The sequence below is a fragment of the Bacillus sp. FS02 genome (assembly GCF_024398395.1).
GTDB classification, from domain to species: domain Bacteria; phylum Bacillota; class Bacilli; order Bacillales; family Bacillaceae; genus Bacillus; species Bacillus altitudinis.
This window is the reverse complement of the sequence record NZ_CP074101.1, coordinates 3,333,215-3,390,126: the sequence shown is the minus strand read 5'-3', so window position 1 is coordinate 3,390,126 and position 56,912 is coordinate 3,333,215. Positions and strand designations below refer to the sequence as shown.

General features: G+C 41.2%; 61 protein-coding genes and 3 pseudogenes (2 of these 64 running past the window's edge). 10 read left to right on the top strand and 54 right to left on the bottom strand.

Going from position 1 to position 56,912, the window contains the following annotated elements; genetic code table 11:
* The 7 genes and pseudogenes from KFQ09_RS17390 to rpmG form a co-directional block, all read right to left on the bottom strand.
* Nucleotides 1–905: pseudogene (locus tag KFQ09_RS17390) on the bottom strand (ROK family glucokinase) (it extends 48 nt beyond the left edge of the window).
* A gap of 13 nt (nt 906–918) precedes the next feature.
* Nucleotides 919–1,122 (bottom strand): YqgQ family protein, encoded by a 204-nt coding sequence (locus KFQ09_RS17385; protein ID WP_008342322.1) that lies wholly within the window; start codon nt 1,120–1,122, stop codon nt 919–921.
* Nucleotides 1,123–1,192: 70 nt separating this feature from the next.
* Nucleotides 1,193–2,730: pseudogene (locus tag KFQ09_RS17375) on the bottom strand (rhomboid family intramembrane serine protease).
* A gap of 86 nt (nt 2,731–2,816) precedes the next feature.
* Nucleotides 2,817–2,990: a hypothetical protein gene (locus KFQ09_RS17370; protein ID WP_017367602.1), complete on the bottom strand. Its 174-nt coding sequence runs from the start codon at nt 2,988–2,990 to the stop codon at nt 2,817–2,819.
* A 100-nt stretch (nt 2,991–3,090) separates the two neighbouring features.
* Nucleotides 3,091–3,414 carry a hypothetical protein gene (locus KFQ09_RS17365; protein WP_234909092.1) on the bottom strand — a complete coding sequence of 108 codons (324 nt, stop codon included), beginning with the start codon at nt 3,412–3,414 and terminating at the stop codon, nt 3,091–3,093.
* 160 nt (nt 3,415–3,574) lie between these two features.
* Nucleotides 3,575–4,135 (bottom strand): 5-formyltetrahydrofolate cyclo-ligase, encoded by a 561-nt coding sequence (locus KFQ09_RS17360; protein WP_136944809.1) that lies wholly within the window; start codon nt 4,133–4,135, stop codon nt 3,575–3,577.
* 49 nt (nt 4,136–4,184) lie between these two features.
* Entirely contained in the window at nt 4,185–4,334 is a 150-nt protein-coding gene (gene rpmG, locus KFQ09_RS17355) for a 50S ribosomal protein L33 (RefSeq protein ID WP_008360061.1), read from the bottom strand.
* A 451-nt stretch (nt 4,335–4,785) separates the two neighbouring features.
* Between rpmG and KFQ09_RS17350 the strand changes: the two genes are divergently transcribed.
* Together KFQ09_RS17350 and KFQ09_RS17345 are read left to right on the top strand one after the other, a co-directional pair.
* A complete protein-coding gene (locus tag KFQ09_RS17350; protein ID WP_003217285.1) occupies nt 4,786–5,133 on the top strand; it encodes a hypothetical protein in 348 nt (115 codons plus the stop codon).
* On the top strand, nt 5,130–5,630 hold the full coding sequence (locus KFQ09_RS17345; RefSeq protein ID WP_007501254.1) for an endolytic transglycosylase MltG: 501 nt from the start codon (nt 5,130–5,132) through the stop codon (nt 5,628–5,630). Before KFQ09_RS17350 ends, KFQ09_RS17345 begins: the two co-directional genes overlap by 4 nt.
* Before the next feature lie 43 nt (nt 5,631–5,673).
* Here the strand turns inward: KFQ09_RS17345 and pstB (KFQ09_RS17340) are convergent, their stop codons facing one another.
* From pstB (KFQ09_RS17340) to KFQ09_RS17300, 9 genes are all read right to left on the bottom strand, one after another.
* A complete protein-coding gene (gene pstB / locus KFQ09_RS17340; protein ID WP_025207631.1) occupies nt 5,674–6,456 on the bottom strand; it encodes a phosphate ABC transporter ATP-binding protein PstB in 783 nt (260 codons plus the stop codon).
* 15 nt (nt 6,457–6,471) lie between these two features.
* On the bottom strand, nt 6,472–7,284 hold the full coding sequence (gene pstB, locus KFQ09_RS17335) for a phosphate ABC transporter ATP-binding protein PstB (RefSeq protein ID WP_007501258.1): 813 nt from the start codon (nt 7,282–7,284) through the stop codon (nt 6,472–6,474).
* A gap of 23 nt (nt 7,285–7,307) precedes the next feature.
* The gene (gene pstA / locus KFQ09_RS17330) at nt 7,308–8,192 is read right to left on the bottom strand and encodes a phosphate ABC transporter permease PstA (RefSeq protein ID WP_035390827.1); all 885 of its coding nucleotides are present in this window, start codon (nt 8,190–8,192) and stop codon (nt 7,308–7,310) included.
* The gene (gene pstC, locus KFQ09_RS17325; RefSeq protein ID WP_017367608.1) at nt 8,192–9,118 is read right to left on the bottom strand and encodes a phosphate ABC transporter permease subunit PstC; all 927 of its coding nucleotides are present in this window, start codon (nt 9,116–9,118) and stop codon (nt 8,192–8,194) included. Before pstC ends, pstA begins: the two co-directional genes overlap by 1 nt.
* A 79-nt stretch (nt 9,119–9,197) precedes the next feature.
* Entirely contained in the window at nt 9,198–10,115 is a 918-nt protein-coding gene (locus KFQ09_RS17320) for a phosphate ABC transporter substrate-binding protein (RefSeq protein ID WP_017367609.1), read from the bottom strand.
* A gap of 214 nt (nt 10,116–10,329) precedes the next feature.
* Nucleotides 10,330–12,465, bottom strand: a complete 2,136-nt coding sequence (locus tag KFQ09_RS17315) for a peptidoglycan D,D-transpeptidase FtsI family protein (RefSeq protein WP_304941607.1) — start codon at nt 12,463–12,465, stop codon at nt 10,330–10,332.
* Between the two features lie 122 nt (nt 12,466–12,587).
* A complete protein-coding gene (locus KFQ09_RS17310; RefSeq protein ID WP_008342348.1) occupies nt 12,588–13,874 on the bottom strand; it encodes an MFS transporter in 1,287 nt (428 codons plus the stop codon).
* A gap of 123 nt (nt 13,875–13,997) precedes the next feature.
* Complete coding sequence (gene sodA, locus KFQ09_RS17305) at nt 13,998–14,606, bottom strand: superoxide dismutase SodA (RefSeq protein WP_007501264.1); 609 nt, start codon at nt 14,604–14,606, stop codon at nt 13,998–14,000.
* Nucleotides 14,607–14,789: 183 nt separating this feature from the next.
* Entirely contained in the window at nt 14,790–15,275 is a 486-nt protein-coding gene (locus KFQ09_RS17300) for a DUF456 domain-containing protein (protein WP_007501265.1), read from the bottom strand.
* Between the two features lie 143 nt (nt 15,276–15,418).
* Here KFQ09_RS17300 and KFQ09_RS17295 point away from each other — a divergent pair, with 143 nt between their 5' ends.
* The gene (locus tag KFQ09_RS17295; protein ID WP_007501266.1) at nt 15,419–16,171 is read left to right on the top strand and encodes a DUF1189 domain-containing protein; all 753 of its coding nucleotides are present in this window, start codon (nt 15,419–15,421) and stop codon (nt 16,169–16,171) included.
* 39 nt (nt 16,172–16,210) lie between these two features.
* Here KFQ09_RS17295 and KFQ09_RS17290 read toward each other — a convergent pair whose 3' ends face one another.
* Nucleotides 16,211–16,756 carry a GNAT family N-acetyltransferase gene (locus tag KFQ09_RS17290; RefSeq protein ID WP_007501267.1) on the bottom strand — a complete coding sequence of 182 codons (546 nt, stop codon included), beginning with the start codon at nt 16,754–16,756 and terminating at the stop codon, nt 16,211–16,213.
* A 185-nt stretch (nt 16,757–16,941) separates the two neighbouring features.
* On the opposite strand from KFQ09_RS17290, the gene KFQ09_RS17285 reads away from it, so the two are divergent.
* Complete coding sequence (locus tag KFQ09_RS17285) at nt 16,942–17,244, top strand: hypothetical protein (RefSeq protein ID WP_079919855.1); 303 nt, start codon at nt 16,942–16,944, stop codon at nt 17,242–17,244.
* 106 nt (nt 17,245–17,350) lie between these two features.
* On the top strand, nt 17,351–18,466 hold the full coding sequence (gene ispG / locus KFQ09_RS17280; protein WP_008342357.1) for a flavodoxin-dependent (E)-4-hydroxy-3-methylbut-2-enyl-diphosphate synthase: 1,116 nt from the start codon (nt 17,351–17,353) through the stop codon (nt 18,464–18,466).
* 48 nt (nt 18,467–18,514) lie between these two features.
* Here the strand turns inward: ispG and KFQ09_RS17275 are convergent, their stop codons facing one another.
* The gene (locus KFQ09_RS17275; RefSeq protein ID WP_008342359.1) at nt 18,515–18,877 is read right to left on the bottom strand and encodes a DUF308 domain-containing protein; all 363 of its coding nucleotides are present in this window, start codon (nt 18,875–18,877) and stop codon (nt 18,515–18,517) included.
* Nucleotides 18,878–19,016: 139 nt separating this feature from the next.
* Between KFQ09_RS17275 and KFQ09_RS17270 the strand changes: the two genes are divergently transcribed.
* A complete protein-coding gene (locus KFQ09_RS17270) occupies nt 19,017–19,595 on the top strand; it encodes a 5' nucleotidase, NT5C type (protein WP_008342361.1) in 579 nt (192 codons plus the stop codon).
* Nucleotides 19,596–19,617: 22 nt separating this feature from the next.
* Here KFQ09_RS17270 and KFQ09_RS17265 read toward each other — a convergent pair whose 3' ends face one another.
* The 5 genes from KFQ09_RS17265 to KFQ09_RS17245 form a co-directional block, all read right to left on the bottom strand.
* Complete coding sequence (locus KFQ09_RS17265) at nt 19,618–20,535, bottom strand: ROK family protein (protein ID WP_255835842.1); 918 nt, start codon at nt 20,533–20,535, stop codon at nt 19,618–19,620.
* Between the two features lie 141 nt (nt 20,536–20,676).
* Nucleotides 20,677–21,105, bottom strand: coding sequence for a zinc uptake transcriptional repressor Zur (locus KFQ09_RS17260; RefSeq protein WP_116307152.1), 429 nt, complete (start codon nt 21,103–21,105; stop codon nt 20,677–20,679).
* Nucleotides 21,083–21,943, bottom strand: coding sequence for a metal ABC transporter permease (locus tag KFQ09_RS17255; RefSeq protein ID WP_007501274.1), 861 nt, complete (start codon nt 21,941–21,943; stop codon nt 21,083–21,085). Before KFQ09_RS17255 ends, KFQ09_RS17260 begins: the two co-directional genes overlap by 23 nt.
* Nucleotides 21,943–22,719 carry a metal ABC transporter ATP-binding protein gene (locus tag KFQ09_RS17250; protein ID WP_116307154.1) on the bottom strand — a complete coding sequence of 259 codons (777 nt, stop codon included), beginning with the start codon at nt 22,717–22,719 and terminating at the stop codon, nt 21,943–21,945. The genes KFQ09_RS17255 and KFQ09_RS17250 overlap by 1 nt, the downstream gene beginning before the upstream one ends.
* Nucleotides 22,720–22,855: 136 nt before the next feature.
* Complete coding sequence (locus KFQ09_RS17245; RefSeq protein ID WP_017367617.1) at nt 22,856–23,737, bottom strand: YitT family protein; 882 nt, start codon at nt 23,735–23,737, stop codon at nt 22,856–22,858.
* Nucleotides 23,738–23,877: 140 nt separating this feature from the next.
* Between KFQ09_RS17245 and KFQ09_RS17240 the strand changes: the two genes are divergently transcribed.
* Complete coding sequence (locus tag KFQ09_RS17240) at nt 23,878–24,132, top strand: DUF2624 domain-containing protein (RefSeq protein WP_008342377.1); 255 nt, start codon at nt 23,878–23,880, stop codon at nt 24,130–24,132.
* Nucleotides 24,133–24,181: 49 nt separating this feature from the next.
* On the opposite strand, the gene KFQ09_RS17235 is transcribed toward KFQ09_RS17240, so the two are convergent.
* Together KFQ09_RS17235 and KFQ09_RS17230 are read right to left on the bottom strand one after the other, a co-directional pair.
* Nucleotides 24,182–25,075: a deoxyribonuclease IV gene (locus KFQ09_RS17235; RefSeq protein WP_017358005.1), complete on the bottom strand. Its 894-nt coding sequence runs from the start codon at nt 25,073–25,075 to the stop codon at nt 24,182–24,184.
* A gap of 9 nt (nt 25,076–25,084) precedes the next feature.
* Complete coding sequence (locus KFQ09_RS17230) at nt 25,085–26,404, bottom strand: DEAD/DEAH box helicase (RefSeq protein ID WP_007501280.1); 1,320 nt, start codon at nt 26,402–26,404, stop codon at nt 25,085–25,087.
* A gap of 155 nt (nt 26,405–26,559) precedes the next feature.
* Between KFQ09_RS17230 and KFQ09_RS17225 the strand changes: the two genes are divergently transcribed.
* Together KFQ09_RS17225 and KFQ09_RS17220 are read left to right on the top strand one after the other, a co-directional pair.
* On the top strand, nt 26,560–27,264 hold the full coding sequence (locus tag KFQ09_RS17225) for a YqfQ family protein (protein ID WP_250026301.1): 705 nt from the start codon (nt 26,560–26,562) through the stop codon (nt 27,262–27,264).
* A gap of 156 nt (nt 27,265–27,420) precedes the next feature.
* Nucleotides 27,421–28,365 (top strand): 4-hydroxy-3-methylbut-2-enyl diphosphate reductase, encoded by a 945-nt coding sequence (locus KFQ09_RS17220; protein WP_007501283.1) that lies wholly within the window; start codon nt 27,421–27,423, stop codon nt 28,363–28,365.
* Nucleotides 28,366–28,401: 36 nt separating this feature from the next.
* On the opposite strand, the gene KFQ09_RS17215 is transcribed toward KFQ09_RS17220, so the two are convergent.
* From KFQ09_RS17215 to rpsU, 25 genes and pseudogenes are all read right to left on the bottom strand, one after another.
* Complete coding sequence (locus tag KFQ09_RS17215) at nt 28,402–29,523, bottom strand: Nif3-like dinuclear metal center hexameric protein (RefSeq protein WP_017367619.1); 1,122 nt, start codon at nt 29,521–29,523, stop codon at nt 28,402–28,404.
* Entirely contained in the window at nt 29,516–30,232 is a 717-nt protein-coding gene (locus KFQ09_RS17210) for a tRNA (adenine(22)-N(1))-methyltransferase (protein WP_255835841.1), read from the bottom strand. The genes KFQ09_RS17215 and KFQ09_RS17210 overlap by 8 nt, the downstream gene beginning before the upstream one ends.
* Before the next feature lie 120 nt (nt 30,233–30,352).
* Nucleotides 30,353–30,711, bottom strand: a pseudogene (cccA, locus tag KFQ09_RS17205) (cytochrome c550).
* 301 nt (nt 30,712–31,012) lie between these two features.
* Complete coding sequence (rpoD, locus tag KFQ09_RS17200; protein ID WP_008342392.1) at nt 31,013–32,134, bottom strand: RNA polymerase sigma factor RpoD; 1,122 nt, start codon at nt 32,132–32,134, stop codon at nt 31,013–31,015.
* Nucleotides 32,135–32,337: 203 nt separating this feature from the next.
* Complete coding sequence (gene dnaG / locus KFQ09_RS17195; RefSeq protein WP_008342393.1) at nt 32,338–34,167, bottom strand: DNA primase; 1,830 nt, start codon at nt 34,165–34,167, stop codon at nt 32,338–32,340.
* Between the two features lie 33 nt (nt 34,168–34,200).
* Nucleotides 34,201–34,701, bottom strand: a complete 501-nt coding sequence (locus KFQ09_RS17190) for a YaiI/YqxD family protein (protein WP_008342395.1) — start codon at nt 34,699–34,701, stop codon at nt 34,201–34,203.
* A gap of 261 nt (nt 34,702–34,962) precedes the next feature.
* Complete coding sequence (locus KFQ09_RS17185) at nt 34,963–35,784, bottom strand: pyruvate, water dikinase regulatory protein (protein ID WP_008342399.1); 822 nt, start codon at nt 35,782–35,784, stop codon at nt 34,963–34,965.
* A gap of 24 nt (nt 35,785–35,808) precedes the next feature.
* The gene (locus KFQ09_RS17180; RefSeq protein ID WP_024423017.1) at nt 35,809–36,447 is read right to left on the bottom strand and encodes a transcriptional regulator CcpN; all 639 of its coding nucleotides are present in this window, start codon (nt 36,445–36,447) and stop codon (nt 35,809–35,811) included.
* A gap of 166 nt (nt 36,448–36,613) precedes the next feature.
* Nucleotides 36,614–38,659, bottom strand: a complete 2,046-nt coding sequence (gene glyS, locus KFQ09_RS17175; protein ID WP_255835840.1) for a glycine--tRNA ligase subunit beta — start codon at nt 38,657–38,659, stop codon at nt 36,614–36,616.
* Nucleotides 38,652–39,539 (bottom strand): glycine--tRNA ligase subunit alpha, encoded by an 888-nt coding sequence (gene glyQ, locus KFQ09_RS17170; protein ID WP_003217487.1) that lies wholly within the window; start codon nt 39,537–39,539, stop codon nt 38,652–38,654. The genes glyS and glyQ overlap by 8 nt, the downstream gene beginning before the upstream one ends.
* A 329-nt stretch (nt 39,540–39,868) precedes the next feature.
* Nucleotides 39,869–40,639 carry a DNA repair protein RecO gene (gene recO / locus KFQ09_RS17165; protein ID WP_007501304.1) on the bottom strand — a complete coding sequence of 257 codons (771 nt, stop codon included), beginning with the start codon at nt 40,637–40,639 and terminating at the stop codon, nt 39,869–39,871.
* 35 nt (nt 40,640–40,674) lie between these two features.
* Nucleotides 40,675–40,818, bottom strand: a complete 144-nt coding sequence (locus KFQ09_RS17160) for a YqzL family protein (RefSeq protein ID WP_008342408.1) — start codon at nt 40,816–40,818, stop codon at nt 40,675–40,677.
* A 147-nt stretch (nt 40,819–40,965) separates the two neighbouring features.
* Entirely contained in the window at nt 40,966–41,871 is a 906-nt protein-coding gene (era, locus tag KFQ09_RS17155; protein ID WP_007501305.1) for a GTPase Era, read from the bottom strand.
* Nucleotides 41,864–42,262 (bottom strand): cytidine deaminase, encoded by a 399-nt coding sequence (locus tag KFQ09_RS17150; RefSeq protein WP_008342410.1) that lies wholly within the window; start codon nt 42,260–42,262, stop codon nt 41,864–41,866. The genes era and KFQ09_RS17150 overlap by 8 nt, the downstream gene beginning before the upstream one ends.
* Before the next feature lie 112 nt (nt 42,263–42,374).
* Nucleotides 42,375–42,761 (bottom strand): diacylglycerol kinase family protein, encoded by a 387-nt coding sequence (locus KFQ09_RS17145; RefSeq protein ID WP_076822228.1) that lies wholly within the window; start codon nt 42,759–42,761, stop codon nt 42,375–42,377.
* Nucleotides 42,739–43,218 (bottom strand): rRNA maturation RNase YbeY, encoded by a 480-nt coding sequence (ybeY, locus tag KFQ09_RS17140; RefSeq protein ID WP_017358013.1) that lies wholly within the window; start codon nt 43,216–43,218, stop codon nt 42,739–42,741. The genes KFQ09_RS17145 and ybeY overlap by 23 nt, the downstream gene beginning before the upstream one ends.
* Nucleotides 43,219–45,333, bottom strand: a complete 2,115-nt coding sequence (locus KFQ09_RS17135; RefSeq protein ID WP_370648338.1) for an HD family phosphohydrolase — start codon at nt 45,331–45,333, stop codon at nt 43,219–43,221.
* A 114-nt stretch (nt 45,334–45,447) separates the two neighbouring features.
* Entirely contained in the window at nt 45,448–46,407 is a 960-nt protein-coding gene (locus KFQ09_RS17130) for a PhoH family protein (protein WP_008342419.1), read from the bottom strand.
* 3 nt (nt 46,408–46,410) lie between these two features.
* Nucleotides 46,411–47,601, bottom strand: coding sequence for a sporulation protein YqfD (yqfD, locus tag KFQ09_RS17125; protein ID WP_041090989.1), 1,191 nt, complete (start codon nt 47,599–47,601; stop codon nt 46,411–46,413).
* 18 nt (nt 47,602–47,619) lie between these two features.
* Nucleotides 47,620–47,901 carry a sporulation protein YqfC gene (yqfC, locus tag KFQ09_RS17120; RefSeq protein WP_003217398.1) on the bottom strand — a complete coding sequence of 94 codons (282 nt, stop codon included), beginning with the start codon at nt 47,899–47,901 and terminating at the stop codon, nt 47,620–47,622.
* 206 nt (nt 47,902–48,107) lie between these two features.
* A complete protein-coding gene (locus KFQ09_RS17115; RefSeq protein WP_052320623.1) occupies nt 48,108–48,587 on the bottom strand; it encodes a hypothetical protein in 480 nt (159 codons plus the stop codon).
* 31 nt (nt 48,588–48,618) lie between these two features.
* Entirely contained in the window at nt 48,619–49,611 is a 993-nt protein-coding gene (floA, locus tag KFQ09_RS17110; protein WP_007501317.1) for a flotillin-like protein FloA, read from the bottom strand.
* Between the two features lie 27 nt (nt 49,612–49,638).
* The gene (locus KFQ09_RS17105; protein ID WP_017358017.1) at nt 49,639–50,952 is read right to left on the bottom strand and encodes an NfeD family protein; all 1,314 of its coding nucleotides are present in this window, start codon (nt 50,950–50,952) and stop codon (nt 49,639–49,641) included.
* A 141-nt stretch (nt 50,953–51,093) separates the two neighbouring features.
* Nucleotides 51,094–51,543, bottom strand: a complete 450-nt coding sequence (locus tag KFQ09_RS17100) for a GatB/YqeY domain-containing protein (protein ID WP_017358018.1) — start codon at nt 51,541–51,543, stop codon at nt 51,094–51,096.
* A 14-nt stretch (nt 51,544–51,557) separates the two neighbouring features.
* Nucleotides 51,558–51,731: a 30S ribosomal protein S21 gene (gene rpsU / locus KFQ09_RS17095; protein WP_003152957.1), complete on the bottom strand. Its 174-nt coding sequence runs from the start codon at nt 51,729–51,731 to the stop codon at nt 51,558–51,560.
* 182 nt (nt 51,732–51,913) lie between these two features.
* Between rpsU and KFQ09_RS17090 the strand changes: the two genes are divergently transcribed.
* On the top strand, nt 51,914–52,843 hold the full coding sequence (locus tag KFQ09_RS17090; protein ID WP_017358019.1) for a Na/Pi symporter: 930 nt from the start codon (nt 51,914–51,916) through the stop codon (nt 52,841–52,843).
* Between the two features lie 40 nt (nt 52,844–52,883).
* Here the strand turns inward: KFQ09_RS17090 and mtaB are convergent, their stop codons facing one another.
* The 4 genes in view from mtaB to dnaJ are tightly spaced (at most 23 nt apart) and all read right to left on the bottom strand, a layout consistent with a single transcriptional unit that may run on beyond the window.
* Entirely contained in the window at nt 52,884–54,242 is a 1,359-nt protein-coding gene (mtaB, locus tag KFQ09_RS17085; protein WP_048001527.1) for a tRNA (N(6)-L-threonylcarbamoyladenosine(37)-C(2))-methylthiotransferase MtaB, read from the bottom strand.
* Entirely contained in the window at nt 54,242–55,012 is a 771-nt protein-coding gene (locus KFQ09_RS17080; RefSeq protein ID WP_060832439.1) for a 16S rRNA (uracil(1498)-N(3))-methyltransferase, read from the bottom strand. The genes mtaB and KFQ09_RS17080 overlap by 1 nt, the downstream gene beginning before the upstream one ends.
* Before the next feature lie 23 nt (nt 55,013–55,035).
* Nucleotides 55,036–55,971, bottom strand: a complete 936-nt coding sequence (gene prmA, locus KFQ09_RS17075) for a 50S ribosomal protein L11 methyltransferase (protein ID WP_017358022.1) — start codon at nt 55,969–55,971, stop codon at nt 55,036–55,038.
* Between the two features lie 22 nt (nt 55,972–55,993).
* A protein-coding gene (gene dnaJ / locus KFQ09_RS17070) for a molecular chaperone DnaJ (RefSeq protein ID WP_008342467.1) crosses the window boundary here: on the bottom strand, nt 55,994–56,912 show its 3' portion. 215 nt of this gene lie beyond the right edge of the window; the window shows 919 of its 1,134 coding nt (coding positions 216–1,134); its start codon lies beyond the right edge, outside the window; its stop codon occupies nt 55,994–55,996.

The following is a 56,912-nucleotide window of genomic DNA, read 5'->3' as shown; positions in this document are numbered from 1 at the left end:
TGCATCGTTTCCTAGTGAGGCAATCACCACTTCAACATCCTCAGCACATGGCGGGAAGGCATGATGTTTGACGACACGCTCTACTTTACTGCGAAGAAGCTCGCCCGCTTTAGATACACCGCCGCCAATGACGATTTTTGTTGGGTTTAAGGCACTGGCTAGATTCGCAAGGACCAGACCAAGATGGGTTGTTACTTCATCTACGACACGCATCCCAAGTTCGTCTCCGTTTTCTGCTGCCTCAAATACATCCTTTGCAGACAGCGAAGTAAGTGAGCCAAGTGATGATGTATGGCTCTTTGTTTGTAATGTATCCTTTGCGATTCGGACGATACCTGTAGCAGACGCAATGGTTTCAATACAGCCTGTTCTCCCGCAGTTACATGGTGCTCCTTGAAATGGAACGGCACAAATATGACCAATTTCTCCACCAGCACCTGTTTCGCCTTGAACCACTTCTCCATTGACAATAATACCGCCGCCAACCCCTGTGCCCAGTGTAACCATCAGGATGTTTTTGGCGCCATCACCTGCACCCTTCCACATTTCACCGAGTGCAGCAATGTTTGCATCATTTTCAATGACAGATGGAAGTCCTGTCTCTGCCTCTAAATGGTCTTTCAAGGGATAGTTTGTCCAGCCCAGATTCGTTGTTTTATAGACAATTCCGGATACTTTATCCACTGGTCCAGGTGCCCCATACCGATCCCAATTAGGGCTGATTTCGGCATGCTGATCTCAACTAGTTTATGGTCAATTGACTTGGCAATGTCGACTGTAATTGTCTGCCCAGATTTATCCGTAGGAATCTCCCACTTATGCTGAATTTCACCATAAAGATTAATAAACGCAAGCTTAATTGTCGTACCGCCAAGATCAACTCCTACAAACCAATCCCCTGTCATATGTCCTCCACCTTCACATTGTTTTTCGATTTAATTTGGCTAGTTCCATTTGAAGGATGGTCATTGCGTTTGACCATTCAGTTCGATCGATGATGCCCGATGTGTACATTTCCTTCAATTCATCTGCCATAAATTCTAATTCCACTTCACGATCTCCGAAATACACGTAATTTCCAAATCTCATGAGCAGCTGCTGTACATCATATAACGTTTTCATTATTTTCACCATTTCTCTAAATCAACAGATAGGATAAGCGTATTCATAAATACGCTTTCAGTCAAGTCATTCAACGTGTTTGAGTGTTTTCAATATATTGTTTCAACTTTAAAAATTGGTCATTTTGCGGATCTTGTTTTAATGCTTTTTTGATGAATTCGTCTGCTTCCGCTGTCTCGCCTTTTTCTACATACAACAACGATAAGTGATACAATTTATTCGGCTCATTTGGATCTTTTTCAAGCGACTTTTGCAAATACTCAATGGCCTTGTCAAGATGTCCAAGCTGCGCTTCGGAAAGCGCATATATATGAAGTGCTTCAGCTGAGGCATCCTTTTGCTTTACATATTCCTCTAGACGCTGACTTGCTTCGCTATAGTGCTTTTCATCAAATAAACTCGCTGCCTCGCTAGTTGCCGCCGCTTCTTTTTGATCGTCTGAATGAAACCCTGTATACAATCCAAAGCCGCCAATAAGGAGGAGAAGAAGACTAGCAAGAAGCATTTTGACAGGCTGAAACTGTTTAGGAAGACGGACCGCTAAAGCGGCTAAAAATCCCCCAGCGAGCCCCCAAGATGCCCTGCATTATCAATCCCTGATACAGTGAAACCTATCCCTAAGTTGATGAGGATAATCACGATAATATTTGTCCCCATCGTACGAAAGAAGAGCTTCCGGTTAGAAATCGCTAAATATAACAATGCGCCTAAACAGCCAAAGATCGCACCTGATGCTCCTGCTGCGATGGCTGTATTAAACACAAAGCTTGCTATGGAGCCAAAGATGCCGGAAATTAAATAAATGAGCAAAAATCTTCCTGAACCATAAATTCTCTCAACAGCCGCTCCAACGGACCAAAGAGCAAATGTATTAAAGAGTAAATGCGTCAAACCAATGTGTAAAAACATAGGTGTCACAAAACGCCACCATTCACCCTCTAAAATCAGCATATTATTTTTCGCACCAAATGCTGTTAAAGTGGCTGTATTGGTACTTCCACCAGATAATTCAAGTAAAAGAAACATCACCACTTGAACTGCGATTAACAAGTAGGTAAAAATCGGTCTGCCATTTTGAAAAACAGCCCGTTCTCGTTCACGCTGCTTTTCCTGATCTTGAAATGCCTGAAGCACGTTCATTTTAAGCTGCATCACATCTTCGGCTGTATCTGCTATCGCCTCTTCTACATCAATCGAAAGTGATGTATTCAGCCATTTTTGCAGCTCGTGTCCATCGTTTTGAAGGGTTTCTTCATTCAGTAAAACAGGTGTCACCGTCACCTTTTGCTGTTTTTGCGGTTGACCGTTTATGTCTTCCCAATCATCTACTGGATGATCAGCTGTAAATTGTAGCTGCAGGAGATGGAGAGAACGTTTACGCATGGCTTCTCTCAACTGATTCATCCGAAAGGCCTGCTCTTCCATATCTCGAACGATCTCCTGTCTAAAATTCACATCTCTTCTATAGAGACGGATGAGATCATATCCTGAGTTTCGTGGTGCTTCAAAAAAGATTTCATCTTCTGGGTACGGACTTTGAATCATCTCGTATCCTTTTTGTCTGAGTTCATCAATCACTCGCCAAAATAGACTATCTATGACATTCATTCATTCGCGCTCCATTTTTTACATTATTATAGCAAGAATTACTCTTATACGCATTTCTCAACAAAAAAATCCCGGCTTTTGCGGGATTAGAATGCTTGGCGAATAAATTTCGTCCGAAAATATGGGATTTTCATCAGCCATTTAATAAAAAAGTGACGCACTTGGTTTTGACCTAAGATCAAATTCATGAGCCGATAACGATTTTGCACAAGAACGAATGCAAACAGTGTGAACACAATGCTCCAAATCATTTTATTCATCATATTCCCTCCTATGTTCGTATCGTGGCTTAAATAGGATTTGTTTATGCATGAACCATCATTTTTATCGCTGACAATGGCCTCTTTTATTAGTCAGTTTTCACAGCCTAATCCCTTGTTCTTTTGATTGAATATAAAACTCTTCTCCATACTCTGTGTGAAGATAAGCTACATCAAATTGTTGAAGATCAATCAAATCCTTGAACGTATGAGGCAGCTTACCATTCCACTCTAACTCTTCGATCTTGTGCGGGAAGTTGTGATCGTTTGGATTTGGTGTATGGATATATACTGCGTCAAATGCAGGATCTTGTTCGTAAATACAAATCCATGTTTGATATGGCTTTTCAAAACCTTCAAGCAGCTTGAGTGTTCTATTGTACAAGGCGACATGAGCTTTAATATGCTCTCTTCTTATTTTCAAGCTATTTTTCCCAACACCCCAAAAATCAAGATGGGTATGAAAAAAATCGAACCAATAATCATGATCAAGTTGTAAGTCAAAAGTATTCACTTCGACCAACGCATCAAACCAAACAGTCTCAACACAAAAAAGCCCGTTCTTACGCATAAGCAGCGGACTTTTACTTTTGATAAAATGTGCCTTTCTCACTGACCATGATAGATACTGGTATGTCATGCGGTTCAGCTGGAAGATGGTCTACTTGCTGAACAGAGAGGCAAAGAGCAAGCGTGGTTCCATGATAATCAGCTAAATACCGGTCATAATAGCCGCCTCCGTAACCGATACGGTAGCCGCGCTGATCGAAGCACACCCCAGGAACAATGATCAAATCAATGGCTTCTTTATGTACAACTGTAGACTCAAGAGGGTCTGGCTCCAATAGTCCAAAGTAGCTGGATGTCATCTTTGTTTCAGGTGTATATTCATAAAACACCATCTCTTTTGTTTTCGGAAAACAGGTGGGAATACAAACTGTTTTTCCTTCTTCCCACGCTTTTTCAATCAGAGGCATTGTCGGTATTTCTTTTCCCCTAGACATAGTCAAAGCAATCGTTTTCGCCTGTTTCCATTCTGACAGCTGCAGCACGTGTTCATGAAGTAGAGAAGCGTGGCGATTGAACTCTTCAGCGCTTATCTGATCAAGCATGGCCAATGTTTGAAGGCGGAGCTCCTTTTTCATACAGGTTCATCTCCCATCATAAAAAAACAGCAGGAAAATTCCCTGCTGCTTACTTTGTTTCACGATGTAAAGTTTGTTTTTTATCACGTGAGCAATACTTTTTGAATTCAACGCGATCTGGATTGTTTCGCTTATTCTTTTTAGTAATATAGTTACGCTCACCGCATTCAGTGCAAGCTAGAGTAATATTTACGCGCATGTTTTTCCCTCCAAACTAAAATCAATTCACATTCAGACCTAACTATAATACCACTTCTAGCTAAGGAATGCTAGAATGTTTTTTCACCAATTTCATTTTTCAATGCATTCCACCCGCATCCTGATCCATATTGTCTGGTCATGTGATGAAAAATCGCCTTCTCCCCTATAAAAACACGTTCTTTGTCGTACTGTATACATGAGAACCCCTTCTTTGTTCCACAGCTTTTTTTCATCTGATCCGTCTTCTTTTATTTTAACAGCGGGCAAGGTTTTCATACTTGGTTTCCCTATAAAAAGAAAAATGATGAAAAAAAGGTGATTTTTTCAGCAATTCCTTTTGAAACTAGCTTTTTTATGGTATAAAAAAGAAGGGTCGAAAACTGTCTGAAACAATCATGAGAGCCTTTTTTGGCTTTCAGCATTAAAATATGAATAAAAGGTGATGAAACATGGAAATTGCAATTATCGGATTGCTTGTTGTCAGTATTGTACTGATCGCATTCTCATATTTTCAAAGAGAGCCGATTAAAGAAGTCGAACAGGAACTTGAAACACTTCAACTATCTGCAATGCAAGAAATCTATAAACTGAAAAAGAAAATGAAGGTTCTTGAAGAAGAATTGCTTGAAACAAACATCGTTGTCCGCAAGCATTCAGAAATTGATCCATCTATTGCAAGACAAATCATTTCAAAGCACCAAAATGGCATGTCTCCTGAGGCCATTGCGCGCGCTGAGCATGTATCTGTAGAAGATGTGAACATGATCATTAAAGACAACGAGAGGGTGCTTGTATGACGAAAAAAAGCATCCAAACGTTTGCAGCAGGTATGATTCTTGCAACTGGTGTTCTGGCGATCGTCTTTTTCCTTACTGGAAAAGATGAAGCGGCAGCTGATTCTACAACAAAAGAAACCCTCGCAGCGAAAGTGACAGACACTGACGTGAAAAATTACTTAGACTCTAAAAAAGAAGTCTCCGTCAGCCGTGAAACATATCAACAACTTCTTGATTATAAAGAAAAAGCGCTGAAAGCAAGTGAAGACGGCGATTCTCAGAACGATAAACAAACAACGGACAAGCCAAAAGGCAAAACGGTTAAATTCGTGATTAAAAACGGTATGAGCACAAGTGATGTTTCAGACATGCTTGAAAAGGACGGAATCATCAACTCGTCTAAAGATTTTAATGATTACGTGATAGACGCAGGCTACCATAAAGAAATTCGTGCCGGCAAATTCAATTTAAAAACAGGTATGACATTCAAACAAATTGTCAAAGCCTTAACAAAATAACATCAAAAACCCCCTGGCGGCATTGACCTCCAGGGGTTTTTGATTATCCAAATCGTCCTGATATATAATCATTTGTTCTTTGATCATTTGGCTCTGAAAACATCACATTCGTATCATTGACCTCAACAAGCTCGCCCATCAAGAAGAACGCTGTTCGGTCGGATACCCTTGCCGCTTGCTGCATATTATGCGTCACAATGGCAATCGTATATTTTTCTTTCAGTTTCATGATTAATTCTTCAATCTTTAATGTTGAAACGGGATCAAGCGCAGATGTTGGTTCATCCATTAATAGAATATCTGGGCTTGTGGCAATGGCTCTTGCGATACAAAGACGCTGCTGCTGACCGCCGGAAAGACCTAATGCAGGCGCACTTAATCGATCTTTCACTTCATCCCAAAGGGCAACATCACGAAGCGCTTTTTCAGCGATTTCTTTCAATTGCTGCTTGCTCTTCACTCCGTGAATTCTTGGTCCATAGACGACATTATCAAAAATAGATTGAGGGAATGGGTTTCCTTTTTGAAAGACCATCCCGACGTTTTTACGCAGTTCCACTAGATCGACACGGCCTTTTAAAATATTGTCACCGTTATACATCATATCCCCGGTGATTTTAACACCTGGCACTGTTTTGACCATGAGATTTAAGGTCTTTATAAATGTTGACTTTCCGCAGCCGGACGGGCCGATAATCGCTGTGACCTCATGCTCTTTAATGTCTAAATCAATATGCTTCAGTGCGTGATGCTGTCCGTACCAAAGGTTCATATCATTCACACGAAACACTTCTTTTTTGGCTGTTTTAGTTGCTACTGCATTCATCAAAATCCACCCGCCTTATCCGAATCGACCATTAATATAGTCTTCTGTTTTTTGCTGCGCAGGACGTGTAAAGATACGTTCAGTCGCATCGTATTCCACTAGATCACCGTTCAGGAAAAAGGCTGTATGATCAGATACACGTAACGCTTGTTGCATATTGTGTGTGACAATGACAATCGAATAATCATGTTTCAATTCCGATAATAGCTCTTCAATTTTTGCATTTGAGATCGGGTCTAAGGCAGAAGCCGGTTCATCTAATAAAAGCACGCTAGGTTTCATCGCAAGGGTACGTGCAATACAGAGACGCTGCTGCTGGCCACCTGATAATGATAAGGCAGAGCGGTGCAAACGATCTTTGACCTCATCCCATAGCGCTGCCTTTGTTAAGCTTTCTTCTACCGCATCATCAAGCACTGATTTTCTTTTTTCACCCGCATATTTTAGCGCATGCGTAATGTTGTTGTAGATAGATTTAGGAAATGGATTTGGCTTTTGGAAGACCATCCCGATTTCTCTTCTTAAATTCACCACATTAATACGGTCATCCAAAATATTTAACCCTTCGTACATGATCGCCCCTTCACTTCGTGCACCTGGAATTAGGTCGTTCATGCGGTTAATACTGCGTAAAAAAGTCGATTTTCCGCACCCTGATGGGCCGATTAATGCAGTGATTGCATTTTTTTCAATTTCAAATGAAATTTGATTGACCGCTCTTTTTTCACCATAATAAATACTTAAATCCTGCACCTGTAGAATCTGTTCCGCTTGAAGTGGAGCCTTTTTTGCTGCAATCTCTTTTTTTTCTGCTAGCATTTGAACCATATCCCCTTCACACCTCTCACTATTTATTTTGACGTAAGCTTCTTATGAATAAATGAACCAAGCCATCTAGCTGCTAAGTTGAATACTAATACAGAGAGCACAAGTACGGCTGATGCACCATTTGCAATGGCCTCTGCATCTGGAATAATCCCCTGTGTATTGACGTTCCATATATGAACGGCTAATGTTTCTGCCGGTCTAAAAATATTCAGTGGTGACGTATCGGAGAAAGGACTCCAGTTTGTAAAATCAAGACGCGGTGTTGAAAGACCTGCTGTGAAAAGAAGAGCAGCCGCCTCACCGAAAACTCTTCCCGATGCTAAAATCGCTCCTGTAATAATGGATGGAATCGCACCTGGGATCAGAACCGTCTTCACTGTATGCCACTTTGTCACACCGAGCGCAAGCGATGCTTCCTTTTGATCCTTCGGTACAGATCGAAGTGCATCTTCTGTCACCCTGACCATCACTGGCAGATTAAAGACAGTCAGCGCAAGGGCTCCTCCGATGATCGTATAGCCCCATCCTGTTAAATTAACAAACATCAGCAAACCAAACATACCGATGACGATCGATGGCAGAGACGATAACACTTCAATACATGTACGAATAAAATCAGTCACTTTGTTTTGAGGTGCATATTCTGCCATGTACACCCCACCGCCCACGCCAAGAGGCACAGTAAACAGCATCGTAATAAATAGAATGTAAAACGAGTTAAACAGCTGATCCCTGATACCGCCGCCAGAGCCAATCGCACTTGAGCGGGTAGTCAAAAAGTCAAAATTTAATTCTTTGGCACCGTTGAAGATGATATAAGAAAACAAGCCAACAAGTATCGCCGTAATAATGACGGCACATAATCCAAAAACGATTGTGGCAAAACGATCGGTCATTTTGCTATTCATTAAATCTTCCTCCTAGATGACAAGTATCTGATAATGAGTATGAACATAAATGATACAACTAGAAGGACAAGTCCCATTGACCAAAGTGTATTGTTTTCAACACTTCCATACGTTGTATGTCCCATGTTTAACGTAATAATGGTAGTTAATGTACCAGCTGTGTCCATAATACTTTCTGGTAGATTACGCGTGTTTCCAATGACCATCTGAACGGCAAGGGCTTCTCCAAATGCTCTTGCCATTCCAAGCACGACCGCTGTCATTAATGTCGGAAGCGCTGCCGGTACAAGAACACGTCTGATCGTTTGCCATCTTGTTGCGCCTAATGCATACGATCCCTCACGTAAACTTTTTGGAAGTGAAGCCATTGCATCAGTTGCAATGGATGTAACAGTCGGCAGAATCATAATAGACAGGACAATCGTTCCTGCTAAAACACTGTGCCCTGAACCGCTTAACTTGAAGTGTCCAATAAACGGCACCAATACTGTAAGACCTATGAATCCGTAAACAACGGATGGAATCCCTACAAGCAGTTCAATCACTGGCTGGAGAATTTTTCGTCCCCATGCAGGTGCAATTTCTGTCATAAAGATCGCTCCTGCGATGCCTAGCGGTGCTGCTATGAGTGCTGATAGAAGCGTGACAGCGATTGATCCAAAGATAAACGGAAATGCGCCGTATTGCGGATTTTCTGCTGTAGGGTTCCAATTGATACTGGTTAAGAACTCAATTGGGCTTACACCATTTACGATGAAAGATTGTAAACCCTTAATACCAAGGAAGATTGTGATGGCAATTGATACAGCAATCATTAAGAATGCGCAAAACTTCACCAAAATACTTCCTCTTACTTCATCCATTTGCCTATTTTTTTTCGAGCTGATCAGTCGATCGCTCGCTTCTGTATGTTCTATCTGTTTCATCTTTTTCTACACTCCTATGAATGTCATAAAAGGAAAAGTGAAAAGCTCCACTTTTCCTTCATCATCAATTCAAGACCTTTTACTTATCTGTTTGTTTGCCTGTTGCGTCTCTTTCTACTTTCATATTAGAGACTGAGATGTAGCCTTGGTCTTTAACGATTTCTTTTTGTACTTCGTCACTCATCAAGTAATCTAAAAATTGTTTTGCTAAACCTTCTGGCTCACCTTTTGTATAAGAGTGCTCGTATGCCCAAATTGTATATTTACCGCTTTCTACATTGCTTTCTTCTGGTTTCACACCATCAATGCTAAGCGGTGTAATTTTGTCATCTGTTAAATAAGAGAATGCTAGGTACCCAATCGCACCTGGTGTTTCTGCAATCAACTTTTTCACTGTATTTGAAGAATCCTCTGTGATTCCTTCTGCAGGTGTCGCGCCGTCAAGTGCATATTTCACAAATGTTGCACGAGTTCCTGATGAGTCAGGTCTGTTCACAAGTGTGATTTTTTGGTCTTTCCCGCCAAGCTCTTTCCAGTTTTTGATTTTACCAGTGAAGATTTTTTTCAATTCGTCCTTTGTGATGTCTTTGACACCAACTTCAGGGTTAACAGCTGCAGCCATTCCAACAACTGCTACTTTGTGGTCTTTTAAAGCTTTTGCGTCGATTCCGTCTTTCTCTTCTGCGAATACATCTGAGTTCCCAATTTGTACAGATCCTTCTGATACTTGAGAAAGTCCTGTTCCTGAACCGCCGGCTTGTACTTGAATATCGGCTTTTGGATGTTTATCCATGAATTTTTCTGCTGCCGCAAGAACTAAAGGCTGCATCGCAGATGATCCTGAGATGGTAATGGAACCTGATGCCTCATCTTTGTTTGAAGCATTTCCTTTACTGTCTTTTGAATCTCCGCTTGAGCTGCTGTTTCCGCATGCTGTGACGAATGCTAACAATGCGATAGTAAGGAAAGTAAGCAGCCATAATTTGTTCTTTTTCATTTCAAGAATACCCCCTGAATAATTTGTCCTACGAGTAATACATTAAAGGTTCTTTATTAATTTCGTTTAAATGGAATGTTAAGGTTTTGTAAATGTCGAAGATTTGTAGAGAAATTGCGGGGTTTTTTATGATTTTTGTCAATTTAAATCGAAAAGTTTGAAGAAAATATAAAAAAACGCCCACAAAAAGTGAGCGTTTTTACCTAGAAAAGGTCTAGTTATTTGTTTCTGCTTCATTTTCAATTTTGTTTTTGTTCTTCGCTTGTGTATCATTGCTTTCCTGTTTTGATTTCAGTTCAAAGTACTTGTCTAATACTTGTTCACCAATATCATTTGTAATCGGATAGCGCTGGTTGTAATCTTGATACACCCAAGGCACGACAACTGAAATCGCTACTTCTGGATTATCAGCAGGCGCATACGCAACAAGTGTTGTGTTATACGTTGGTGTGCCGCGTTTGCTTTTAATCGGACCGTCATAGAATGATTGAGCGGTCCCTGTTTTGCCAGCTGGATTGTATTTTTTGTTGCCAAAGTTCGAATATGCTGTCCCTCTTGGGTTCTGCATCACAAGCTTGAATCCCTGCTGTACGCGTTTGATCTCATCACTTGTCATATCGAGCTTATTCAGTACATCCGGCTTGACGGACTCCGTTACAGCCCCAATGCCTCTTTGCGGATCTGGCTCTCTCACTTCTTTTACGAGCTGAGGACGTAAACGATAGCCGCCATTGGCAATCGTTGAAACGTATTGCGCCATTTGCAGCGGTGTAAACGTGTCATATTGTCCAATCGCATAGTCAAGTAAAAGACCGGATTGTGTAGACGTTCCACGATAGCCAGTTGCTTCGTTTGGCAGGTCAATACCTGTCTCCACTCCAAGACCAAATTTACTAAAATTGTAACGGAACGTATCAAACGCCTTTGTATCAATTGGGAGCGGCTGATTCTTACGATATTCCCCTTTCCCAATTGCAATCGCTGTTTTAAACATATACACGTTTGATGAACGTTCTAGTGCGGTTAAATCATTAATGAGTCCCATATTTTGATAGGATTTTTTCGGCGGTGACTGAGCGATATAGAGCGGTTCATCGTATTGGGTGCTTCCAATATGAAGGACGCCTGTTTTATAACCTGTCAGCACAGTTGCCCCTTTTACTGCTGATCCCATCGCATATGATGATGTCATCGTTCCTAGTGCATAGTCATCAAATTTGTATGTCCCATTCTTATTGGTAATCTGTTTACCCGCAATCGAGAGCACTTCCCCATTTCTCGGGTCCATCATGACAACAAACGCACGATCAAGAAGTTCTGTGCCGCCTCTTTGCTTCGCACTTTTCAAGTTCTTTTCGATGATTTTTTCCACCGCTTTTTGCAGCTGAATATCAATCGTCAGCACAAGGTCTTTCCCGCTCTTTCCTTCTGTTAACACTTTAGAGCTTGTGACATTGCCTTCTTTATCTGTTGTACTTTGTTCTTTTTCTTTTTGACCTTGCAGGACATCTTCATATTGATATTCAAGATAGCTTTTTCCTACACGATCATTTCGGCTGTAGCCGAGTGATAGATAATGTTCAAGCAGTGACGACGGAAGACCTTCATCACTTGAAGACACACTGCCGAGCATACTGCGGAGAAGTCCTTTATAAGGATAGCTGCGTGACCAGTCTGTTGTGACATCTACACCTGGCAACTCGTCCAAATGCTCAGAGACGTAAGCAATTTCACTTGGTTTAACGTCTTCATTTTTTATGAATTGAGGCGTAAGTGCATAGCCTGCATCCATTTGTCTTTTAATCGCAAGCACTTGCAAATCTTTTTTCGTCAGTTGATTTAATTCCTTGTCTGTGATGCGTTTCAGCTGGAGCTCGTATAGTTTATCATCAGAGACCTTATCGTCACCCTTTAAATCGGATTCCTTTTGAACAAGCTTTTTCGCTTCATTCGGATGGGTTAAGATCCAGAAATCTTTTTTATCACGATCTGTGATTTTCTTCGTACTTACGTGAATCATATCCGCTAATTTTGTTGCCACTTTGAGCCGCTCTTCTTGTGAAGTCGTCGAGGTTCTCGTATATGTAATGGCATTTAGCGCTTTATTGCTGACAATCGTGTTATAGTTTCGATCATAAATTTTTCCGCGCGGAGCAGATGAGCTGACATTCACGTCTTCTTGTTTTTCTGCCTGCTTTTTATAATCTTCTCCATTCACAATCTGCACAAAACCGAGTCTGACCACAACACCGGTAAAAATAATGAACGCAGCTAAAAATAATAAATTCAGCCGGATCGGAAGTGTTTTGCGCCCTTCCTTCGCGTCTTTTTTGTTTTTCTTGTTTCTCATCACATCACCTTTTCTATCAAGAAAGAAATGGCACCCCTTTTTGTGTATAAAAGGTGCCATCATCATTTTAGCGGTTTTTCTATCATTTATCTAGAAATTTGATGTTCCATTGGTAAGAAATTTTACCTTTCTCCCTTCATAAGGTTCGTTTGAGAAACAGGCTTTTGACCGTCAGCCTCTTCTATATCAGCTGTTTTCTCTTTTAAATGAATGTCCTTTACAAAATAATAAATAAGGGTGTGCCCCGCTCCGAGTACGACAAGTGAAGCAGGAATCCCAAGCCGATCGCCCAGTAAGGTGACAGATAAAAGAAAAAAGACAATCGAACAAATACGCCCTGCATTTAAAAATAGTTCTCTGACGACAATATATTCAATTCGGGCTTTTCTTGCATATCTGGCATGACCGATGACATCGTAAGTTAAAGAGACATACGGAACAAGCAGAAGCGGGTAGCCGATCGCAATGGCTACTGCGTACATAAGCAGTGATACATAGGACAAGTGAAAGACGATTAAAAATAAAGCGCCGTATAAAATAAGCCCGCCAAACATAATCGCTTTTTTGCGCCATTTTTTCTTAATCAAACGAGTAGCAAAAAAATAGGCAAAAAAGGCAACACCTGAATTGACTAGACCAAATGTGCCTAAAGCAAGCTCACTGTTTGTTGCAATAAACACAAAGACACTGATTAAAAAGACAAACACGCCTTCACGGAGCCCCTGAAAAAAGTGAGCAGTTGTGATCTTACGCCAATTCTCGTCCGCATGGCGCTCTTTCCAAATTTGCTTAATGATAAATTTTCCTTTTGATTGTCTCCTCTTGAGGAAAAAACTCATCACAACCGCTAGTGAAAACAAAAAAAGCGATAAAGTGAAAATCACTGTATAGCCTGTATCATCCGTTAATTGAGAAATCACAATTCCTGCAATGAGCGGCCCGATCATACCGGCTGTAGAGGTAAGCACTCCTAAAAATCCATTAAAGAAATCCCTTGTTTCAGGTTCAGTGATCTCAAAAGTGAGCACGTTAAAGGCAAGCCAGTAAAAACCATAGCCGATTCCAAGCACACTGCCTAATAACACGAGCCGAGCTGCCGCTTGCTCTCCTGCCATGAGAACAATTAAGTAAAAAGCGGCTAAGAAGATGACACCGAAACGAAGGACAAATGCACGATCTATTTTTTTAGCGAGCCGTCCAGCAAATAAAAAGGTAATGGGCTGAAGGACAACAATCGCCAAGTTATAAATCGCAAGGTCTGTAAATCGCCCAGACTGTTTCCATAAATACACGTTCACAAACGTATTCGAAAGCGCAATCGCAAGTGCGTATAATCCGCCAATCGTGAGGAGGAGCAATAAATCTCTTGTGACATCCATGTCCCCGAACATTTTCTTTAATCTGCTCATATCATTCATTCTCCTTTTCTACACAATAGTCTGTCTCATCAAAAGGCAGATATGTAAAAAAAGGAGGGAAAATATAAAAAGACCCGCTCTCAGAGAGAAGCAGGTCTTTTCAAATCAAATCATTTATTTAGCTTCGCTGTAAAGGCGAGCCACTTCATCCCAGTTCACAACATTCCAGAATGCTGAAATGTAATCAGGACGACGGTTTTGGTAGTTTAGGTAGTAAGCATGCTCCCAAACGTCTAGTCCTAGGATTGGTGTTTTTCCTTCAGTTAAAGGAGAATCTTGGTTTGGTGTGCTTGTGATTTCAAGTTTGCCATTGTTCACAACAAGCCATGCCCAACCAGAACCAAAGCGTCCTGCAGCTGCTGCAGCGAAATCAGATTTGAATTTTTCAAATCCGCCTAATTCTTTTTCGATCGCATCTGCAAGTTCACCAGTTGGTGCGCCGCCACCGTTTGGTGAAAGAAGCGTCCAGAATAATGAGTGGTTCGCATGTCCTCCGCCATTGTTACGTACAGCTGTACGAATGTTTTCAGGCACAGAGTTCAAGTTAGCCACTAGCTCTTCAATTGATTGATCTTCAAGAGCTGATACACCTTCGATTGCTTTGTTTAAGTTTGTTACATAAGTGTTATGGTGTTTTGTGTGGTGAATCGTCATTGTTTCCTTGTCGATATGTGGTTCTAATGCATCGTAAGCATATGGTAATTCTGGAAGTTTAAAAGCCATGGTTAAATTCCTCCTTAGAAATGTATGTACTGAAATGCTTCCTTAGTAAGCAAGCAATTCACCCTAATCAAAGAGTATCAAAAGAAACGGCTTGTTTCAACGTTATTGCTCATGATCTGAAACATTTCAGTGTTTATTTTGTATTTAACCCTTCTGAAAGAGTGTTAAACACCGATTTTCCATTTAGCGAAGCACATAAAACAAAAAGATTCCCAGCATCAGTGCTTGAATCAACCCTTTTGCAAATACGCCTGACACAAAACCAATTAATGAGCCAAGCCCCACTTTCACACTTGTCTTCAGATCTTTTTGATGAACGAGCAGCTCTGCGATGACACTGCCGATAAATGGACCAATGATAATTCCAGCAATCGGAATCACAAAAGGACCGGCTAAAAGCCCAATGGTACTTCCCCAAATGGCCGCCCGGCTGCCACCAAAGCGTTTCACTCCAATCAGGTTGGAGACATAATCCGCGGCAAATAACACAGCTGTAAACATAGCTTGAATGAGCCAAAAGGTGAGCGTCAATTTCTCAAAGCTAAAAAAGAGCCCATATAAAATAAACCCAAGAACCATGAAAACCACACTAGGAATGATTGGATAGACAAGTCCCACAAACGCAATGATAAATGCACAGCCGATCAAAATCCAATACAGCACGTCCAATCCGCTGCCGCCTCCTTTTTATATGCTGTATACATTATGCCTCATTCCTTCTATCTTAACCAGCAATGAAGGCCGTACTTGTACTGGATGGATAGACATTGATACAATGTGAGAAATAGAAAAGAATGTAGGAAGTGAATCGGTTGAACGTATTTAGTTTATTGTTAAAAGGAATTTATTCACCAAAAGATATTGCCAGAGCACGTTTTACTGGGATTGGAAAGGCCATTTTATTCATCTTTATCCTTTCGATCATCGCAGCTGTCCCCCAGGGCTATCATATGAGCCAAGAGATTTCAAATGCGATGTCAGGATTTCAGCATGTGATTAAAAAAGATTTACCCGACTTTTCCATTGAAAAAGGAACGCTTCAAGCGGACCAAAGCACGCCGATCGAAAAAGAAGAAAACGGCATCACGATTATCTTTGATCCCGCTGAAAAAATAAAATCAAGTGAGCTTGAATCAAAACAAACAGCCATTGCGTTATTAAAAGAAAAAGCAGTGATTGCCATTGATGGACAAATGACAGATATTCCATACCAGCTGCTTGGCGGAACACTCACAAAAGATGAACTTGCCAGCGTCACAAACCAGAATCAAGCGATCATTATCCCTGTCATTTGTGTCCTGCTGTACCTATCTACTGCTGCTCTCATGTTCATCAGCGCAACATTCCTAGCCATGCTTGGCACATTTATTAAACGAATGCAGCAAAAAGAGCTGTCCTTTCAAATGCTTTGGAAGCTCTCTGCCTATTCACTCACATTAACAACCGTCTTTTTCGCCATCATGAGTGCATTAAACACGCCGGTTGCGAACTCATTTTTATTAAATTGGGTGATTAACTTTATTTTCTTATATCTTGTCGTTAAAGAAATACCTGCAAAAAAATAAGCTCCCTCATTTTGGGGAGCTTTTTTATTTGTTTTGACCCTATGACTCATCTGGATGGATGATCGCAAACATATAGTGATCCTCCCACTTATCATTGATCTTTACTTTTTTACGATGAAGTCCCTCATTTTCAAACCCTGTCTTCTCAAGCACACGAATGGAACCAATGTTAGATGGTTTTACGCCAGCCTCTATGCGGTGAAGGTACAGTTCATAAAAGGCATAATCGATAATCAAACGAATCGCCTCTGTCATATACCCCTTCCCGCCTTGCCTTTCATCGAGCACATATCCAAGCAAAGCCCCTTGAATCGGTCCTCTTTCAACAGAATGGAGTGAAATCGTTCCAATTAATGCATCTGTTTCATTTAAGAAAATACCGTGCATATAGGCTTCATCTTTTGCACGCCTTTGCATACTGCGGTTAATCCGTTCCTTTTGACGAGGTACAGTAAAAAAATCATCCTGAACCAAAGGTGTAAATTGCTGAAAATAGGTGCGATTCTCTCGTTCAAGTGTTAATAGAGCTTCTGCATCACTTTCTGTTAGTGTTCTTACATATATATGCTGACTGATTTTCTTCATATACTCTCCCCCTTTTTTTATTTTATCATAATAAAGAAAGCGCTTCGGCTTATCAAAGATTTTTCCGATTACAAGTCATAATAGAACTCACTAGAACCACCCTTCCCTAGCTTTTTCACTCTTTTTGTTCTATCAACTCAGGGACAAACATACACTGAAGTAAACTCTTAAAAGCGGTGAGTAAAATGCGGCGAATTATTTTTTTACTAGTCAGTTTGTTTGTCCTCTTTATTATCTTTTTTGATTTAAAAAATGGAACGATCCCCGTTCAGGAAGGCCCTGCTGTTCCCGCCAGCGCCCTTCAAACAGCTGAAAAACAGGCATATAAAACTGTCACTGTTAAACAAGGACAAACCGTCGTCTCTATCGTACATACAAGTAAGCCATTAGATGAAGTGATCGAAGACTTTGAAGCACTGAATCAAGGCGTCAAAGCGAACGAAATTCGGGCAGGCAGCACATACAAGTTTCCGGTCTATAAGAGATAAAACGTTAATTCCTTGTCATTCATACGAAGAGACTGTTACAATATGAGATGTAAAACACGTCGTACACTGCAAACGAATTGCATGTACACTAAGGAGCGATTGACAAGTGAGTGAAGTCACACATCGTACAAAAACGCGTCCCGTCAAAGTGGGACCTTTAACTATAGGTGGAAACAATGAAGTCGTCATTCAAAGTATGGCGACAACCAAAACACATGATGTCGAAGCGACAGTAGCTGAAATTAAACGTTTAGAAGAAGCTGGCTGTCAAATCGTGCGTGTCGCATGCCCAGATGAGCGTGCAGCAAATGCGATTGCGGACATTAAAAAACAAATCAACATTCCCCTTGTTGTCGACATTCATTTTGACTACAAGCTTGCACTGAAAGCGATTGAAGCAGGTGCAGACAAAATTCGTATCAACCCAGGAAACATCGGAAGACGAGAAAAAGTCGAAGCTGTTGTGAAAGCGGCAAAAGAAAAAGGCATTCCAATTCGTATTGGGGTAAACGCCGGTTCACTCGAGAAAAAGATTCTTGATAAATACGGCTATCCAACAGCAGATGGTATGGTTGAAAGTGCACTGCATCACATTAAAATTTTAGAAGACCTAGACTTTCATGACATCATTGTCAGTATGAAAGCATCTGATGTAAACCTTGCGATTGAGGCATACGAAAAAGCAGCAAAAGCCTTTGATTATCCTCTTCATCTTGGGATTACAGAATCAGGTACGTTATTTGCAGGTACGGTCAAAAGTGCTGCTGGTCTTGGCGCAATCTTGAATATGGGGATTGGTAACACACTCCGTATTTCATTAAGTGCTGACCCGGTCGAAGAGGTCAAAGTGGCACGTGAATTATTAAAATCATTTGGCCTTGCATCAAATGCAGCAACACTCATCTCTTGTCCAACTTGTGGACGAATTGAAATTGACCTCATTAGCATTGCAAATGAAGTCGAAGAATATATTTCTAAAATTAAAGCACCGATTAAAGTAGCTGTTCTCGGATGTGCTGTAAACGGTCCGGGTGAAGCGCGTGAAGCTGATATCGGCATCGCTGGCGCTAGAGGTGAAGGCCTTTTATTCCGCAAAGGTGAAATCGTTCGGAAAGTGCCAGAAGAAACAATGGTCGAAGAACTGAAAAAAGAAATCGATAAAATCGCTGAAGAACATTATGCAAAAATGGAAGCTGAAAAAGCAAAACAAGCGAACGCATAACAAAGAACGCCTGACATCACTGTCAGGCGTTTTTCTGTTCCTGTCCTGTTAAAAGAACGGGGTGATAAAGATGCCGAGGATGACGGAAACGATTCCGATCCCGATTGACCACGCGCCAAGCGCATGTGCTCCTTTTCTTCTTGCAATATAACCAACGACGATTGCCGCTACCCCTAATAGCACCGGCAAGACAAATAATGAGATAATCGCAATCGCGAGTGCTGTATAGCCTATCCCCTTACTGCCTGAATCGTCACCTACATGGTCACGTTCTCTTCTGTCTTCACGATCTCTTGATGCTTGATATGGCTCTGCAATTTCAGCAGCTGTTTCCTCTAAATAGCCATCATCATTACTAAAGTGTGTGTCGATTTCACGATCATTTCTTCTGAAATCTTCGTCTCTTTCCATGATCAATTCCCCCTTTTGGTTAATAGAAAGGAGCTTTTTTAGTATGAGCAAAAATGTCTGTTTCATGTTTGCTAAAACTTGCTGGAATTGTGAATTGATTATGTTACACTTTAAGAGGATAAATATGAGGAGTGTGGGCATGTTACGTTTAGGAATTGATATCGATGGCACAGTCACGGCGCAGGACACCTTTGTCCCCTACTTAAATGAGTCGTTTCAATGTGACATCACACTAGATGATATGACGGAATATGATTTGACGAAGCTTTTAAAGATTTCAAATGAAGAATTTTGGGGCTGGATGAATGAGTATGAGCCTCTTATTTATAAACAGGCAAAGCCTGCCGAGGGTGCAAAAGAAATCCTCAATCAAATGAAACATCATCATCAATTGATTTATATCACAGCCAGAAGGCAGCATCACTCAGACATCACCTACAAATGGTTTGAGGAGAATCATGTCCATTACGACGATATCGAGCTTGTTGGCGGACATCATAAGGTGGAAGCTGTTCAAAAACATAAGATCGATGTGTTTTTTGAAGATCACCATGGCAATGCCACAATGATTGCAAAAGAAGCTGACATTCCAGTGATTCTGTTTAACTCACCGTATAATCAAATGCCAATTGATGAACGGATCATTCGCGTTAATAACTGGCAAGAAGCATCCCAATGGATCAAACAGTATGAAAAGCGTCTGCAAACTGCTTACTAAAACAGATCAAAAGCCGATACGTTTAATGTATCGGCTTTTTGATTGTACGATGATGTCCTTCTTTTATTAAAAAATGATAAAGTGCACCCTTCATACCTGCCTGATTGAAGTAATAGCACGTTTCCAGTGTCACCTGTATGTTTTTCCATGCATGCAAAGTATGTAAATGTTTCTCAATGTTTGGAATCAAATCGGGCCTTGCACTCACGCCCCCGCCAATGAGGATTTTCTCTGGATTGAGAACTGTTGCCACATTGTAAATGCCAATTGCGATTCGTTTGTACCACTGATCGATCATCTTCTCAATGGCCGGATCATGCTTGGCTTTTTCAAAGATTTCTTGACCGTCGATTTGCTGACTTTGTGGAATTCCTTGCTGCTCTTTGTAGCTTCGTATCAATCCAGCTGTCGAAGCACTGCTGTTGAGTGTGGTAAACTGACCGTTTTCTGTTTCTGTCAGCATCATGCCAAATTCACCGCCGCGAAAAGAGGCACCGCGCACAAGCTCGCCACCAGCAAAAATACCACCGCCGACACCAGTCCCAAGCGTCATACATATAAAGCTGTCACACTCTTTCGCATGACCACTAAATTTTTCAGCCAGAGCTGCACAGTTCGCATCATTTTCTACTTCTACACGAAGTGATGTTTTTTCTTCCAAAAGTGTTTTGACATTTTGGCCATTTAAAGCAATAATCGCTCCTGCAAATTCCGTATAACCCGTTTGACTGTCAACAAACCCCGGAAGACTCATCGCAATCCCTTTGATATCCCAAGTCCTTTGATACTCTTTCACCACGTTCTCCATGTCCTCTAAAAACCGCTTAAGCTGCCGGCAGTTTGTTTCGTAGTCGCCGCTCGTGATCAGCTCACCATTTCGATTCATGACCCCGTGCTTTGTTTTTGTCCCGCCTACATCGAATACGATATAATACGCCACTTTTGACCCCTCCCCCTATTTCTAAAGACTCAAATCTGCTTCTATAGATGATCTGTTGTTCTCATTTTAATGAAACAGCTATCCTTTGTAAAACGTTTTCAACATGACAAAACAAAAAGCCAGCCCATCGGCTGGCTTCTTTCATGAATGAACTTCTTTCGGTTCGCAAGAAGGACACCTTCCGTAAATTTCAAATTTATGTCCGCTAATGTGATAATCCTCTAGATCAGCATCAAGCTTGTCCATAGGGCAAGCGTCAATTTCCTTTGTTTTACCACACGTCAAACAAATAAAGTGATGATGATGGTGGGAAAACGAACATTTAAAACGGAACAGTTTCTCCCCTGATAATTCCGTTGTCTCTAATATCCCAAGATCTTCATATAAAGACAGGTTTCGATAAATCGTATCAAAACTAAGCCCTGGGTAATCTTCACTTAATGCTGTTAATACATTTTTAGCGGTCAAGTATTTATCAGAATCAGAAAACAATTGAAGCATATCTTCACGTTTGCTTGTATATTTATAGCCTTTTTCCTTTAATAAATCAAGCGCTTCTTGTACGTTCATGATGATTCCCCCTTCTGAATTTCCCAATACTAATACACCCGATTAAAATCAAAATAGACAGCATCACAATGGTTCCACCCGGCGCTAAATCAAGATAATAACTTAAAATCAAGCCGACCATGACAGACAATTCCCCAAATAAGATGGAAAGGAAAATCGCCTGTTTAAACCCTTTGGCAATCCGAATACTTGCCGCAACAGGCAGTGTCATGAGTGCCGACACTAGGAGTGTACCGACAATACGCATCGATGCTGCGATGACAAGTGCAACAACTAAAATAAAAATAAAATGAATCCACTTCGCTGAAATACCAGAAGCCTTCGCATGTTCTTCATCAAAAGAAAGCAAAAACAATTCTTTATACAAGAGCACAACCACTAATACAACAACAAGTGAGATCCCAACAATAATCCAAAGATCGAGCCTTGAAACCGCACTGACACTTCCAAACAAATAGCTGAACAAATCTGTATTAAAACCATTTGCAAGTGAAATGAAAATAACAGAGATCCCAATACCACCTGATAAAATAATGGGAATCGCCAGCTCCTGATAATGTTTATACACAGAGCGCAGACGTTCAATAAACAATGAGCCAGCCACAGAAAAAGCCATTCCTAAGTAAAGCGGGCTAACCCCTGTCAAAAGTCCAAATTTTTTATCAAGGAATAAACTTGCCGCTATCCCAGCAAGTGACACGTGACTAAGCGCATCTGCGATGAGAGAGAGCCTTCTCACGACAATAAATACACCAAGTAAGGGCGCAATAAAGCCGATCAGCATCCCTGCGATAAACGCATTTTGTAAAAATTCATAATGAAAAAATGGAAATAGCATTATTCATGTCCCCCATGATGGTGATGATCGTGATAAATCACTTGAATGTCATGCCCGTAAAACTGAGAAAGCGCCTGATCATCCATCGAATCAAACGTTTCCGCATCTCCATGAAAATGAAGTGTCTGATTTAAACAAGCCACATGCGTGACTTTGTCAGAAACGGTTCCTACGTCATGTGTAACGAGAATTAAAGACATTCCTTTTTCTTTGTTCAATGTTTCTAACAGCTGATAAAAGCCCTCTACTGTTCTTTGGTCTACACCCACAGTCGGCTCATCTAAAATGAGCAGCTTCGGCTGACTGACGAGCGCACGGGCAATAAATGTACGCTGCTGCTGACCGCCTGAAAGCTCACCAATGTTTTGGTGTTTTAAGTCTTGTATGCCAACTGAGCGTATGGCCTCATCTACTTGAAGCTTATCTTGCTTAGTCATGCGTTTGAATAAACCAATCTTCGCCGTTAAACCACTTGCCACGACCTCGTATACAGAAGCAGGAAACCCTGTATTAAAGCTATTCGCCTTTTGAGAAACAAATCCAATTTGATCCCAGTCTTTAAATTTTTGAGCAGGTGTGCCAAAGAGCTTCAATTCTCCCTGCTGTGGTTTAATCAAGCCAAGCAGGCATTTTAATAAGGTTGTTTTACCAGATCCATTCGGTCCAACAAGTGCTAGAAAGTTTCCTTCCTCTACTGTTAAATGAATGTGATCGATGACATTTCGCTGTCCATATGAATACGAAATATCCTTCATTTCAATAATTGGCTTTGCCATAAATCTTTCCACCTTTAATCCAATATAAAAAGAATGATTACGATTTATACAACAAAAAGAAAATGGCAAAAGCCATTTTCTTTGTCCATACATACATTTCATTATATAAAAGAAAGATAAAAAAGTAAAATAAAAGCTAATGAATGGCTGTTTTGAATTTACCGCCTTTTGTTTCATGCGTATCCATAATCGTAATAAAGGCTTGACCATCAATTTCAAACACGATAGATTTCAGCTTCGTAATTTCAAGTCTTGTCACGACGGCGTAAATGACATCTTTTTCTTCATCGGTATAGCCGCCTTTTCCTCTAAGTTTGGTGGTTCCCCTGCCGAGACGATGAAGGATCGCATCTGAAATTTCATCATAATAATCCGAAACGATAATGACAGCTTTTGTTTCATCTAGTCCTTGAATGACAGCATCAATTGTTTTCATTGCCAAATAATATGTCATGACAGAATACATAGCTTGCTCCGGTCCGAAGACAAAGCCCGCCCAAATAAAAATGAACACATTGACGATCATGACAAACTCACCGACGGAGAAAGGAATTTTTTTCGTCAGAAGAATTCCTAAGATTTCCGTTCCGTCCATTGAGCCTCCATTCCGTATCACAAGCCCAACGCCAAACCCGAGTAACAGCCCCCCAAATACAGTAGCTAAAATCGGCTGCGTCGTAAATGCCTCTACATGATGAAGTGAAGATTCAATCACGGCCAAGCTGACAATCCCAATCACAGTGGAAACCAAAAAGGTTTTCCCAATATGTTTGTATCCTGATATCATAAATGGAATATTTAAAATGACAACAATCGTCGCGAAATTAATGAATGGGTTATCCGTAAAAAGATAATCCAAAATAAGCGAAATACCGATGATGCCTCCATCAATAATATTGTTTGGCACTAAAAATAATTCAATGCTGACTGCTGCACATGCAGCTCCTACTAGAATCAGAAAAATTCTCAAAATAAAATGAGGCACTGATTCCTTTTTATGCTGTTTACTATTTGCCATACGTTCTCCCTTCTACACATGTTTAGTTTTCAATGAACATTTTATTCACTTTACTATTTTATCATTTCACAGAGTAAAATAAAATTTTTTGCACATTTTCCGTTTTCGCCCATACATTGATACAGAGGGGAGGAATGGAATTGATTTTAATTCAAAAAATTGTGTTACAGCGTCTGAATCAGATCACAGCAAATGATTTGTTAAGGTATGCGAAACAGTATGGGGTCAGCTTAACATCCAATCAGGCTGCTGAGGTCGCCAAACTCATGAATGGGAAAAACGTCAATATTTTTAATGATGCAGAGCGCAACCGGCTGCTTAAGCAAGTGGAAGCGATTACGTCTAAACAGACAGCACAGACCGTCAATGATCTGTTTAATCAATTCACAAATTAGGCAAAAAAGGGCCGCATTTAGCGGCACCTCATCACATTGCATGCACTTTTTATTGACCCGTAATCTTATCTAGTAAACCTTCATCAAATTGCTTTTCTTTCAGCATCGCAATTTCGAATTTGTAAGGTGGTTTCTTGTTCTTTTTATCTTCACCTACATAAGGCGTTTCTAGAATCTTCGGCACATCTTGAAGCTGTGGATGATGAACGATATAGCTCAGGGCATCAAAACCAATTTCTCCAAAACCGATATTTTCATGTCGGTCTTTTCTTGCGCCTTGTACATTTTTACTATCATTAATATGAAGAACTTTGATTCGGTCGATCCCGACAATTCGATCAAATTCTTCTAATACTCCATCAAAATCACTCACAATGGGATAACCTGCATCGTGCGTGTGACACGTATCAAAGCAAACAGAAAGTGCTTCGTTATGTGTCACACCGTCAATAATTTGGGCAAGCTCTTCAAAGCTTCTTCCGCACTCTGATCCTTTTCCCGCCATTGTTTCCAGCGCAATTTGAACCTCCTGCCCCTTCACAATGACTTCATTGAGACCTTCAATGATTTTTTGAATTCCAGCATCTGCACCTGCTCCGACATGCGCACCTGGATGAAGAACAATTTGTCTTGCACCTAGCGCTTCTGTACGCTCTATCTCAGAGCGAAGGAAGTCCACTCCAAGCTCAAATGTCGCTGGATTCACTGTGTTCCCAATATTGATAATATACGGTGCATGAACGACGATATCTGTCATACCATGCTCTTTCATATGCGCTTGTCCAGCTTCAATATTGAGATCTTCAATTTTTTTACGGCGCGTATTTTGCGGTGCACCTGTATAAATCATAAAAGTATTTGAACCATAAGAGGCAGCTTCCTCACTCGCTGCAAGAAGCATATGTTTTCCGCTCATGGATACATGTGATCCAATCTTCAACAATGTGTCCCCCTACTTTCCGTTACGCTTTGACTTTCTACGTTCTTGTCTTTTGATCTTATCCATCTCACGTGTCATTTTCTTTTTATATCCAGGTTTGACGGCTTTCGGTTTTCTGACAAGGCGTTTTGCTTTTTCTTCAATTTCATTTGGTGCTTTTTTACGTCTTTGACGCTTCAAACGATCATCTGCATCTCGCCATTCGCCATGAACAATTGTTTTGTTTTCAAACACAACACCCATTTTTTCAATTTGAACGAGTGCATCCTCATCAGCGAGATCATAAATGGTCATTGCAATGCCAGATGAACCAGCGCGAGCCGTTCTTCCCACACGGTGAACATAAAAATCAAGATCGGATGGGAGCTCATAGTTAATCACGTGGCTGACGCCCTTAATATCAATCCCGCGGGCAGCAAGATCAGATGCCACAATATATGTGAACTCCAAATCTTCAATTTGTTTCATCACTTTTTTACGTTCACGAGGCGTTAAACCGCCATGAAGCACCCCAATTTTCATTCCTTTTTCCTGTAGGAATGAGGCAATTTCATCAACAGTTGATTTTGTATTGGCAAAGATGATTCCTAAATAAGGCTGTACATTCGTCACCATTTCATGAAGTAATTTTAATTTATCACGTTGTTTAGATGGAACTAAAATATGCTGAATGTTTTCAGCCGTAATGCGTTTCGGTTCAACATGTGCATATTTCGGATTATCCATATATTTTTTGAGGAAAGGTTTTAATTTTTCTGGAATAGTTGCTGAGAACACGAGCATTTGCAACTGTTCTGGCATTTGTGAACCAATACGATCCACATCTTCTAAAAAGCCCATATCTAGCATAAGGTCAGCTTCATCAATGACAAGAGATGTTGCTTTGTACACATTCAGCGCTTGCTCATGAATAAGATCAGCAATACGTCCAGGAGTGCCGACCACTAAGTGCGGCTGATTCTTTAGCTTTTGAATGGATTTCTGCTTGTCCGTTCCGCCAATGTAAAGCTTTGCCTTGATTTCTTCTTCTGGAGTCGTATTTTTTAAGATCGTTTGTGCTTCTTTAAAAATTTGATTCGCTAATTCTCGTGTTGGTGCAGTAATGACCACTTGTACTTGCTCTTTGCTTGGATCAATTGAATGAATAAGCGGCAATAAATACGCATGGGTTTTCCCTGTCCCTGTTTGAGACTGTCCAATCACGCTTTCACCTTTTAAAACAGCAGGGATAATTCTTTTTTGAATATCAGTCGGCTCATAAAAGCCCAGTTCATGAATAGCATCTATAATAAAAGACTTTAATTCATATGTCGTAAATTTCGTTTCTTTCATGTTTTCACTCCTTAAGGCAATGCCTTTTTGCTCATCTCCTCATTATAGCTGATTTTCAGCAAAAAAACCATGTCCGCTTTTCTCACAGGAAACCAAATGATACTTCCCTGCATAACCTATGAAGAGAAAGAGAATGCAGTAAGGGAGGTACAAGTATGTTAGGGCAAAGGCCTATGGGCGATTTTCAGCCGCATCGTCCCTCACGCCGGCACCTTGGAAATGGCGGTCAGCCCGGGATTTTTCAACGGAGACAGCAGGCTCCGATCGAACAGCCTTTTCAAGGGCAAGGCAACCAATTTCAACAAATGATGCCTCGCGGCGGTCTACGCGGGATGGGTGGCATTCCTGGAGGCGAAAGCCGAGCACTAGGCGGCGGCGCCGGAATTAAGGGCATGCTGGCAAAATTTCTTCCTGGAGCTGGAGGAGCAGGGATCTCTGGAGCTGGAGGTGGTGCGGGATTACAAGGAATCCAGAGCTTCGCAAACCCTGCGAACCTTTCAAGCATGTTAGGAAATGTTCAAAAAGTACTCGGAATGGCGCAGCAATTCACGCCTATGATTCAGCAATATGGTCCTTTAGTCAGAAATTTGCCTGCCATGATTAAACTCTATAGCCAGCTTGGCAGTGCGGATGATGATGAAACAAATACGAATGATGCAGACGAAGAACCAAAAGAAATCACTGCAGAAACAGACGTTCCGCACGAACAAGCAGCACCGGTTGATGATGAAATAGAAGAAGGAAAAGAAGAAGAACCAGAGGACATCCTTGTCAAAAAAGGGACTGTACACACATCAGCTGCTCCTGAAGCAAAACCGAAAAAAAGATCGGGCAGTTCCATTCCGAAACTATATGTCTAGTGATCTTTTATAGGCGAAGTGTTTCCCATGTATAACAATCTTTGATATATGCGCTTACTTTGGCTATAATGAAGGAAGAGAATGATCAAAAGCCGTTTTTCACGGCTTTTTATATTGTTCTTCTCTAGCAGCACTTCCCTACAGGAGGACGAATAAATGAATGTAATTAAAATTTCGCCGCGTGGCTATTGCTATGGCGTTGTAGATGCAATGGTCATTGCTAAAAATGCCGCACTTGATAAAAACTTGCCACGCCCAATTTATATATTAGGTATGATTGTGCACAACAAACATGTCACAGATGCCTTCGAAGAAGATGGAATTTACACACTGGACGGACCAAACCGTCTAGATATTTTAAAACAGGTTGAAAGTGGCACAGTGATTTTCACCGCTCACGGCGTATCTCCTGAAGTCCGTCAAATTGCAGAAGAAAAAGGCCTTGTCGCCATTGATGCGACGTGTCCAGATGTCACGAAAACACATGAACTCATTTCAGAAAAAACAGCTGATGGATATGACATTATTTATATCGGGAAAAAGGGGCACCCTGAGCCAGAAGGAGCCGTCGGTGTTGCACCTGACAAAGTGCACCTTGTCGAAACAGAAGCTGATATTAAAGCGCTCGATTTAACGTCAGATAAACTACTCATCACCAATCAGACGACAATGTCTCAGTGGGATGTTCATGATCTGATGGAGCTCATTAAAGAAAAATATCCTCACGTCGAGTACCATCAAGAAATCTGCCTTGCGACACAGGTACGTCAGGAAGCTGTGTCACAGCAAGCAGGCCAAGCCGATCTGACCATTGTGGTCGGCGATCCAAAAAGCAATAACTCAAATCGTCTGGCGCAAGTGTCAATGGAGATTGCAGGAACGCAGGCTTACCGAATTGGTGATCTCAGTGAGTTAAAGCTTGAATGGCTCCAAGGTGTAAAAACAGTTGCCGTTACTGCAGGTGCTTCCACACCAACACCTATTACAAAAGAAGTCATTCGTTTCTTAGAAAACTATGAACCTGATGATGAATCGACATGGAAAATTGAACGGACGGTTCCTCTTTCTAAGATATTACCTCGCGTGAAAACAAAGAAATAAAAAAACGTCAGAGCTGCTATGCTCTGACGTTTTTATTTACACAAATTGAAACGGATTTGTGTTTGATTCTGATACAAAGAATTGCACATCATATTTTTTATCTGTACATAGCGATTCTAGCTTTGTCTTCACGCCCTCTTTCATGATCTTTTCTGCGTAATGACCTGGGTCCACTACATTCAGTCCGAGCATCATGGCATCGTGAGCGACATGGAAATAAAGGTCGCCAGTCACGTACACATCTGCACCCATTCTTTTCGCTTGATGGATATATTTATTTCCGTCTCCTCCAAGCACAGCTACTTTTTTCACGACCGCTTCCTGATCTCCTACAAAACGCGCTCCATTCACATCTAACTTCGTTTTCACAAATTGAGTGAAGTCTTTAAGTGTCATAGGTTCTTTTAATTCTCCAATACGCCCAAGGCCTTTTTGAATAGGAGGAAGATCTGTCGTGTGTACACTGTAAGCCACTTCTTCATAAGGGTGTGCTTTGATCATTTCACGAATCACTTGTTTTTCAATACTCGCTGGGAAAATGGTTTCGATTCGTACTTCTTTCACAAATTCCAATTTACCCGTCTCACCAATAAATGGCACAGCTTCTTCTGATGGCAGAAAACTGCCTGTCCCTTCATTTGAAAAAGCGCAATGACTGTAGTTGCCAATATGGCCAGCTCCCGCATTTCCTAAAGCCGTCCTGATGGCCTCTTCAAATTCCACTGGGACATACAAGGCTAGCTGCTTAATTGGATCTTCGTATGTTGGAACTAGCACTTTTGTTTCCCCGAGCTCTAAAGCGTCTGCAAGCAAGTCATTGACTCCTCCATCAGCCACGTCCAGGTTTGTATGTGCTACATACACCGCAATATCATGTTTGATGCATTTCTCAATGATCCGTCCTGCCGGCTGATCTGTCGCCACATGTTTTAATGGACGGAAAATTGGCGGATGGTGGGCAATAATGAGATCCACCTTCCGCTCAATTGCCTCATCTACCACATTTTCTAATACATCTAAGGTGATCATGACATTGGTCACTTTTTTATTCAGCGTTCCAATCTGGAGCCCAATTTTATCACCTTCCACCGCATATGCCTTTGGTGAGAATTGCTCAAATAATTGGATGATTTCATGCCCGTTCACTGTTTTAGCCAACAGTCAAAACCTCCTTTAGCATTTTTATTTTCGCATTCAGCTCTTTGAGACGTTCTTTGTTCTCTTCCGTCGGCGCTGCTTGTTGAATCTGGCCTTCTATATGCTCCATGTGCTGAAGCTCATTCATCCATTTGCGCCTGAAGACATCATTTTGCTCTTTGGCAAGAAACGGACCAACGAGCATGCCTGTTTCAATCGACATGCCTTCATAGGCTTTATCTTTGTCACCAGTTTCGGCAATGATGATTTCGTATATTTTGCCATCCTCTTCTAAAATCACTTCATCCATCAATTCATACCCCTCTTGATAGAGCCATAAACGAATATGGTGAGCATGAATATTAGGCTGAAGAATAAGCCGCTCCTGCCCTGTGAGCTTGTGTTTACCTTCATTTAGAATGCATGCAATGAGTGCCCCGCCCATTCCTGCAATTGTAACAGCATTCACCTCGCCTTTTTCAATCACTTCAAGGCCATTTCCTTTTCTGACTGAAATCTGCTCATCTAATTCAAGCCTATGTACTTGCTGCTTCGCAGATTGAAGCGGTCCATCAGTAATTTCACCAGCAATGGCTTTCAATGCTTTATGATGTAATATCGCATAACATGGCAAATAGGCATGATCTGAGCCAATATCAGCAAAGACCGCCTCTTTTGGTAAAAAGTCTGCGACTCTTTTTAATCGTTTTGACAAATTCATTTCATTCATCCATATCACTACTTTTCTTTAATGTTCATACTTGTCTATCTTATATAAATTATGGACTTTTTAAAAGTCGTTTTCAAATGAAAAAAGCTCTTCTGATGAAAAAGAGCTTTTTGCGCTTTATTATTTAATTTTGGATACCCATTCTGACATTTCATCGAGCTTTTCATTCGGGATTAGCCCACCCGGCATCCCATTCCCGCCTTCTTGAATTTTCTTCTTGATGTCTGCTACTTCAAGCTTGTCGCCAACACCTTTTAATGCAGGACCAGCGCCACCTTCGTAGTTTTCCCCATGACAGCTAATACAGTTCTGCTTATACAATTCTTCCGGCGTCGCATTTGCGGTCTCTTCTTGCTTTTGCTCTTTGCCCCAGAGGCAATTTTGTCTTCATCTTTCAGCCCCTTCATTGATAAGAAAAAAGTGAGTCCAATACCTAAAATGGCAATCAATAAGAATGGTATAAGTGGATTCCGTTTCATTTCTTTCATCCTCCCCTTTGTGAAAAACCCCTTTGAGACTATGCAAACAATTCTAATTCTACTTTAATTTTACAAAAAGTAAACGAATTATGATACAAAACTTTGGTCAAGTTCACAGATTAGACAAAAATGATTCAAAATGAGAAAAGAAGCCTTCAGCACATTTAGATGTATTTTTTATACATCTTTTCTCTAAGAACGTTGCAAATTCATTTGTTATTCAGTAAAATATAATCAGGTCAAAAAAGCGTTTTCATTTTGATGAAGAAAGAACGGATCTCTCTCAAGATCCGTCCGGTTTCTATTCTAAGAAGTCTTTTAATCGTTTACTTCTGCTTGGGTGTCTTAATTTACGAAGAGCTTTCGCTTCAATTTGGCGAATACGCTCTCTTGTTACGCCAAAAACCTTTCCTACCTCTTCTAATGTGCGTGTTCTTCCGTCATCTAGTCCGAAACGCAGTCTCAGCACATTTTCTTCACGGTCCGTTAGCGTATCTAATACATCTTCAAGCTGCTCTTTTAAGAGCTCATAGGCAGCATGGTCTGATGGAGAAGTCGCCTCTTGGTCTTCGATAAAATCACCAAGATGCGAGTCATCTTCCTCACCAATAGGTGTTTCTAAAGATACTGGCTCTTGCGCAATTTTAAGAATTTCTCTTACTTTCTCTGGTGTTAAATCCATGTCTTCCGCAATTTCTTCTGGCGTTGGTTCTCTACCTAGATCTTGTAGAAGCTGTCTTTGGACACGGATTAATTTATTAATGGTTTCCACCATATGAACCGGGATCCGGATTGTTCTCGCCTGATCGGCAATCGCACGTGTGATCGCCTGTCTAATCCACCAAGTCGCATATGTTGAGAATTTGTATCCTTTGCGGTAATCAAACTTCTCAACCGCCTTCATGAGCCCCATGTTTCCTTCTTGAATTAAGTCAAGGAACAGCATACCACGACCAACATAACGTTTCGCAATGCTGACAACAAGACGAAGGTTCGCTTCCGCTAATCTTCTTTTTGATTCCTCATCGCCTTCTTCAATCTTTTGAGCATACGTAATCTCTTCTTTCGCAGATAGCAAATTGACGCGCCCGATCTCTTTTAAGTACATACGAACAGGATCATTAATTTTGACACCTGGTGGTACGCTTAAATCATTCAGGTCAAATTCCTCTTCTGCCTTAGCCAGCTGCTGAACATTTGGGTCTTCAGTCTCTTCGTTTTCACTGATGAGTTCTACACCCTGTTCGCCTAAGTATTCATAGTATTCATCCATCTGGTCTGATTCAATTTCAAAGCTAGACATACGCTCTGCAATTTCTTCGTATGTTAAAACGCCCCGTTTTTTACCCGTTTCAGTGAGCTTATCTCTCACCTGTTCAAAGGTTAATTCAGTTTCAGTTTCGTGGGCTTGTTTATCAGCCATTATGGATCCCTCCTTCCAAAGCTTGCAACGAATTCTAAAGTAACTTGCGATTTGCTTCTGCTCTGCCTTTCTCTCTCTATCAAACAGAATGAGCAAATAGGAATAAAATAAATAATGATGAAGGCAAGATGCTTGCGGTCTTATGCTCCTCCCATTAAAGGATTCATTGCCAGCCGTAAGTCTTGTCATAAATAGTAGACGTATTACTTCAGCGAACGGTTCAACTGAATAATTTCTTTTGCAAGTGTTGCCGCTTTGAAGAAATCTTTTTGCCTCTCCGCCTCTGCACGTTCTAGTTCTTTTTCCTTTATCATTGACAAATTCCGATGATTCAACACTTTTTTTACATAATCACTTAATTCAGCTTCACTTAGTTCGTCTCCAACTTGAATCATGAAAATATCCGTCAGGAGCTGATTGATCACATCATCTTCTATACGGTTCATCAGATGCTGCGGGGTCGGCTCCTTGCCTTCTTCATACAATGCATAAATGTATGTTGCCAGCGCTCTGTGCGAATCTATATTAAATTCAAACCCTATCCTATCAAGCACTTTTCGGATCACGTCATCATTTTTCAACATATGTGCAAGGAGCATTCGCTCTGCGTTTTCATATGCCGGCCTTAGACGTTTTCGTCTTACCTGTGTTGACAGATGTGCACGCCGCTTTTCAAGCCCATTTTCTTCTTGCGAGCTCTTGGCCTCTTGTCGCTGCTGCTTTTCAAAAAGCTCCAATTGCTCCTTTAATGAGTCAAGTGAAATGGAGAACTCCCCGGCCAGCTGCTTCATGTAAATCTCTTGTTCCAAGGAACCGTTTAATCGGCTGATTTCTCGGAGAACCTGCTTCATGTAAGTCAGGCGGTCTCCTTCGTCAGACAAATTCTTTCCTCTTCGGAAAAAATTCATCTTAAATGTCATTAATGTCACACTTGCATCTATGATGTCATTCCTAAATTTCTCGCCGCCATATTTACGAATGTAATCATCTGGATCAAGTCCATCTGGTATCATGGCAACGCGAACTTTACATCCTCTTTTTCCAAGCAAATCTGATGCTTTCATGGTCGCTTCATACCCGGCCGTGTCAGAGTCATAACATAAAATGATCTCTTCTACGTTCCGCCTAAGAAGCTTTACGTGCTCTTCTGTTAAAGACGTACCCATTGTTGCAACACTTTCGCCAACACCACTTGTGACAGCCGAGATGACGTCAGCAAATCCTTCGAAAAGGACTGCACGTTCGCGTTTTCTAATATGCATACGAGCGTCATGAAAGTGATAAAGCAGCTTACTTTTATGAAAAAGTGGCGTTTCAGGACTATTCATATACTTTGGCTGCTGATCACCAAGTGATCTTCCAGAAAAAGCGACGACCGTCCCGTGATGATCATGAATCGGAAACATGACACGATCTCTAAAGCGGTCAAAAAAACCTGTGCCGTTTTCTCGTTGAATCAAAAGACCAGCCTTCTCCATCATCGCAGGATCAAACCCTCGTTTTTCTAAAAACTTGGTCACGAAATCCCACGAGTCGAGAGCATACCCGATCTCGAACTTGGCAATTGTTTCATCCGTAAAGCCCCTGGACCTTAAATAATCGAGTGCGTTTTGACCTTCCTTTGTATTTACCAGCAAATGGTGGTAAAATTTCTTAAGAAGCTCATGCGCCTCAATCATTTTATGATCTGCTGTATCCTCTTGCTGTGAGGAACTGATCTGCGCATTCGCTACATGATCCGGCAAATCAATATGGTACTTATCAGCAACATGTGAAACGGCTTCAATAAATGAGTAGCCTTCCATTTGTCTGAGGAACGAAAATACATTGCCTCCTGCACCACAGCCAAAACAATGGAAGATTTGCTTATCTGCTGAAACAGAGAATGAAGGAGTATTTTCACCATGGAATGGACAAAGACCGAAATAATTCCGACCTTGTTTTCTAAGCTGTACGTATTCTCCAATCACTTCGACAATGTCTGCGTTTTTTTGGATTTGCTCCAAAAGTTCATCTGGTATACGTTTGCTCATCCTAATAACACTCCGTCGTACATTATTCGCCTTTTAATTCAAAAATCCTTCATGATTCGACAGGATTTTTTGTAGTTGGGCAATAAATCGCTTTTTATCCTCTTCTAAAAGCTTTTTGGGACCTTTTCCGTATACACCTTTTCTTCGCTGTTTACTGGAAACATGCCTGCGTTCCAAATCAAAATCAATTGTTTCGTTTGTGTACATTCGTCCTCTTTCAGACAGAACAATGACTTGTCTTGGAAGCAGTAAGGAGGCCAGACCAATATCCTGGGTGACAACAATATCGTGCTTGACAGCTAAGTTCGCAATGACTAAATCTGCTGCTTCCTTATGTGTATCAACAAACCGCCAATCTTCAAGTGGTGATCGTTTGGTTTGAAAATGCTCATATGAAGCAATGAAAGTCACAGGTACTTGAAATTGAGATGCGACAGAAAGGATTTCGTCTTTTACAGGACAAGCATCTGCATCGACATAAATCGTCCTTTCTTTTTTACGTTCATTCAGGTGACTAATTCTCCATCCCTCCACCTTATTCCTGCTTTAGAGAAGCAAAAAGACCATACTTTTCCCCCATAAAGCAATCAACAGTAAAACTCATTTTGTCGAAAAGTTATGTTCAGAATCACTTGACTTCTGCCAATATTAGTTTATTCGTTCTTGACTTAACTTAAACCTAAAATCAATCATTTTATCACAATTTTTTATTATAATACAAATGCAGCAAATATGCTATTGTTTTTGTTTACCCGTTTCCCACCATAGGAAAAACCCAGGAGGAGCATCCTGAGTTTATTCGGAACCTCTTTTGGTCAGCATTTGATGAATGACATTTGCTGTCTCCTCAACTGCTTTATTCGATACATCAACAACTTGACAGTTAATGCGGTCAACCACTTTTTCAAAATATTCTAGTTCCTCTTTAATCCGTTCGATATTCGCATAAATGGCACGGTCATTTAAACCGAGTGATTTTAAACGTTCTTTACGGATATGATTTAGTTTGTCTGGACTAATTTTTAGGCCGATGCATTTTTTTGGATCAACTGAGAATAACTCCTCTGGCGGATCAACTTCAGGAACAATCGGAACGTTTGCTACCTTCAAGCGTTTATGTGCTAAGTATTGAGAAAGTGGTGTCTTAGACGTACGCGATACACCAATCAGCACAATATCAGCCTTTAGAATACCTCTTGGGTCCCGGCCATCATCATATTTCACAGCGAACTCAATGGCTTCTACCTTTTTAAAATAGTCCTCATCTAATTGACGTACACGACCTGGCTCATGTTTCGCTTCATTTCCATATGCCGTCTCCATTTTATCAATAAGTGGACCGATAATGTCATAGTACACGACGCCATTCGCTTCTGCTTCTTCAATTAAGAATTGGCGCATTTCTGGCACAACAAGAGTAAAGCAAACGATTCCATTATCTGCTTTCGCCAATGAAATCACTTCTTTAATCGTACCGACATCCTCTACATATGGGATTCTTCTAATATTTGAATGGTCGGATGAGCCGCCATCAAATTGGCTAAGTGCCGCTTTGACCACGAGCTCTGCCGTTTCTCCGACTGAATCTGATACAACAAAAATTACACGATTACTCATAACATCCCTCGCAGTCTTCTGTAATTAGATAATTTCGTTCTCTGATAAGCTAACAAGTATTTTCGTCATGTTTGTTTTCGTAATTCTGCCGACCACTTCAAAGCCTTTATCCGTATCTTTTATAACAGGAAGTGCATCTATTTGTTTTTCAATCAAGTGCTTGGCCACATCCATAATAAAATCTTCTTTGCGGCAAACGGTAATGTTCGGCATTCTTGTCATAATAATATGGACAGGTATAGATGGAAGTTCTTGTTTCCCAATACTTGCTCGAAGGAGGTCTTTTCTTGATAACACGCCTGTTAAAATAGAGTGATCGTCCACAACGAATAATGTGCCCACATCCTCTAAAAACATCGTACAAATCGCATCATAAACCGAAACATTCTCGTGTATCACGACCGGAATGGACTGAAAATCTTTCACTTGAAGTTTTTTCAGCTTATCTGCCAGAAGCTGCGTGCCTGTTTTGCCTGTAAAAAAGTAGCCGACCCTTGGTCTTGCTTCTAAAAAGCCAGACATCGTTAAAATGGCTAAATCCGGTCTGAGGGTAGCCCTTGTTAAGTTCAGCCGATCGGCGATATGCTCTCCAGTGATCGGACCATTCTCTTTGACAATCTGTAAAATCTGCTCTTGCCGTTTATTTAACTCGATTGTACTCACCACCTTTAAATAGAGAGAGCGAATCCTTACTTTATGTATATCAATTTCATAACTCATCATATTATAGCGCATCTTCGTCCGAATGAAACAAAAATCCACTCAAAAACCGTGAATTAAATGAGTAAAAAACGATTGCCCTTCGAAAAAGGCAACCGTTCTTAGGTATTTATTTTACAATTAAATTGTTCATATTCGCAAATGATTGAATGACTTTTGCAAGTTTGACCATTTGTGCCAAACGATTTTGTTTCAGTTTTTCATCATCGGCATGAACCATTGTATGGTCGAAATAATGAACAATTGGTGCCTTTAACGTATCTAACGCTTCAAGTGCTGAATGGTACTGTCCACTTGCCATATGCTCGTTGACGGCTTTTTCCGCTTGCTGATACGCTTCAAATAGCTTTTGTTCGTGTTCATTTTCAAACAGTTCAGGCTGAATCTGTGCGTCTTCCCCTTTTTTACTGATTGAAATGACGCGGCCTAGTGCCTCAGCCGTTTCTTTGAAACTTTCCTGTTTCACGCTCTCCTCAAGAACAGCTGCTTTTTTCACAACTGCATATGGTTCAATATTTTCAACATCAAGGACTGCTTCCACCACGTCATGACGGATATGTTCTGCTTGGAGAACATATTTCAAACGGTGTGTTAAAAATTCAATGAGAGCCGCTTCATGTTTTGTCTCTACTTGAGCTAGTGCTAAAAGCTCTTTAAATGAAAGATTCCATTGGCGGTCAAGCAGGATTTGAACGATACCGCTCGCTTGTCTTCTTAATCCATAAGGATCTTGAGAGCCCGTTGGAATGACATCAATTGAGAAGAATGAACAAATAGAATCTAGCTTATCCGCCACTGCAACAATCGCCCCAATAAGTGTTGACGGCGCATCGTCACCGGCAAAACGCGGCATATAGTGCTCGTTGATACTCTTTGCCACTTCTTCATGCTCGCCAAGTGCTCTAGCATATTTTTCACCCATGATTCCTTGCAGTTCTGGGAATTCATAGACCATCTGAGTCACAAGATCAAATTTAGAAATACTGGCTGCTCTTGCAGCGCGTTTAGACGTTTCTTCATCTGCTCCCACATGACTAGCAAGGCGGACGGCAATGTCTGTTACTCTTTTCAGCTTGTCGCCAATCGTGCCAAGTTTCTCATGGAATACGACTTTATCAAGCTTTTGAATGTTGTCTTCAATGACGAGTTTTTCGTCTTCTTTATAGAAAAATGCCGCATCTAATAAACGTGCACGAAGAACCTTTTCGTTCCCTCTTGCCACATTTTCAAGTGCCTCACTGTTTCCATTTCTGACCGTAATAAAGTGCGGCAGTAATTCCCCTTGTTCATTTTTCACAGGGAAATAACGCTGATGCTCTTTCATTGTCGTAACAAGCACTTCTTCCGGTAGCGCAAGAAATTCTTCTTCAAAAGAACCAAATAGAACGGTTGGATATTCAACGAGATCGTTCACTTCTTCTAGAAGCTCGGGATCAACTGGAATGACCCAGCCTTTTTCGGAAGAAAGGGCATGTAATTGCTCAGTAATTAATTGTTTTCTTTTATCTGAATCTACAATGACAAATTGATCTCTTAATGTTTGCTCATAAGAAGCTGGTGTGTCAATGCTGGCTGTTGTCCCTAGGAAACGATGTCCTCTAGTCTCCCGTCCGCTTTTCACTCCTGCAATTTCGACAGGAATGATCTCTTGACCAAATAAACAAACAATCCATTTAATTGGACGGATATAGCGTAAATCCTCGCTTCCCCATCTCATGTTCTTTGGAAAACTCAATGAAGCGGCAATGTCCCCCAATGCTGGAAGAAGGTCTTTGACTTGCTTACCTTCTTGAAACTTTTGGACATGGACATAATCTACACCTTTGATGTCTTTGAAATACAGATCATCAGTTGAAGCGCCTTGTCCGCGGGCAAAACCTTCGGCAGCTTTTGTCCAATTGCCTTCAGCATCTTGAGCAATCTTTTTAGCCGGTCCTTTTGCTTCTTCTTTGATGTCCTCTTGTTTTTCTGCAACACCTTTAACGAGTACAGCTAGACGTCTTGGTGAATTAAATAAAGCAACGTCTTCGAATGAAATATTTTGCGCTACGAACCAAGCTTTTACTTTGTCACCTAGCTGCTTTGTGCTTTCTGGCATGAAACGAGCCGGCATCTCTTCTAAGCCGATTTCAAGTAATACATCTTGTTTATTCATGAGAAGCCGCCTCCTCTTTTAGCATAGGGAATCCTAGTTTTTCTCGTTCTTCGTAATATGTTTTGGCTACTTTTCTCGCTAACTGACGTACTCTTCCGATATAACCTGTTCGCTCAGTCACAGAAATCGCGCCTTTGGCATCAAGCAGGTTAAAGGTGTGAGAACATTTGAGTACATAATCATATGCCGGGTGAACAAGTCCTTTGTCCATTTGGCTATGTGCTTCTTTTTCATATGTTGTAAATAAATCGAACAGCATATCCGTATTAGATGTTTCAAACGTATACACAGAATGCTCGTATTCAGCCATTAAGAATAAATCTCTTACAGTAAAGCCATCTGTCCATTCAAGGTCAAACACATTTTCTTTGTCCTGAATGTAAGAAGCAAGGCGCTCAATTCCGTATGTGATTTCAACAGAAACTGGCTTACATTCTAAACCGCCGACTTGCTGGAAATACGTAAATTGCGTAATTTCCATTCCATCAAGCCAAACTTCCCAGCCAAGTCCTGCGCAGCCAAGAGATGGGTTTTCCCAGTTGTCTTCAACAAAACGAATATCATGTTTCAGCGGGTCAATGCCAAGCGCCTTCAATGATTCTAGATACAGTTCTTGAATATTGTCAGGTGATGGCTTAATGATCACTTGAAATTGATGATGTTGATACAATCTGTTTGGGTTTTCTCCATATCTGCCGTCAGCCGGGCGTCTTGAAGGTTCTACATAAGCTACCTTCCATGGCTCTGGCCCAATGCTTCTGAGGAACGTGTATGGACTCATCGTTCCAGCACCTTTTTCTGTGTCATATGCCTGCATTAATACGCAGCCTTCATTTGACCAATGCTTTTGCAGTGTCAAAATCATGTCTTGAATATTCAATGATCGCACCTCCATCTTTTTTACACCATCCGCTATGTATGGCGGTGGGGCCTAGAACCTTTTTGCAAAACACAAAAACTCCCGTCTCTATGCTCACAAGGTTCCTTGCAAACATAGGGACGAGAGTTTTTCCCGCGGTTCCACCCTATTTGCTGGTGTCGTAGCACCCAGCCGCTTTGTTTTACGTTGCTCAAGAATGCCTTTCGTTACGTGTCCATCCTTAGCTCACACCGCCCTAAGGTCGCTTTTATGGCTGATACGTAAGTACTTCTTTCTGTCAATGCAACATATTTGATCTTAGATGATCTTACAAAAAGTCACGAGAGATGTCAACTTTTGTTTTCACCGTCCATTAGCTTTTTCATGGATTCCATTTGATTCATGAATTTTTTTGATTTTAAATAAAGACCTGAATACTCTTCATAATAATGATCGAGCACTTGACGAATTTCTTGTTTCGTCTGTGGTTTCACGTCAACCTGACCAAGCCTTGATAAATCAAAATAATGAAACAAACGGAGCAGTCTTGCTGCTGCTGGGGATAAGGGCAGTTTATATGGATCTTTAGAAAAGCATTGCCTACAGATGAATCCGTTATCTCTAATTGAGAAATGGAACTGCCCTTCTTTTTGACCGCAGTGTACACATTGGTCCAGTTCAGGCTTCAACCCCATCACTGACAGCATTTTAACCTCTACGATAAATAAAATAATATCAGCATCTGTGCCTTCATTGAGATGGCGTAAAGATTGAAGAAGAAGTTCAAACAAGTAAGGGTTTGGCTTCTTTTCTTCTGTTCCTTTATCAAGTAATTCTGTCATATATGCGGCATATGCAGTCAGAAATAAATCTTCCCGAATGGTTCGCATGCTTTCCATCATTTCACCTTGCTGGAGCGTTCCAAGTCCTGTTGATGATTGGATCAGGAAGGTTCCGTATAAAAACGGCTGGCTTATGGCTGACAGGCGGCTGTTCGATTTCTTAGCGCCTCTTGCCATCACACCAATTTTCCCATGTTCTCTAGTGAGCAGCGTGACAATTTTGTTTGTTTCGCCATAATCTGTTGTTCTAAGGACGATTCCTTCACTTTTAATGAGCATTTGTCTACACTCCGAGCATTGGAGGGGGTCAAGAATTATAAGATTGGAAAATCAAGTCGTGCTATTTCTTCTTCAAGTACATCGGGTCTTTCCAGGTTCTCCTTTTCTAACTCTTTGAAAAGCAGATACGTGTCAACGCTTCCTGTTTGTGAAAATACGTTCCATGTAAAATTCAACATAAAAACCCCACCTTTCTTTATTAGAAGCAGCAACGCTACATCCAACATATTAATTTTATCTTGACCAGGCTACCTCCATTTCATGATAAACAATTTTTACTAATCGAACCGCACCATTGTCAGATCTACTAACAACTGTATCGGTTTTTAATATTCGTCTTCTCTAAATCCGAAATCACGAAGATGTGTGGATTTATTACGCCAGTCCTTCTGCACTTTTACCCAAAGCTCTAAATACACCTTTGAGCCTAAAAGTGCTTCAATGTCTCTGCGCGCTTTTTGTCCCACTTCTTTTAATAAGCTGCCGCGCTTACCAATCACAATCCCTTTTTGTGAATCACGTTCTACGACGATGGTCGCTGCAACATGAATCTTGCCGTTTTCATCTGGCTTGATCGATTCAATTGCAACCGCAATACTGTGAGGGATCTCTTCTCTCGTTAAATGCAGCACTTTTTCACGAATTAATTCAGAAATAATAAATCGCTCTGGGTGATCTGTTACTTGATCTGCCGGATAAAATTGAGGGCCTTCTGGAAGATAACCTTCAATTTGCTGAAGAAGCGTATCAATGTTGTTGCCTTCAAGTGCTGAAATTGGCACAATTTCCTTAAATGGGTAACGTGTGCGGTATTCATCAATTAAAAGGAACAGTTCATCCGGATGAATTTGGTCAATTTTATTGACGACAAGGAACACCGGTGTCGATGTTTGCTTTAGTCGTTCAATGATGAATTCATCACCTTTGCCATAGCCTTCCTGTGCGTTGATCATAAACAAGATCAGGTCGACTTCCTTGAGTGTATTTTGAGCCACCCTCATCATAAAATCGCCAAGTTTGTGCTTCGGTTTATGAATTCCTGGTGTATCGATAAAAATCGTTTGTGACGTGTTCGTTGTCAGAACACCCTGCACTTTGTTTCGAGTCGTTTGGGGCTTATCACTCATAATCGCAATCTTTTGTCCAATCACACGATTAAGAAAGGTCGATTTCCCTACATTTGGTCTTCCAATAATTGATACAAATCCTGATTTGAAGCTTTCGTTAGTCATTTAAATCCTCCGGTGAAAATGCGCCTGGCAATAGTTCGTTTACTGTCGTTTCGTATATATGTCCTTTTAAGTTCGTTAGAATCACTGGCATATCAGGTGCACATAGCTCTGAAATGACCTGTCTGCATGCGCCGCATGGTGAAACAGGCCGATCTGTATCAGCCACTACTGCAAGCATTTGAAAAGATGTGATGCCCTCTGAGTAAGCTTTAAAAAGTGCTGTTCTTTCCGCACAATTACACATACCATATGCTGCATTTTCAATATTGCAGCCGCCATACACTTTTCCGTCATGCGATAATAATGCTGCACCGACTTTGAATTTAGAATAGGGTACATATGCAAAATCTCTTGCTTTGACTGCTTCTGAAATCAACTCTTGTTTGTTCATTCTAGTTCCCACTTTCAGAAGAAATGGTACCACTGTCACATTTATATTTTACATAATTCACGTGACATTTTCACGCCCATTTCTAAAAATGTTAATAAATAGTAATATTGTTCTATTGCATGATCTTCGGTAAGAAGATGATCAACCCAATCATAACCGAAATGGCGGCGTAAACGCAAACAGCGCCTGCTGCGGCGTCCTTCGCTCTCTCAGCAAGAGGATGCTTCTCTTCTGTGAAAAGATCTACTGTATGTTCAATCGCTGTATTCACAAGTTCTAACGCAAACATCCCGCCACATAAAAGCAGAATGATCATCCATTCAACCGGATGAATGTGAAACCAAAAGCCGCAAATCACCACGATGATGGCTGCGACTGTGTGGAATCGAAAATTCCGTTCATTCAAGAAAGTTCGCCCTATTCCTCTAAATGCATAATAAAAACTCCGAAAAAAACGGACAAGCGGCGTTCGCTTCTTACGATGATCTCGAAAGGCCATAATCATCCAAAATTTTTGTCTGTTTGGCGAACATTTCTTTTTCATCTTCTTCTGTCATATGATCATAACCAAGCAAATGAAGAAAACCATGAATCGTTAAAAATCCTAGCTCTCTCATGAAGGAATGTCCATATTCCTCTGCTTGCTCTTTCGTTCGATCAACACTAATGATAATGTCACCTAGTACCGGCGGAATGTCATCAGCACCAATGATTTCAATTTCCCCTTCGCCTTCTTCCTCAAGTGCAAATGAAATCACATCTGTTGGTGCATCTTTTCCTCGGTATTCTTTATTAATTTGATGAATTTCCTCATTCGAAACGATCGACACTGATACTTCCGCTTGATCTTTTACCTCAAGGGCATCCGCAGCAAATTGAAGAAGCTTTTCCACTTCTTCAAGCTGCTCTTTCGTTACTTGTCCTGTTTCATCTATTAAATCGATTAACAATGTCATTTACTTCACCTTCTGCTTCGGGGCATCTGGATATTCAATCCGAGAATGGAAAATCCCCTTTAATGTTGTACAAATTGTTTGGCTAATAATATTTAATTCTTTAAATGTCAGATCACATTCACTAAATTGTCCATCCTGCATCTTATCTGAAATAATGCCTTTCACAAGCTTTTCAATCCGCTCAGGGTTTGGATTATGCATCGAACGAACCGCCGCTTCCACGCTGTCAGCTACAGAAATAATGGCCGCTTCTTTCGATTGCGGTTTTGGACCAGGATAACGAAATTCTTCTTCTGTCACCTGATCATCCCGTTCTTTTGCCTTATAGTAAAAGAACTTCAGCAGGGACTTTCCGTGATGCTGTTCTGCAATGTCCACAAGTTCCTCTGGAAACTTCTTTTCTCTCAGCATTTCAGCACCATCTGTCGTATGGGCAATAATAATATTCTTGCTCAGCTGAGGAGAAAGCTTGTCGTGTGGATTATCAATGTTCATTTGGTTTTCGATAAAGTATTGTGGTCTTTTCGTTTTTCCAATGTCATGATAATAAGCTCCAACCCTTGCTAACAATCCATTTGCACCGACTGCTTCACATGCAGCATCCGCTAAATTCGCCACCATGACACTATGATGATATGTACCTGGCGTCTCTGTTAAGATCTTTTTCAGCAGCGGATGATTCGGGTTCGATAATTCAATAAGCTTCATGGTCGAAAGAATGCCAAACATGCTCTCAAAGACTGGCATTAACCCAATAACCAAAATAGCCGATGCAAACCCTGACACAATCGCCATGATGAGGTTCACACCTATTTCAAGCCCTGATGGAGAAGAATTTTGAATCAGCATAATGGACAGCACAACAAGTACATTCACCAAAGCTACCCAAAGCCCCGCCTGCAAAATTTTTGATCTCGCATTATGTTTTCTCAAAAATAAAATCCCCGCCATCCCGCTTATTAAATAATAAGCACAGATGACATAGTTAAAGACGCCTGTTACTCCTTGATTAAACATCATACTGCCGCAAAGGGCAAATACAAGGCCGGAGAAGATCGCCAGCCGCTCATTGATCAGCAGCTTAATCAGCATCGTGCCAAGTGCCACAGGCACGACGTAGCCGATGGTTGTATATTTGGTTTCCTGGAAGAGACTGAATACTTCCATGATGATTAAAATAATGGTGAAAATAAGCGAGTACAGCAGTAACGATTTATTCTTATGGACGAGCGACTTTTTCCTCGATTCCAGTGAGTGGACAATCGCCGCTAAGAAGAGACCAATTAAGATGATAAGACCGCTTACAGGCTTAAACAAATTGGAGCTGTTTAAAAGGCCGGTCAGTTCTAATTTGCGATACACTTCGCGGTCAATGAGCTCTCCTTCTTCCACTAAAATTTGCCCTTGCTTAATTTGAACCGGCTGGATATTATCAGCTGCTTCTTGTCTTTTCTTCTCTGTTGCGACCGGGTCAAATACATAGTTTGGAATAATCGCAAATTCACCAATTTCTTTCGCTGCATTTAAATATTTTGACGGAATCGAATTGTTTTCAAGCTCTGCTTTCACTTGTTTCTTTTCATCTTGCAGCTTAGAAGCTGTGATTTCTTTACTCATGAGAGAATTGACCACTGTGATGATGGAATCTTTTGTAAAAGAAAGATTTTCGTCACTTGCTTGGAGCAGCGCTTTAATCGATTGATCCGAAACAGCTTCCTGCATATCGGTTGTGAGTTTCTCTTTTACACGCTTCACCATCTCTTGATCTGTTGGCGGGTTCTCTTTGTCATCAGCTGCTGCTTTCTTCTCTTCTTTAATGGCTTCAAAGAGGGATGAAATGAGGTCAACACGATTATCAGAATACGCTTTTTTGAGTGTATATTGGTCTTCCACTTGATCCGTTGCTTCTTGTTTCTTTTCTTCTGTTGCTTCTTGGTCATCAACGGTAGACGGAGAATAGATGGTCTGTTCGCTCACTGAAAACAAATCTAGGTCGAGCGATTCAGGCTTTACATGGAAGAAGAGCACCACAAACAGGATGGCCGCTAAACCAGCGTATAGCAGTACGTTTAAATAGCGTGAGCGCTCCATTTTCTGAGGTTCTTTTTTAGACAGCAGCCTTTTGCGCTTACTGCCTTTCTGATTCTTTCTCAAGGAAAGTACCTCCTTTTTTACTTTAAACCACGATCGAAACAAAATGACCCGATTAAGGCGATCGGGTCACTCAGTTCATTTTTGCTTTTCGTATGCTCCAATGATCTTCGCCACAAGCGGGTGTCTGACCACATCTGTCTGATCTAATTCAATGAATGAGATACCCTTGATCTCAGCAAGCATGTCCTTTGCAGCTGCAAGGCCTGACTGCATACCTTTAGGCAAATCAATTTGTGTAATATCTCCTGTAATGACCATTTTAGAACCAAAGCCTAGTCTCGTCAAAAACATTTTCATTTGAGCTGGCGTTGTATTCTGCGCTTCATCTAAAATCACAAATGCATCATCAAGCGTCCGCCCTCTCATATAGGCAAGAGGGGCAATTTCAATCACTCCGCGCTCAATTAAACGTTCCGTATGATCACTACCAAGCACATCGTGCAAAGCATCATATAGCGGTCTTAAATAAGGATCGACTTTTTCTTTTAAATCTCCTGGCAAAAAGCCAAGACTTTCTCCTGCTTCAACAGCTGGCCTTGTCAGGATAATCCGTTTGACATGTCCATTTTTCAGGGCATGTACGGCGTTGACCACTGCCAAATACGTTTTACCTGTACCAGCAGGTCCAATCCCAAAGACCAGATCATCTTTTTTCATTGCCGCAGCATATTCACGCTGGCCGATCGTTTTGACTCTGATCGACTTTCCTTTGGCATTTTTCGTAATTTCATCTTCATACATATTTTCAAAATAATTGAGCTTGTCTTTTTGCGCCATTTTAATGGCATAGACGACATCCCGTTCAGAAATCTCAATTCCTTTACGAATGAGATGTAAGAGAGATGTAATCAAACGGCTCACAGTATCTCTTGATGCTTCCTGACCAGAAACATACACTTTCTCTCCACGTGTGATAATGGAGACATTCAGCTCGTTTTCCATCAGTTTCAGATAAGCATCTTGATTGCCAAATAAAGCAATGGCTTCGTTTGGGCTATCCAATTTTTGTTGAATCTCAAGTAAATGTTCTGTCATTCTCTAGTCTCCCTGAACAATAGGTGTTGGTTGAACAATATCTTCTATTACTTGGTAAAGGATGATTAACTTAACTTTACCATTCCCTGTTGTCTCGTGCAAAACTTTTTCACTTTTCACCTCACCTGTTTGACCTAGCTTTTCTTCTAATTCTTTTTTACCCATTTTAATCCCTGCTTGAACCGCTTCTTTATTTGTGTATTCTCGATTTATTTTTTCACTTTCTCGTGTGATTTCCTTTTCATAGGAGAACGGCAATTGCATATTCAAAAAATGAAGCGGGTGAACTTCTGTTTCTGTTTTCGGCTGCTGAAAATCATCTTTTTTAAAGGAAAATCCCCAAAATGGGATGGAGCCTCCAAACAAGGAGAGCTTGTGCTTTGTCTTCATTTTACCCGTAAAGACATCAAAAGATGTTCGGAGAGGGACAGAAACTTCAGATCGGTACCATGTTTCACCATAGATTTTCGCTTTAGCTCCGACCGTTTTTTTCTGATCTTCACTCCCAATTAAACCTGAGACGAGCATCTGCCCTTTTTTCACATGCTCATCGACCTGGGCAAGCGGTTCCCCCTTTTCTACATACATTCTCGTGATGACCGCCTTTTTCTTGGCAACGATGTGCTGAGGACTTGTATATTTCTCCTTTTCAGGTTCATTTTTTTCGACCACTTTCATTTGAAACGTCGTTCCGTTCAGTTCAACTCCGACCCATGTAATGCTCTGAATATTGGTCGTCAATGATTTTTGTATTTTTTCAGGGGTCCCCATGAGAAACTGAAACCGCCCTTTTTGTACCCCTATTTCGTCCAGATGCTTTCTCATTTGGTGTTCTGTTTCTGGATTCGCACCTTTAATCTCAATTTTCCACACCATATTTGAAAGAGCCAATATCGTCACTAGGAAAAAAGCCATCCCGAGGGTGAAGCCAATATTTCTTCTCGACCATAGAAGAAGAAACGGGAACCCTTTCTTTTGATGAAACGAACATTTCACCTCATGATGTCTGCGCACTTTTCTAAAGGCATGTACATCTGAGAGGCGAATAAATAAGCGCACGCTGTCTTGACGGCGGCTCACTTGAAAAATTGTGATCCCCTGTCTCGTGCACTCATTGATCAGCCGCTCAATACCGCTTCCTCTTATCTCCACTTCCACTCTGCCAATAAAATAGGCAAACCATTTGTTCTTCACGTTTCTCCCCTCCGTCAGTTAAGAATCAATATAACGGACCTCATCGATTTTCCCCTCTAATAAGATCTCTTCTGGCAAAATCGTTTTAATCACAAAGTCTTTTCCTGAAATAATGCACTGTCCTTGCTTGAGCATCAGCCTTACCTCTTGATCACTGAAAAGTAAAAGCCCTTTATGGTTCTCTATGTAAATATGGAGTCTGCCAACCATCGTAATACGGGGAAGATCCATCATCACGTCCGGAGGGATTTCAAGTGTTCTTGTCAGCCATGCTTTAAGTTGATTTTTTCTTTTTCCCATTCAATAAGAACCCCTTCCCACCTCATGTGTATGAGATCAAACTGAAAGATGGTGAGACTGATGAGAAAGTCTCTATATCATCCTATTCCTCAGCGGTTCATATCATGCTAATGAATCCCGTAAAACAGCCGTTTCATCATTTTGACTAAGAAAAGTCTCCATTACACAACAAAAAAGCCCCCTTAAGGATGAGGGGGCTTACTTCTTTATCTTTTATATGGTCGTTTCATCGTTCGATGCGGCTTTTTCGCACGAGGCTCTCCAAATACTTCACCAAGGATCATCCCTTGAACGACCGTATCTTGGTTGAGTTTCTCAATCATTTTCGGCTTCATTCCAACAGATGCTGCCTTTGGCCTTGTAAGTTCTCTTTCAAGCGATTGAAACTCTTTATTCAGCTCGCTTTTTCTTTCTTCCATTTCGGCAAGTGTAGCTGTATAACGATCCTGTAAGGACTGTGAACCTTGTTTCTTCATCCCGCCATGATCATGTACATCGCCAAAATCGTCCAACTGGTCTGTTTTGACCGGGGCTGCTCGTGTTTGTTCTGCCTTCTTTTGAGGAGCCGGCTTTTGCTGCCGGTTATTTTGTTCCTTCTCCTCTTGTTTGCCGATTTTCCCAAAGACCGCAGAGATAATACCGATGATAATCGCTATTAGTAACGGATTTTCAAATAGAATGTCCAATGGGCTCCCTCCTTAAAGCGTGAGAGGATGCTTATTTGTTTTCATTATCAGATGGACCTTTTGTCATTTTGCCAAATGAATCTCTCATATCCGTATCAGCATCGATATTCTTAATGTTCATGTAGTCCATAACTCCAATATTACCTTCACGTAGTGCTTCGGCCATTGCAAGTGGTACTTCAGCCTCTGCTTCTACTACTTTCGCGCGCATTTCTTCAACTCTCGCACGCATTTCTTGTTCTTGTGCAACAGCCATCGCGCGGCGTTCTTCTGCTTTCGCCTGTGCAATGTTTTTGTCGGCTTCTGCTTGGTCTGTCTGCAGGATCGCCCCGATATTCTTACCGATATCAACATCTGCGATATCAATCGAGAGAATTTCAAATGCTGTACCTGAATCTAATCCTTTACCAAGAACCGTTTGAGAAATCATATCAGGATTTTCAAGAACCTTTTTATGATTATCTGATGAACCGATTGTCGAAACAATCCCTTCACCTACACGAGCAATGATCGTTTCTTCCCCTGCACCACCGACAAGTCTGTCAATGTTTGCACGAACTGTAATACGTGCTTTTGCTTTTACTTCAATCCCGTCCATCGCAACACCTGAGATAAATGGTGTTTCAATGACTTTAGGGTTTACACTCATTTGGACAGCTTCAAGTACGTCACGGCCTGCTAGGTCGATTGCCGCACAGCGAGCAAAGTTCAATTCGATATTCGCACGCTGAGCTGCGATCAGTGCGTTGACAACTCGGTCTACGTTACCACCTGCAAGATAGTGGCTTTCTAATTGGTTAATCGTCGCATCAAGACCTGCTTTATGCGCTTTGATGAGCGGGTTGACCACTCGGTTTGGAATCACTCGGCGAAGCCTCATTCCTACAAGTGTAAAAATGCTCACTCTTACGCCAGCCGCTAGGGCAGAAATCCACAGCATCACCGGTACAAAGGTGAAGAAGATCGATAGAACGATCAAACCTGCTGCGATAATCACAAATAATAGTAAAGTAGATGGATCCATTTTATTCCTCCTATAAAATCAGTATATCTATACTTTCCTCACGACAATGCGTGAGCCTTCCGCTTTCACAATTTTTACTTGTTCATCCTTATCGATAAAAGCACCTTCTGACACAACATCAATGCGCTCGTCACCGAATACAATCGTACCAGATGGACGAAGTGCTGTTGCTGTCACTGCGATTTGTCCTACAAGATCATCTCTTGTTTCATTTGAGACATAACCACTTTCTTTATTGGTTGAATCGGTTAAAATGAACTTTTTAAAAAATTTCATACGTTTCCCCAACACCTTTGTCAATAAAATAACTGCTATGATTGAAACAGCAGTGGCAATCAAGATGGAAATCGCCATTTCTGTAAAGCTTCCAGCTGCTAAAAATAAGCTGACAACGACACAGATTAGTCCAATGACACCCACGATTCCCCCTGGCAAAAATAATTCCAGAATGATCAACACAATCCCTGCCAAAAACAGGAACAATGTCTCATATCCTGCAAAACCTGCCACGAGATGACCATAAAAGAATAGAAGAAGCGCTGTGACTCCCATGGTGCCTGGGACCCCAAAGCCGGGAGAATATAATTCAACAATTAACCCTAAGCTCGCGATGGATAAAAGGATAGGAATGACGATCGGATGCGTGAGAAAACGCGCAACCTTTTCAGCAAAGCTCACTTCATCGTATTGAACAGAAGCATCTGCTAAGTTCAGCTTCTGAAGCAAGTCATCCAAATTTTTCGCTTCTCCTTCTGCATAACCGAACTGAAGTGCCCGATCTGTGTTAAAGGTCAGCAATTCTCCTTTTGGTGCACCAGCTTCTTTTGCGTCTATATCTACATCTGCCATCGCAAGAGCATATTTTGGATCACGCCCCTGCTTTTCAGCAGCGTCACTCATTTCAGCAAGCCATAGAGATTCAGATTTTTGATCGGCAGCGTTGCCTTCACCATCAATAATCGCAGCAGCCCCCATCTTTCCATTTGGGGTCATATAAATTTGATCGGCATTTAAGGCAATGAATGCCCCGGCTGAAAGCGCTCTATGATTCACAAACGCTGTCACTGGGATATCGGATGCACGAATGGTATCGGCTATTTCAAGCGCCGCATCGACTGCACCACCTGGTGTATTGATGTCGAGAATGATGTGCTTCGCCCGTTCCGACTTTGCCTGCTCAAATGATCGTTCAATGAATTTAGAAAGTCCTTTTTCTACTGTATCTTCAATTGGGATAACATGAACTTTCTGATCTGCTGATTTCGCGGTCAATTGAACCCCTAATAACAAGCATATTATAAAACAACTGAAGAGAGCAATAGAAATTTTCATTTTTTTCATCTATTTGGTGATCCCCCCTCTCTTTCTTTCATTTTACCGTTCCTTTACATACGTTACAAATGTATCATAGGTTTCATTTTTATATGACAGGTTTATGGAGGCATAAAAAAAGTACCCTTCTAACATGAGAAGGATACTTTTTTATTGAGACAGTTGCTCGCTGACAAGTCTGTTAATCACAGCACCATCAGCTTTACCTTTTACTTTTGGCATAATAGCGCTCATCACTTTACCCATATCAGCTTTCGATGAAGCACCGGTTTCGGCGATTGTTTCTTTCACAACCGCCTGCAGTTCTTCTTCAGAAAGCTGTTCAGGTAAATAAACGTCTAAAATGTCAATCTCTTTTTGAACTTTATCTACTAAATCTAAGCGATTAGCTTTCGAAAATTCATGGAGGGAGTCTTTACGTTGCTTAATCTCGCGGGAAAGGACGGTTAGTTCCTCATCTCCGGTCAAACTGTCTTTCTTAAGCTTTATTGCTTCATTTTGCAGTGAAGCCTTTACCATACGAATGACAAGAAGCTTGTCTTTCTCTCGGTTTTTCATAAAAAGCTTCATATCAGAATTTAATTGCTCAAGAAGACTCATAAAATCCACCCTCTTTAGAATTTACGTTTTCTAGCAGCTTCAGACTTTTTCTTACGCTTTACGCTAGGCTTTTCATAAAATTCACGCTTTCTTGCTTCTTGCAATGTTCCAGTTTTGGATACACTGCGTTTAAAGCGACGAAGAGCATCTTCAAGCGATTCGTTTTTTCTAACGACCGTTTTTGACATTCTCTTTCCCTCCCTCCGAATACACCAATCGACTGCATTAAAAAAAGATATACATGCAAAACATGTACCTAGACATTATAATATAAGCCTAGGTTGAGGTCAACTAAGTGATTTGGAAATATATTTTCGTCATGAGCAGGTAGACAAGTCCATATATTCATTGGTAAGAGGAGGACTTTTCTATGATGGCGATCATTTATTTTTGTGCACTTATTTTCATTTTTTTATGGGCAATGGGTTTGCTTAGGAAAGGATTAATGACGCTCACGTCGTCTCGTATTGAGAAATCTCTTCTTCTCTTTACAGATCATCCAGTCAAAGCATTCTTGGTCAGTATTGTGTTTACAGGGGTTCTTCAAAGCAGTTCGGCGTTTATGGTCATCGTTATCGGCTTTGTAAGTACAGGCATTCTCACGTTTAAAAAATCCATACCCATGATTTTTGGAACGAATATCGGCTCAACATTTACGACAGAATTTATTGCCATTAAGATGGACGTGTTTATGTGGGTTCTGATTGCAGCTGGTCTTTTATGTATCATTTTGGGCAGGAAGTCTTTTCGATATGCAGGAAAAAGTTTATTTGGGCTTGGCATGATCTTTTTTTGTATTCAAGGTTTTTCAAAAATTGCAGGGATGATGACCAGTCAGCCAGAGACACTACGTTTCCTTGAAATGATGCAGCACTCCGATTGGACAGCTCTTCTCTCTGGTACAGTGCTCACGGCGATTGTTCATTCAAGTTCTGTATGTATCGGTATTTTGATGGGATTTATGAATGAAGGGACTGTCGCTCTAAAAGAAGGCATCAGCTTTGTTTTAGGATCCAATATCGGAACATGTATTACTGCCGTGATGGCTGCTATCTCTGGCGGTTATGCAGCCCGTCAAACCGCGTATGCACACGTCGTGTTTAATGTTCTAGGTGTTCTTTTATGTCTTCCTTTTCTCACCTTTATCACAGAGTTTGTTGTACTTTTAGCAAGCTCTCCTGCCCAGCAGATTGCGCACTTTAGTCTGCTGTTTAATGTTGCAAGTTCTCTCCTCTTTTTCCCGTTCATCCGCCCTTTTTACGCCTTGATTTTGTTCCTTCTTCCGAATCGGTCAACATAAAAGAAACCGGCTTGCCTAATGGCTGCCGGTTTTTCATTCATTATGAGGTCATTCTCACTTGATCCGTCTGCACGTCATCACTTATACGTACGAATTGTCCTTCGTTATAAGGATAACCTGCTTTCGTAATCTTCACTTTCACCAAACGGCCGATCATGTCCTCTGTTCCTTCAAATACGACCTTCATGTAGTTATCAGTATATCCTACATACAGATTGTGCGTTCCGTCTTGTTCTTTGAAGGATTCTTCTGGAATAATCTCTAAGACGTCGCCTTCATATGCCGATGCATATTCTTTCGCAAGCTGATCAGAAAGAGCAATGAGGCGGTGAACGCGTTCGTTTTTCACATTCTCATCTACTTGATCTTCCATTCTTGCAGCAGGCGTACCTGTCCGTTTGCTGTAAGGGAACACATGGAGCTCAGAGAATTGATGGTCTTTGACAAAATTGTATGTTTCCATAAATTCTTCTTCTGTTTCTCCTGGGAATCCAACGATCACATCTGAAGTGACAGCAAGACCTGGCAATGCTTTTTTGAGCTTCATTAAACGCTCTGCAAAGAATTCCATTGTGTATTTACGGCGCATTCTTTTCAGTACAGTATTAGAGCCAGATTGAAGCGGAATGTGCAAGTGTCTCACAATTTTATCTGACTGATCGAGCACTTCAATCACTTCGTCTGTAATTTGACTTGCTTCAATGGATGAAATGCGGATTCGTTTTAATCCCGCCACACGTTCATCTAATTCTTTCAGAAGCTTAGCAAAGTTATAATCCTTTAAATCTTCACCGTATCCACCTGTATGAATACCTGTTAATACAATTTCTTTGTAGCCAGCATCGACAAGCTGCTGCGCTTGATTGATGACTTCTTCTGGATCGCGAGAACGCAGTAATCCGCGAGCCCAAGGGATAATGCAGAATGTACAGAAATTGTTACAGCCTTCTTGGATTTTTAATGAAGCACGTGTTCTGTCAGTAAACGCAGGAACATCTAGTTCTTCAAAGACCCGTGCTTTCATGATATTGCCAACTCCATTGATCGGCTGTCTTTCTCTTCTGTATTCTTCAATATAACCAAGCAGTTTATGTCTGTCTTGTGTGCCAACCACAATATCAACACCAGGAATCGCCATAATTTCTGCCGGAGACGTTTGTGCGTAACAGCCTGTTACACAAATGACACCATCCGGATTATGACGAATGGCTCTTCTAATGACTTGGCGGCTTTTTTTATCGCCTGTATTGGTGACGGTACATGTATTAATGACATATACGTCTGCTTTTGATTCATAATCTTTTCTTTCATAGCCAGCTTCTTTAAACAGTTGCCAGATGGCTTCTGTTTCGTAGTGATTGACCTTACAGCCAAGTGTATGGAACGCTACTGTTCCCATCATGATTCACCTCTTAATAACTCTGTTTGATAAGATATAGCAGAAAGCGCGTAAAGAGGAGCTGTTTCTGTTCTTAAAATGCGTGGTCCAAGCCCGCAAATGACTGCACCATGCGCTTCAAGTTCTTCAATCTCCTTTTCTGCTAAACCGCCTTCTGGACCAAAAACCACTAATAAGGTTTGTCCGCCCTTCATCTGTTGGAGCACCGTTTGAAACCGGCTTTGCTCGCCTTCTTTCGATGATTCTTCGTATGCAACGACACATTTATCGAATTCACCGGCCAGTTGAATCAGCTCTTTAAATGTTGATACTGGATGAACGCGCGGAATGATATTCCGGTAAGACTGCTCGGCAGCTTCTTTCGCAATTTTTTCCCAGCGATCTCGTTTTTTCAATGACTTTTTTTGGTCAAGTTTTGTAATCGAACGAGCCGCTTGAAACGGAATAAAAGCACTTGCGCCAAGCTCGGTGCCTTTTTGGATAATCCATTCAAGCTTATCCCCTTTTGGCAGACCGCTTGCAATCGTCACCTTGATCGGAAGTTCTCGATTCTGATTCGTCCAGCCTTCCAAGTGACAAATCACTTCTTCCTTTGTTATTGTATCAATTTTACTGAGCGCTTCAAAGCCGTCTGTCGTTAAGCAAAGGATGTCTTCTCCTGCTTTCATCCGCATGACGTTTGCAAGGTGATGAACATCTTCACCCTTTATGACGATGTGTCCCTTTTCCGTCACTTCTTCTTTTGTGAGGTCGATAAAATATCGTTGCATACGTGTCCTGACACCTACTCGCTTTATTTTTTCGCTATAATGCTGACCCAATCTTCCATTGACAGCACTTCAACAATCTCAAAACCGGCTTCTTCTAAAGCCGTTTTGACTTGTAATTTCTTTTGTCCGATAATGCCTGATGTAATAAAGTAACCGTCTTTCTTCAATAGATCATACGCTTGATCTGTAAAGCGCATGATGACCTCTGCAAGGATATTGGCCACAATCACATCGCGTTCACCTGAAATCCCATCAAGTAAATTATTTTGTTTTACCGTTACTTGCTCGCTCACACCATTTAATTCGATGTTCTGCTTTGCACTTTCCACTGCAACGGTGTCGAGATCAAATGCATGAATGTCTTTTGCACCGAGCATTGCAGCAGCAACACTTAAAATGCCAGATCCTGTTCCAACGTCAATCACCGTGTCGTTTTCCTTCACATAGCGCTCAAGCGCCTGAATGCAAAGAACCGTTGTTGGATGTGTACCGGTTCCAAATGCCATTCCAGGGTCCATTTCGATGATCAATTCATCAGAATGAACAGGTGTGTACTCTTCCCATGTTGGGACGATGGTAAATTTCTCAGAGATTTTCACAGGATGATAGTATTTCTTCCATGCAGTCGCCCATTCTTCTTCGTTTACTTCACAAATTGACAGTGTATTTCGTCCAAGGTCAATATCATATAGAAGAAGATTGTTGATGGCTTCTTTGATCTCATCTACCGTTTCCATCAAAAAGCTATTCATCGGAAGGTAGGCTTTGACGATAACCCCTTCCTCAGGATAATCATTCGGATCGAGCTGGTAGATCTCACCGTATACATTTTCACGTTCCTTGACTAAATCAAGCGGGTCCTCAATCACGACACCACTTGCACCTGCTTCATGCAAAATATTGGTGATCGGTTCCACCGCTTCATTTGTTGTATGGACGCTAATTTCTGACCACTTCAATACTACCAACTCCTTATCCGTCTTACTCGCCTTTAAATGCGCGTTTCACCTTATCGAAAAAGCTCATTTCTTGTTCGTCCGGTTTATTTCCGCTCACTTCAGCAAATTTTCTAATGATATCTTTTTGATTTTCAGTTAAATTCGTCGGTGTTACGACGCGTACAACGATATGCTGATCGCCTTGACCATAACCGCGTACATTTTTTACACCTTTTCCTTTGAGTCTAAACTTCGTACCCGTTTGTGTGCCCGCAGGAACTTTTAATTTGACTTTCCCATGTAATGTCGGCACTTCAATTTCATCACCTAGTGCAGCCTGCGCAAAGGTAAGCGGCATTTCGCAGTAGATGTCATCTCCATCTCGTTCGAAGAATTCATGCGCCCTCACATGGAAAACAACAAATAGATCGCCTGGAGGTCCTCCATTTACACCTGGTTCACCTTGACCAGATACTCTAAGCTGCTGACCATCGTCCACACCTGCTGGGATCGTCACATTGATTTTCTTACGCTTACGCACTTTACCAGATCCACCACATGTTGAACACTTATGTTCAATTTGTTTACCAGTTCCGCTACAGTAGTTACATACTCTGCGGTTGACTACTTTACCAAATGGCGTGGATTGCTCGACATTTAGTTGACCTGATCCGCCGCAATGTGAGCATGTCTTCGCCTGTGTTCCAGGTTTTGCACCTGATCCATGACACGTTTCACATGATTCCTCGCGGGGAATCTCGATCGTTGCTTCTTTCCCAAATGCCGCTTCTTCAAATGAAAGGGTCATTGTATATTGAAGGTCCGCTCCTTGACGCGGTGCATTTGGATCTCTTCTTCTGGCTCCGCCGCCAAAAATACTAGAGAAGATGTCATCAAAGCCGCCGAAGCCGCCAAAGTCTCCTCCACCGCCAAATCCGCCTCCACCAAATCCTTGGTTTGGA

What these genes read in the sequence shown, in the direction of transcription:
- KFQ09_RS17130 (WP_008342419.1), bottom strand. Translation starts at nt 46,407, where the DNA reads ATGACAGAACATTTACTTGAGATTCAACAAAAATTGGATAGCCCAAAC.
- floA (WP_007501317.1), bottom strand. Translation starts at nt 49,611, where the DNA reads ATGGATCCATCTACTTTACTATTATTTGTGATTATCGCAGCAGGTTTG.
- KFQ09_RS17225 (WP_250026301.1), top strand. Translation starts at nt 26,560, where the DNA reads ATGTTAGGGCAAAGGCCTATGGGCGATTTTCAGCCGCATCGTCCCTCA.
- pstB (WP_007501258.1), bottom strand. Translation starts at nt 7,284, where the DNA reads ATGGTTCAAATGCTAGCAGAAAAAAAAGAGATTGCAGCAAAAAAGGCT.
- dnaG (WP_008342393.1), bottom strand. Translation starts at nt 34,167, where the DNA reads ATGAGCAAACGTATACCAGATGAACTTTTGGAGCAAATCCAAAAAAAC.
- KFQ09_RS17260 (WP_116307152.1), bottom strand. Translation starts at nt 21,105, where the DNA reads ATGAACGTACAAGAAGCGCTTGATTTATTAAAGGAAAAAGGCTATAAA.
- KFQ09_RS17230 (WP_007501280.1), bottom strand. Translation starts at nt 26,404, where the DNA reads ATGAAAGAAACGAAATTTACGACATATGAATTAAAGTCTTTTATTATA.
- KFQ09_RS17270 (WP_008342361.1), top strand. Translation starts at nt 19,017, where the DNA reads ATGTTACGTTTAGGAATTGATATCGATGGCACAGTCACGGCGCAGGAC.
- yqfC (WP_003217398.1), bottom strand. Translation starts at nt 47,901, where the DNA reads ATGGGAAAAAGAAAAAATCAACTTAAAGCATGGCTGACAAGAACACTT.
- KFQ09_RS17160 (WP_008342408.1), bottom strand. Translation starts at nt 40,818, where the DNA reads ATGTTGAATTTTACATGGAACGTATTTTCACAAACAGGAAGCGTTGAC.
- KFQ09_RS17220 (WP_007501283.1), top strand. Translation starts at nt 27,421, where the DNA reads ATGAATGTAATTAAAATTTCGCCGCGTGGCTATTGCTATGGCGTTGTA.
- KFQ09_RS17185 (WP_008342399.1), bottom strand. Translation starts at nt 35,784, where the DNA reads ATGAGTAATCGTGTAATTTTTGTTGTATCAGATTCAGTCGGAGAAACG.
- KFQ09_RS17145 (WP_076822228.1), bottom strand. Translation starts at nt 42,761, where the DNA reads ATGGCCTTTCGAGATCATCGTAAGAAGCGAACGCCGCTTGTCCGTTTT.
- KFQ09_RS17290 (WP_007501267.1), bottom strand. Translation starts at nt 16,756, where the DNA reads ATGAAGAAAATCAGTCAGCATATATATGTAAGAACACTAACAGAAAGT.
- KFQ09_RS17100 (WP_017358018.1), bottom strand. Translation starts at nt 51,543, where the DNA reads ATGAGTCTTCTTGAGCAATTAAATTCTGATATGAAGCTTTTTATGAAA.
- ybeY (WP_017358013.1), bottom strand. Translation starts at nt 43,218, where the DNA reads ATGACATTGTTAATCGATTTAATAGATGAAACAGGACAAGTAACGAAA.
- KFQ09_RS17080 (WP_060832439.1), bottom strand. Translation starts at nt 55,012, where the DNA reads ATGCAACGATATTTTATCGACCTCACAAAAGAAGAAGTGACGGAAAAG.
- KFQ09_RS17310 (WP_008342348.1), bottom strand. Translation starts at nt 13,874, where the DNA reads ATGAGCAGATTAAAGAAAATGTTCGGGGACATGGATGTCACAAGAGAT.
- KFQ09_RS17350 (WP_003217285.1), top strand. Translation starts at nt 4,786, where the DNA reads ATGGAAATTGCAATTATCGGATTGCTTGTTGTCAGTATTGTACTGATC.
- KFQ09_RS17255 (WP_007501274.1), bottom strand. Translation starts at nt 21,943, where the DNA reads ATGCTATTTCCATTTTTTCATTATGAATTTTTACAAAATGCGTTTATC.
- era (WP_007501305.1), bottom strand. Translation starts at nt 41,871, where the DNA reads ATGACTAACGAAAGCTTCAAATCAGGATTTGTATCAATTATTGGAAGA.
- KFQ09_RS17360 (WP_136944809.1), bottom strand. Translation starts at nt 4,135, where the DNA reads ATGAAAAAGGAGCTCCGCCTTCAAACATTGGCCATGCTTGATCAGATA.
- glyS (WP_255835840.1), bottom strand. Translation starts at nt 38,659, where the DNA reads ATGAATAAACAAGATGTATTACTTGAAATCGGCTTAGAAGAGATGCCG.
- KFQ09_RS17090 (WP_017358019.1), top strand. Translation starts at nt 51,914, where the DNA reads ATGATGGCGATCATTTATTTTTGTGCACTTATTTTCATTTTTTTATGG.
- KFQ09_RS17250 (WP_116307154.1), bottom strand. Translation starts at nt 22,719, where the DNA reads ATGGCAAAGCCAATTATTGAAATGAAGGATATTTCGTATTCATATGGA.
- mtaB (WP_048001527.1), bottom strand. Translation starts at nt 54,242, where the DNA reads ATGGGAACAGTAGCGTTCCATACACTTGGCTGTAAGGTCAATCACTAC.
- KFQ09_RS17385 (WP_008342322.1), bottom strand. Translation starts at nt 1,122, where the DNA reads ATGAAAACGTTATATGATGTACAGCAGCTGCTCATGAGATTTGGAAAT.
- KFQ09_RS17320 (WP_017367609.1), bottom strand. Translation starts at nt 10,115, where the DNA reads ATGAAAAAGAACAAATTATGGCTGCTTACTTTCCTTACTATCGCATTG.
- pstC (WP_017367608.1), bottom strand. Translation starts at nt 9,118, where the DNA reads ATGAAACAGATAGAACATACAGAAGCGAGCGATCGACTGATCAGCTCG.
- KFQ09_RS17315 (WP_304941607.1), bottom strand. Translation starts at nt 12,465, where the DNA reads ATGAGAAACAAGAAAAACAAAAAAGACGCGAAGGAAGGGCGCAAAACA.
- KFQ09_RS17285 (WP_079919855.1), top strand. Translation starts at nt 16,942, where the DNA reads ATGCGGCGAATTATTTTTTTACTAGTCAGTTTGTTTGTCCTCTTTATT.
- KFQ09_RS17150 (WP_008342410.1), bottom strand. Translation starts at nt 42,262, where the DNA reads ATGAACAAACAAGAGTTGATTTCAGAAGCAGTCAAAGCAAGAGATTTT.
- rpsU (WP_003152957.1), bottom strand. Translation starts at nt 51,731, where the DNA reads ATGTCAAAAACGGTCGTTAGAAAAAACGAATCGCTTGAAGATGCTCTT.
- KFQ09_RS17210 (WP_255835841.1), bottom strand. Translation starts at nt 30,232, where the DNA reads ATGAATGAAATGAATTTGTCAAAACGATTAAAAAGAGTCGCAGACTTT.
- KFQ09_RS17105 (WP_017358017.1), bottom strand. Translation starts at nt 50,952, where the DNA reads ATGAAAAAAATGAAAATTTCTATTGCTCTCTTCAGTTGTTTTATAATA.
- pstB (WP_025207631.1), bottom strand. Translation starts at nt 6,456, where the DNA reads ATGAATGCAGTAGCAACTAAAACAGCCAAAAAAGAAGTGTTTCGTGTG.
- sodA (WP_007501264.1), bottom strand. Translation starts at nt 14,606, where the DNA reads ATGGCTTTTAAACTTCCAGAATTACCATATGCTTACGATGCATTAGAA.
- recO (WP_007501304.1), bottom strand. Translation starts at nt 40,639, where the DNA reads ATGCTCATTAAAAGTGAAGGAATCGTCCTTAGAACAACAGATTATGGC.
- rpmG (WP_008360061.1), bottom strand. Translation starts at nt 4,334, where the DNA reads ATGCGCGTAAATATTACTCTAGCTTGCACTGAATGCGGTGAGCGTAAC.
- KFQ09_RS17245 (WP_017367617.1), bottom strand. Translation starts at nt 23,737, where the DNA reads ATGGCAAATAGTAAACAGCATAAAAAGGAATCAGTGCCTCATTTTATT.
- pstA (WP_035390827.1), bottom strand. Translation starts at nt 8,192, where the DNA reads ATGAATAGCAAAATGACCGATCGTTTTGCCACAATCGTTTTTGGATTA.
- rpoD (WP_008342392.1), bottom strand. Translation starts at nt 32,134, where the DNA reads ATGGCTGATAAACAAGCCCACGAAACTGAAACTGAATTAACCTTTGAA.
- KFQ09_RS17275 (WP_008342359.1), bottom strand. Translation starts at nt 18,877, where the DNA reads ATGGAAAGAGACGAAGATTTCAGAAGAAATGATCGTGAAATCGACACA.
- KFQ09_RS17345 (WP_007501254.1), top strand. Translation starts at nt 5,130, where the DNA reads ATGACGAAAAAAAGCATCCAAACGTTTGCAGCAGGTATGATTCTTGCA.
- KFQ09_RS17370 (WP_017367602.1), bottom strand. Translation starts at nt 2,990, where the DNA reads ATGAATAAAATGATTTGGAGCATTGTGTTCACACTGTTTGCATTCGTT.